This is a genomic window from Cryobacterium sp. Hh11 (assembly GCF_004404045.1).
Lineage (GTDB): Bacteria > Actinomycetota > Actinomycetes > Actinomycetales > Microbacteriaceae > Cryobacterium > Cryobacterium levicorallinum.
The window spans coordinates 1-54,781 of record NZ_SOHF01000028.1 but is presented as its reverse complement, the minus strand read 5'-3'; the positions used below and the strand labels follow the sequence as shown (position 1 = coordinate 54,781).

At 65.4% G+C, this 54,781-nt stretch carries 60 protein-coding genes; 18 read left to right on the top strand and 42 right to left on the bottom strand.

Annotated features, from left to right (window positions below; all coding sequences use genetic code 11):
* Positions 1-174 precede the first annotated feature (174 nt).
* Positions 175-885: a VIT family protein gene (locus E3T46_RS14210; RefSeq protein ID WP_134444485.1), complete on the top strand. Its 711-nt coding sequence runs from the start codon at positions 175-177 to the stop codon at positions 883-885.
* A gap of 18 nt (positions 886-903) precedes the next feature.
* Positions 904-1,284 (top strand): DUF3054 domain-containing protein, encoded by a 381-nt coding sequence (locus E3T46_RS14205; protein WP_134579041.1) that lies wholly within the window; start codon positions 904-906, stop codon positions 1,282-1,284.
* A 184-nt stretch (positions 1,285-1,468) separates the two neighbouring features.
* Here the strand turns inward: E3T46_RS14205 and E3T46_RS14200 are convergent, their stop codons facing one another.
* The 6 genes from E3T46_RS14200 to E3T46_RS14175 all read right to left on the bottom strand — a co-directional run bounded on the left by E3T46_RS14200 (position 1,469) and on the right by E3T46_RS14175 (position 7,622).
* Positions 1,469-1,666 carry a hypothetical protein gene (locus E3T46_RS14200; RefSeq protein WP_134579040.1) on the bottom strand — a complete coding sequence of 66 codons (198 nt, stop codon included), beginning with the start codon at positions 1,664-1,666 and terminating at the stop codon, positions 1,469-1,471.
* 98 nt (positions 1,667-1,764) lie between these two features.
* Positions 1,765-2,742 (bottom strand): FAD:protein FMN transferase, encoded by a 978-nt coding sequence (locus E3T46_RS14195; RefSeq protein ID WP_241980784.1) that lies wholly within the window; start codon positions 2,740-2,742, stop codon positions 1,765-1,767.
* A gap of 2 nt (positions 2,743-2,744) precedes the next feature.
* Positions 2,745-3,227, bottom strand: a complete 483-nt coding sequence (locus E3T46_RS14190) for an FMN-binding protein (RefSeq protein WP_241980783.1) — start codon at positions 3,225-3,227, stop codon at positions 2,745-2,747.
* Positions 3,224-4,624, bottom strand: coding sequence for a ferredoxin reductase family protein (locus E3T46_RS14185; RefSeq protein WP_241980782.1), 1,401 nt, complete (start codon positions 4,622-4,624; stop codon positions 3,224-3,226). The genes E3T46_RS14190 and E3T46_RS14185 overlap by 4 nt, the downstream gene beginning before the upstream one ends.
* 138 nt (positions 4,625-4,762) lie before the next feature.
* Positions 4,763-5,086 carry an FUSC family protein gene (locus tag E3T46_RS14180; RefSeq protein WP_134579039.1) on the bottom strand — a complete coding sequence of 108 codons (324 nt, stop codon included), beginning with the start codon at positions 5,084-5,086 and terminating at the stop codon, positions 4,763-4,765.
* Position 5,087: 1 nt separating this feature from the next.
* Positions 5,088-7,622, bottom strand: a complete 2,535-nt coding sequence (locus tag E3T46_RS14175) for a UvrD-helicase domain-containing protein (RefSeq protein ID WP_134579038.1) — start codon at positions 7,620-7,622, stop codon at positions 5,088-5,090.
* A gap of 98 nt (positions 7,623-7,720) precedes the next feature.
* Here E3T46_RS14175 and E3T46_RS14170 point away from each other — a divergent pair, with 98 nt between their 5' ends.
* The gene (locus E3T46_RS14170) at positions 7,721-7,909 is read left to right on the top strand and encodes a hypothetical protein (RefSeq protein ID WP_134579037.1); all 189 of its coding nucleotides are present in this window, start codon (positions 7,721-7,723) and stop codon (positions 7,907-7,909) included.
* A gap of 78 nt (positions 7,910-7,987) precedes the next feature.
* Here the strand turns inward: E3T46_RS14170 and E3T46_RS14165 are convergent, their stop codons facing one another.
* Complete coding sequence (locus E3T46_RS14165; protein WP_134579036.1) at positions 7,988-8,839, bottom strand: DUF6671 family protein; 852 nt, start codon at positions 8,837-8,839, stop codon at positions 7,988-7,990.
* Between the two features lie 116 nt (positions 8,840-8,955).
* A complete protein-coding gene (locus E3T46_RS14160) occupies positions 8,956-9,240 on the bottom strand; it encodes a helix-turn-helix domain-containing protein (RefSeq protein ID WP_134579035.1) in 285 nt (94 codons plus the stop codon).
* A 140-nt stretch (positions 9,241-9,380) separates the two neighbouring features.
* Here E3T46_RS14160 and E3T46_RS14155 point away from each other — a divergent pair, with 140 nt between their 5' ends.
* Together E3T46_RS14155 and E3T46_RS14150 are read left to right on the top strand one after the other, a co-directional pair.
* Positions 9,381-10,325, top strand: coding sequence for a sodium-dependent bicarbonate transport family permease (locus E3T46_RS14155; protein ID WP_134579034.1), 945 nt, complete (start codon positions 9,381-9,383; stop codon positions 10,323-10,325).
* A gap of 5 nt (positions 10,326-10,330) precedes the next feature.
* On the top strand, positions 10,331-10,633 hold the full coding sequence (locus E3T46_RS14150) for a transcriptional regulator (RefSeq protein ID WP_134579033.1): 303 nt from the start codon (positions 10,331-10,333) through the stop codon (positions 10,631-10,633).
* Positions 10,634-10,919: 286 nt separating this feature from the next.
* On the opposite strand, the gene E3T46_RS14145 is transcribed toward E3T46_RS14150, so the two are convergent.
* Positions 10,920-11,978: a glycerophosphodiester phosphodiesterase family protein gene (locus tag E3T46_RS14145; RefSeq protein ID WP_134579032.1), complete on the bottom strand. Its 1,059-nt coding sequence runs from the start codon at positions 11,976-11,978 to the stop codon at positions 10,920-10,922.
* Between the two features lie 224 nt (positions 11,979-12,202).
* On the opposite strand from E3T46_RS14145, the gene E3T46_RS14140 reads away from it, so the two are divergent.
* The 3 genes from E3T46_RS14140 to E3T46_RS18590 all read left to right on the top strand — a co-directional run bounded on the left by E3T46_RS14140 (position 12,203) and on the right by E3T46_RS18590 (position 13,767).
* Positions 12,203-13,021 carry a Bax inhibitor-1/YccA family protein gene (locus E3T46_RS14140; RefSeq protein WP_134444745.1) on the top strand — a complete coding sequence of 273 codons (819 nt, stop codon included), beginning with the start codon at positions 12,203-12,205 and terminating at the stop codon, positions 13,019-13,021.
* Between the two features lie 90 nt (positions 13,022-13,111).
* Positions 13,112-13,264 carry a hypothetical protein gene (locus E3T46_RS18055; RefSeq protein WP_166790291.1) on the top strand — a complete coding sequence of 51 codons (153 nt, stop codon included), beginning with the start codon at positions 13,112-13,114 and terminating at the stop codon, positions 13,262-13,264.
* Positions 13,265-13,629: 365 nt separating this feature from the next.
* Positions 13,630-13,767, top strand: coding sequence for a hypothetical protein (locus tag E3T46_RS18590; protein WP_241980781.1), 138 nt, complete (start codon positions 13,630-13,632; stop codon positions 13,765-13,767).
* 67 nt (positions 13,768-13,834) lie between these two features.
* Here E3T46_RS18590 and E3T46_RS18585 read toward each other — a convergent pair whose 3' ends face one another.
* From E3T46_RS18585 to E3T46_RS14125, 3 genes are read right to left on the bottom strand one after another with little or no spacing between them, the layout of a single operon-like run.
* Positions 13,835-14,113: a hypothetical protein gene (locus tag E3T46_RS18585; protein WP_241980779.1), complete on the bottom strand. Its 279-nt coding sequence runs from the start codon at positions 14,111-14,113 to the stop codon at positions 13,835-13,837.
* Complete coding sequence (locus E3T46_RS18050; RefSeq protein ID WP_166790289.1) at positions 14,106-14,366, bottom strand: hypothetical protein; 261 nt, start codon at positions 14,364-14,366, stop codon at positions 14,106-14,108. The genes E3T46_RS18585 and E3T46_RS18050 overlap by 8 nt, the downstream gene beginning before the upstream one ends.
* A gap of 6 nt (positions 14,367-14,372) precedes the next feature.
* On the bottom strand, positions 14,373-15,458 hold the full coding sequence (locus tag E3T46_RS14125) for an EamA family transporter (protein ID WP_134579030.1): 1,086 nt from the start codon (positions 15,456-15,458) through the stop codon (positions 14,373-14,375).
* A 44-nt stretch (positions 15,459-15,502) separates the two neighbouring features.
* On the opposite strand from E3T46_RS14125, the gene E3T46_RS14120 reads away from it, so the two are divergent.
* Positions 15,503-15,994 carry a MarR family transcriptional regulator gene (locus E3T46_RS14120; protein WP_134579029.1) on the top strand — a complete coding sequence of 164 codons (492 nt, stop codon included), beginning with the start codon at positions 15,503-15,505 and terminating at the stop codon, positions 15,992-15,994.
* On the opposite strand, the gene E3T46_RS14115 is transcribed toward E3T46_RS14120, so the two are convergent.
* Entirely contained in the window at positions 15,991-16,305 is a 315-nt protein-coding gene (locus E3T46_RS14115) for an SRPBCC domain-containing protein (RefSeq protein ID WP_134579028.1), read from the bottom strand. The two genes, E3T46_RS14120 and E3T46_RS14115, sit on opposite strands and share 4 nt — an antisense overlap.
* Positions 16,306-16,395: 90 nt before the next feature.
* Positions 16,396-16,983, bottom strand: a complete 588-nt coding sequence (locus E3T46_RS14110) for a DUF1990 domain-containing protein (RefSeq protein WP_241980777.1) — start codon at positions 16,981-16,983, stop codon at positions 16,396-16,398.
* Between the two features lie 198 nt (positions 16,984-17,181).
* On the opposite strand from E3T46_RS14110, the gene E3T46_RS18745 reads away from it, so the two are divergent.
* Entirely contained in the window at positions 17,182-17,307 is a 126-nt protein-coding gene (locus E3T46_RS18745) for a hypothetical protein (RefSeq protein ID WP_255411839.1), read from the top strand.
* A 170-nt stretch (positions 17,308-17,477) separates the two neighbouring features.
* On the opposite strand, the gene guaA is transcribed toward E3T46_RS18745, so the two are convergent.
* From guaA to guaB, 8 genes are all read right to left on the bottom strand, one after another.
* The gene (guaA, locus tag E3T46_RS14105; protein WP_134579027.1) at positions 17,478-19,082 is read right to left on the bottom strand and encodes a glutamine-hydrolyzing GMP synthase; all 1,605 of its coding nucleotides are present in this window, start codon (positions 19,080-19,082) and stop codon (positions 17,478-17,480) included.
* Positions 19,079-19,528, bottom strand: a complete 450-nt coding sequence (locus tag E3T46_RS14100; RefSeq protein ID WP_134579026.1) for a DUF3817 domain-containing protein — start codon at positions 19,526-19,528, stop codon at positions 19,079-19,081. Before E3T46_RS14100 ends, guaA begins: the two co-directional genes overlap by 4 nt.
* 10 nt (positions 19,529-19,538) lie before the next feature.
* Positions 19,539-20,297 carry an SURF1 family protein gene (locus E3T46_RS14095; protein ID WP_241980789.1) on the bottom strand — a complete coding sequence of 253 codons (759 nt, stop codon included), beginning with the start codon at positions 20,295-20,297 and terminating at the stop codon, positions 19,539-19,541.
* A gap of 5 nt (positions 20,298-20,302) precedes the next feature.
* A complete protein-coding gene (locus tag E3T46_RS14090; RefSeq protein ID WP_134579024.1) occupies positions 20,303-21,757 on the bottom strand; it encodes a cation:proton antiporter in 1,455 nt (484 codons plus the stop codon).
* Between the two features lie 3 nt (positions 21,758-21,760).
* On the bottom strand, positions 21,761-22,288 hold the full coding sequence (locus E3T46_RS14085) for a TrkA C-terminal domain-containing protein (protein ID WP_092107335.1): 528 nt from the start codon (positions 22,286-22,288) through the stop codon (positions 21,761-21,763).
* A 254-nt stretch (positions 22,289-22,542) separates the two neighbouring features.
* A complete protein-coding gene (locus tag E3T46_RS14080; protein ID WP_092449555.1) occupies positions 22,543-24,255 on the bottom strand; it encodes a glycerol-3-phosphate dehydrogenase/oxidase in 1,713 nt (570 codons plus the stop codon).
* A 243-nt stretch (positions 24,256-24,498) separates the two neighbouring features.
* Positions 24,499-25,617, bottom strand: a complete 1,119-nt coding sequence (locus tag E3T46_RS14075) for a GuaB3 family IMP dehydrogenase-related protein (protein ID WP_104132231.1) — start codon at positions 25,615-25,617, stop codon at positions 24,499-24,501.
* Between the two features lie 117 nt (positions 25,618-25,734).
* On the bottom strand, positions 25,735-27,237 hold the full coding sequence (gene guaB / locus E3T46_RS14070) for an IMP dehydrogenase (RefSeq protein ID WP_134579023.1): 1,503 nt from the start codon (positions 27,235-27,237) through the stop codon (positions 25,735-25,737).
* A 298-nt stretch (positions 27,238-27,535) separates the two neighbouring features.
* On the opposite strand from guaB, the gene E3T46_RS14065 reads away from it, so the two are divergent.
* From E3T46_RS14065 to E3T46_RS14050, 4 genes are read left to right on the top strand one after another with little or no spacing between them, the layout of a single operon-like run.
* Positions 27,536-28,801 (top strand): branched-chain amino acid ABC transporter permease, encoded by a 1,266-nt coding sequence (locus tag E3T46_RS14065; RefSeq protein ID WP_134579022.1) that lies wholly within the window; start codon positions 27,536-27,538, stop codon positions 28,799-28,801.
* 8 nt (positions 28,802-28,809) lie between these two features.
* Complete coding sequence (locus E3T46_RS14060; RefSeq protein ID WP_134444723.1) at positions 28,810-29,790, top strand: branched-chain amino acid ABC transporter permease; 981 nt, start codon at positions 28,810-28,812, stop codon at positions 29,788-29,790.
* A 49-nt stretch (positions 29,791-29,839) separates the two neighbouring features.
* Positions 29,840-30,730: an ABC transporter ATP-binding protein gene (locus E3T46_RS14055; RefSeq protein ID WP_241980788.1), complete on the top strand. Its 891-nt coding sequence runs from the start codon at positions 29,840-29,842 to the stop codon at positions 30,728-30,730.
* A complete protein-coding gene (locus tag E3T46_RS14050) occupies positions 30,717-31,484 on the top strand; it encodes an ABC transporter ATP-binding protein (RefSeq protein ID WP_092449545.1) in 768 nt (255 codons plus the stop codon). The genes E3T46_RS14055 and E3T46_RS14050 overlap by 14 nt, the downstream gene beginning before the upstream one ends.
* 187 nt (positions 31,485-31,671) lie before the next feature.
* Here E3T46_RS14050 and E3T46_RS14045 read toward each other — a convergent pair whose 3' ends face one another.
* The 4 genes from E3T46_RS14045 to groES all read right to left on the bottom strand — a co-directional run bounded on the left by E3T46_RS14045 (position 31,672) and on the right by groES (position 35,259).
* Complete coding sequence (locus E3T46_RS14045; RefSeq protein WP_134444721.1) at positions 31,672-32,973, bottom strand: ABC transporter substrate-binding protein; 1,302 nt, start codon at positions 32,971-32,973, stop codon at positions 31,672-31,674.
* 127 nt (positions 32,974-33,100) lie between these two features.
* Positions 33,101-33,808, bottom strand: coding sequence for a hypothetical protein (locus tag E3T46_RS14040; RefSeq protein ID WP_134579020.1), 708 nt, complete (start codon positions 33,806-33,808; stop codon positions 33,101-33,103).
* Positions 33,809-33,896: 88 nt separating this feature from the next.
* Complete coding sequence (gene rarD / locus E3T46_RS14035; protein WP_134579019.1) at positions 33,897-34,841, bottom strand: EamA family transporter RarD; 945 nt, start codon at positions 34,839-34,841, stop codon at positions 33,897-33,899.
* Positions 34,842-34,962: 121 nt separating this feature from the next.
* Positions 34,963-35,259, bottom strand: a complete 297-nt coding sequence (gene groES / locus E3T46_RS14030; RefSeq protein ID WP_092107311.1) for a co-chaperone GroES — start codon at positions 35,257-35,259, stop codon at positions 34,963-34,965.
* A 124-nt stretch (positions 35,260-35,383) separates the two neighbouring features.
* Between groES and E3T46_RS14025 the strand changes: the two genes are divergently transcribed.
* Entirely contained in the window at positions 35,384-36,589 is a 1,206-nt protein-coding gene (locus E3T46_RS14025; protein WP_134579018.1) for a class I SAM-dependent methyltransferase, read from the top strand.
* An 8-nt stretch (positions 36,590-36,597) separates the two neighbouring features.
* Here E3T46_RS14025 and E3T46_RS14020 read toward each other — a convergent pair whose 3' ends face one another.
* The 8 genes from E3T46_RS14020 to E3T46_RS13985 form a co-directional block, all read right to left on the bottom strand.
* Positions 36,598-36,993: a hypothetical protein gene (locus tag E3T46_RS14020; protein ID WP_134579017.1), complete on the bottom strand. Its 396-nt coding sequence runs from the start codon at positions 36,991-36,993 to the stop codon at positions 36,598-36,600.
* Between the two features lie 52 nt (positions 36,994-37,045).
* Positions 37,046-37,495, bottom strand: coding sequence for a DUF4190 domain-containing protein (locus tag E3T46_RS14015; protein ID WP_134579016.1), 450 nt, complete (start codon positions 37,493-37,495; stop codon positions 37,046-37,048).
* 81 nt (positions 37,496-37,576) lie between these two features.
* Positions 37,577-38,662, bottom strand: a complete 1,086-nt coding sequence (gene tsaD / locus E3T46_RS14010; RefSeq protein WP_134579057.1) for a tRNA (adenosine(37)-N6)-threonylcarbamoyltransferase complex transferase subunit TsaD — start codon at positions 38,660-38,662, stop codon at positions 37,577-37,579.
* A 5-nt stretch (positions 38,663-38,667) separates the two neighbouring features.
* Positions 38,668-39,189, bottom strand: a complete 522-nt coding sequence (gene rimI, locus E3T46_RS14005; RefSeq protein ID WP_134471452.1) for a ribosomal protein S18-alanine N-acetyltransferase — start codon at positions 39,187-39,189, stop codon at positions 38,668-38,670.
* Entirely contained in the window at positions 39,186-39,821 is a 636-nt protein-coding gene (gene tsaB / locus E3T46_RS14000) for a tRNA (adenosine(37)-N6)-threonylcarbamoyltransferase complex dimerization subunit type 1 TsaB (protein ID WP_092449528.1), read from the bottom strand. Before tsaB ends, rimI begins: the two co-directional genes overlap by 4 nt.
* Positions 39,822-39,908: 87 nt before the next feature.
* Positions 39,909-41,420, bottom strand: a complete 1,512-nt coding sequence (locus tag E3T46_RS13995; protein WP_134579015.1) for a carboxyl transferase domain-containing protein — start codon at positions 41,418-41,420, stop codon at positions 39,909-39,911.
* On the bottom strand, positions 41,417-42,643 hold the full coding sequence (locus E3T46_RS13990) for a CoA transferase (RefSeq protein WP_134579014.1): 1,227 nt from the start codon (positions 42,641-42,643) through the stop codon (positions 41,417-41,419). The genes E3T46_RS13995 and E3T46_RS13990 overlap by 4 nt, the downstream gene beginning before the upstream one ends.
* Positions 42,644-42,682: 39 nt before the next feature.
* The gene (locus E3T46_RS13985; protein WP_134579013.1) at positions 42,683-44,050 is read right to left on the bottom strand and encodes an SLC13 family permease; all 1,368 of its coding nucleotides are present in this window, start codon (positions 44,048-44,050) and stop codon (positions 42,683-42,685) included.
* 123 nt (positions 44,051-44,173) lie between these two features.
* Between E3T46_RS13985 and E3T46_RS13980 the strand changes: the two genes are divergently transcribed.
* The gene (locus tag E3T46_RS13980; RefSeq protein WP_134579012.1) at positions 44,174-44,875 is read left to right on the top strand and encodes a FadR/GntR family transcriptional regulator; all 702 of its coding nucleotides are present in this window, start codon (positions 44,174-44,176) and stop codon (positions 44,873-44,875) included.
* 11 nt (positions 44,876-44,886) lie between these two features.
* On the opposite strand, the gene tsaE is transcribed toward E3T46_RS13980, so the two are convergent.
* The 4 genes from tsaE to glmS are packed head-to-tail and all read right to left on the bottom strand — an operon-like array spanning position 44,887 to position 48,759.
* Positions 44,887-45,387 carry a tRNA (adenosine(37)-N6)-threonylcarbamoyltransferase complex ATPase subunit type 1 TsaE gene (tsaE, locus tag E3T46_RS13975; protein ID WP_134579055.1) on the bottom strand — a complete coding sequence of 167 codons (501 nt, stop codon included), beginning with the start codon at positions 45,385-45,387 and terminating at the stop codon, positions 44,887-44,889.
* Positions 45,388-45,433: 46 nt separating this feature from the next.
* A complete protein-coding gene (gene alr, locus E3T46_RS13970; protein ID WP_134579056.1) occupies positions 45,434-46,504 on the bottom strand; it encodes an alanine racemase in 1,071 nt (356 codons plus the stop codon).
* 47 nt (positions 46,505-46,551) lie between these two features.
* Positions 46,552-46,902: a holo-ACP synthase gene (locus E3T46_RS13965; protein WP_092449506.1), complete on the bottom strand. Its 351-nt coding sequence runs from the start codon at positions 46,900-46,902 to the stop codon at positions 46,552-46,554.
* 6 nt (positions 46,903-46,908) lie between these two features.
* Positions 46,909-48,759 carry a glutamine--fructose-6-phosphate transaminase (isomerizing) gene (glmS, locus tag E3T46_RS13960; protein WP_134579011.1) on the bottom strand — a complete coding sequence of 617 codons (1,851 nt, stop codon included), beginning with the start codon at positions 48,757-48,759 and terminating at the stop codon, positions 46,909-46,911.
* 34 nt (positions 48,760-48,793) lie between these two features.
* Between glmS and coaA the strand changes: the two genes are divergently transcribed.
* Positions 48,794-49,750, top strand: coding sequence for a type I pantothenate kinase (gene coaA, locus E3T46_RS13955; protein ID WP_134579010.1), 957 nt, complete (start codon positions 48,794-48,796; stop codon positions 49,748-49,750).
* 101 nt (positions 49,751-49,851) lie between these two features.
* On the opposite strand, the gene glmM is transcribed toward coaA, so the two are convergent.
* The 4 genes from glmM to truA form a co-directional block, all read right to left on the bottom strand.
* The gene (gene glmM / locus E3T46_RS13950; protein ID WP_134579009.1) at positions 49,852-51,213 is read right to left on the bottom strand and encodes a phosphoglucosamine mutase; all 1,362 of its coding nucleotides are present in this window, start codon (positions 51,211-51,213) and stop codon (positions 49,852-49,854) included.
* Positions 51,214-51,232: 19 nt separating this feature from the next.
* Positions 51,233-51,718: a 30S ribosomal protein S9 gene (rpsI, locus tag E3T46_RS13945; RefSeq protein ID WP_092107287.1), complete on the bottom strand. Its 486-nt coding sequence runs from the start codon at positions 51,716-51,718 to the stop codon at positions 51,233-51,235.
* A 50-nt stretch (positions 51,719-51,768) separates the two neighbouring features.
* Positions 51,769-52,215 (bottom strand): 50S ribosomal protein L13, encoded by a 447-nt coding sequence (rplM, locus tag E3T46_RS13940; RefSeq protein ID WP_092449498.1) that lies wholly within the window; start codon positions 52,213-52,215, stop codon positions 51,769-51,771.
* 144 nt (positions 52,216-52,359) lie between these two features.
* The gene (gene truA / locus E3T46_RS13935; RefSeq protein WP_241980775.1) at positions 52,360-53,298 is read right to left on the bottom strand and encodes a tRNA pseudouridine(38-40) synthase TruA; all 939 of its coding nucleotides are present in this window, start codon (positions 53,296-53,298) and stop codon (positions 52,360-52,362) included.
* Between the two features lie 93 nt (positions 53,299-53,391).
* Between truA and E3T46_RS13930 the strand changes: the two genes are divergently transcribed.
* On the top strand, positions 53,392-54,781 hold a 1,390-nt coding region (locus E3T46_RS13930), incomplete at its 3' end, for an acyltransferase (RefSeq protein WP_166790290.1).

Here is a 54,781-nt window from a genome sequence, read left to right as displayed (position 1 = left end):
GCAGTCGTTGCCGCAAAATAGCTCGACATCAAGACATACCGACCATCTGAAACTCTATCGCGTGAATCAGGCGTCGGGTCGCACCCTGAATCCGCGTCCGCCCACGCCAACCGCCCGCGCAAGGCTAGCCACACCTTGCTGGACCAGGCCTCGACACCCTGCCTATCCTTACTCATGACCAATTTGTCTCACGTGGTGGAACCACACGCCGCCGGCCTTGCCTCACGGTTGAACTGGCTGCGCGCCGGAGTTCTCGGCGCGAATGACGGCATCGTCTCTGTCGCCGCCCTCGTCGTCGGTGTCGCCGCCGCGACCACGGATTCCCACGTCATCCTCATCGCCGGTGTCGCGAGCCTGCTCGCCGGGGCGATCTCGATGGCGCTCGGGGAGTACGTGTCGGTGAGCAGCCAGCGCGACTCCGAACGCGCCCTGATCGCGAAGGAAACCTGGGAACTTGAAAACGAGCCCGACGAGGAACTCGCTGAACTCGCCGGCTTCTACCAGGCCAAGGGCCTGTCGCCCCAGACTGCCCAGCAGGTCGCGGTAGAACTGACCGAGCATGATGCCCTCGCCGCGCACCTCGAGGTTGAACTGCACATCACCGAACAGGACGTGTCCAATCCCTGGCACGCAGCATACGCATCCGCTATCGCCTTCACCGTCGGCGCGGCGCTCCCCCTGCTCGCCGTCCTGCTGCCCCCGGCCGAATGGCGCATCGCGGCCACCTTCGTCGCGGTGCTGATCGCCCTCGTTATCACCGGTTGGCTCAGCGCGCACCTCGGCAATAGCCCGAAGCCGCGCGCGATCGCCCGAATCGTCATCGGCGGCATCCTCGCCCTCGCGGTCACTTATGTCATCGGTGCACTGATCGGCGGCAACGTCTAGCGCACCTAGGCTGAAACCATGTCTCGACAATCCATCGTCACCGCGGGTGTGCTCGACGTCGCCCTCGTGCTGTTGTTCGCCGCGATCGGTCGGCTGAGCCACGGCGAGACCCTGGCCGGCCTGGGCGTGACTGCTTGGCCATTTCTCGGCGGGCTGATCATCGGCTGGCTGTTGCTGCGCGCCTGGCGCCACCCGCTCAGCGTGGTCTGGACCGGCCTCGGCATCTGGATCGCTACCGTGGCCGGCGGCCTCCTGCTGCGCCTGGCCGGCGGCCAGGGCGTTCAGCTCAGTTTTGCGATCGTCACGACCATCGTGCTCGGCATCTTCCTGCTCGGCTGGCGCGCCATCGCCGCGCTGGTGCGGCGCACTTCTCGCAAGCGGATGCCCACCCCGGCCTGATACCCCAGCCGTCTCGTACCCCAGAGGTCTCGTCGGCTCCGTCACTTGGCGGCGCGAGAGGCGGCATTGACGGCCAGAAGCATTCTCGGAGCCAGGAGCCACCGCGACACTCCTGTTTCGCCTGCCGCAGGATGAGCTGGAGCATCCGCTTGACGTGATTGCCGGTACCGATACGGACTGACGGTCAGTAGCTGTCGTCGTTGTCGAAGTCGATGTCGGGGTACGGGTCGGGGTCAAGATCAAGGTCGATACTGCGGTCATCCGCATCCGGCCCCGCCAGATCCTGGTCGTCATTCTCCCGGTCCAGATCCCGGTCCCTATCACGGTCCAGATCGTCGATTTCCCGGTTCTCGTCGCTCCAGAACTCATTGGCATCGCTCATGATCTGCCTCTCTTTGACGTGAGCGCGGATATTTCGCAAGTCACGGCGCCTCACGCCCATGGGGCTTCAAGCAGGGCGAGCTATCTGTCCGGGCCGGTCTACTCGGCACGGCGCAGCCCCGGTGTCGCGAGCAATTGGCCGTCGCGCAGCACGGCAAGCACGTCGATGGCGAACCGCGCGGTCATCTCGTTCAGCGTCGCTTCGCCGCCGGCCACGATCGCCGTCGCGAGCACATCTGCCGTGACAATGTCGGCGGCGAACACGCTCACCTGACGAAACGGCGATAACTCCCCGTTCAGCGCCGTCCAGATGTGTTCGCCGCGTTCCGCGCTGCCCGACGTCGCTACCGCGCGAAGCGGATGCCGCAGCGGCACGCTGGCCAGCACGTCACCTCGGTCGGCCGGATTGACAATCGCCACGACCCACTCGGGATGCTCGGTGACCACTGCCGGAGCGGCCATCCGGTGCCCGGTCGACATCGCGCCGTCGGCGGATTCCCACGCTTCAAACCGACCTTCCGGCTCGCCGCTGACCAGAACATCGCCGCCCGCATTGATGGACCAGTTGAGCAGACCCCGAGAGGTCAACGCCGCACCGGTTTCAGCTATCGCAAGCGCCTTCACCACCCCGGAGAGGTCGAACACACCATCGGCGCGATGCGGTGTGAACACGCCATTGCTGCGGTCGCGCCAGGTCAGCGCGAGCGCGTAAGCGTCCCGCACACTCGCACTCGAATCCGTCAAACGGATGTCCCCACGCGCGATCCGGCTCAGCTCCGAGTCGTCCCGGTACAGGCTGAACCGCTCATCCCAGCGCCGAAACGTCGCCTTGGCGAGTTCTGCGGCTTCGACCCGAGCGCTCTCCCCCACTGTGTGCGCATCGGAATCGGCCAGCCGCAGGCTCACCATCGTGCCCATCGTCTCGAAAGTCAGCGCTGGCCAGGTGCGATCGACCGATGCGCGGGCGGCCGTGCGGGCTGCCACCCGGGCGAACTCCACCGCGTGCGGCAGCACGGGCGTGGGACGCACCGGCGAGCCGGCGAGTGTGCGTTCGTGATCGGATCCGATGGCGGCCACGTTTAAAAGCCCGCCGTGTCGAGGGCGGATTGCAGGGACCGCAGGTAGCCCTGGGTCGTGTAGGTGGCGCCGCTGACGCTTTGCACGTTCGCGGACTGCGCGGCGAGCACCTCGGATCGCAGAATCGGCGCGGCCTGGTTGCTGATGGCGACCGATCGGCCGCCGCGGTTGGTCAGCTGCAGCGGAGTGACCTCGGTGATCGCGCCGTTGGCGATGGTCACCGACACCTGCATGTTGCCGAATTGGGTCTGCACCACCGCGCCGGTGAAGGTTCCGGACTGCGCGGCCGCTGACGCTGCAGTGTTCGCGGCGGCGGCCTGCGCCGCGGCATCCGTTGTGGCGGTCACTGTCGCAGCCGTCGCGGTGCCGCCGGTGGAGGCGGTCAGGCTCTGCGAGGCGTCGATCGCCTGGGAGCCCAGCTGCCAGCCTATGCCGACGATCGAGACGGAGGCCAGGGTGGCCAGGGCTACTGCACGTGCTCTCACCAGTCGAACCTTTCGTAGTGGATCTGCTTCTTGGGAACCCCGCCGGAACGGGCGTCGCGCACGACGGCGTCGGTCCACGGCCGGGGGCCGCAGATATAGATGTCGCTGCTGGTCAGTTCCGGCACGATCTTCTTCAGGGTGATCCCGGCTTTGGCGGCATCCGCTGGCAGCCAGGTGCTGACTCCCTTGGGTCGTTTGCCGGCGATGACGCGCAGCTGGGCGCCGCGCACCCGGCAGAGGTCCGTCAGTTCGTCGACCAGGTAGGTGTCGCCGACCGAGTGCGAGCGGAGCAGCACGGTGGCGTGGCCCGGCGCGAACGAGACGGTTTCCAGCAGGGAGCGGATGGGCGCCACGCCGATGCCGGCCGCGATCAGCACGACCCGCGGCGACGTGCGGGCGTTTTCGGTGAACAGGCCATACGGGCCTTCGAAGCTCACCCGGGTGCCGCGCGCCAGTTGCGGCAGCTGCCGAGAGGCGTCCCCGAGACCGCGCACGGTGATGCGCAGGCCCCGCCCGCTCGGGGCGGAGGACAGGGAAAACGGGTGGGCCTGCCACCAGAGTCCGTGCGCCCAGAACCTCCAAATGAAGAACTGTCCTGATGTCGCGCGCAGCTGCTGCAGCTTTCGTCCGGTCAGGGTGATCGAGACCACACCGGGTGCGACCTGCTCGATCGAAGCCACCCGAAGCTGGTGCCGCAGTGAGCGCACGACCGGCAGCAGGAAGCGAAACACGACGATGCTTCCGGCGACCGCAACGTACAGGGCCAGCCAGTAGTAACGGGCGATGGCACCCTCCCTGAGCAGACCACCGACGCTCAACTGGTGCGGAATGGCGACGAGCACCGAGAGGTAGGCCAGCAGGTGCACAGCGTGCCAGGCCTCGTAGCGAAACTTTCGGCGCACCACGACGAGCGAGGTCACGACGACGCCGATCATGAGCGCGAGGCCGAGAAAGGCGAGCGGCATGTCGGGCAGGCCCGTGAACATGTTCCAGGCCTCGATGAAAACATTCACATTTTCAGCGAGCGCGTAACCGGTGATGAGCAGCACGGCGTGGCCGAGGATGAGGTAGAGGGCGGGCTTGCCGAGCGACTGGTGCACGGCCATCGCCTGATCGTGCCCGAAGGCGCGGTCGACCGGAGGCAGGCGCGCGGCCAGCACGAGCATCACGAGCAGCAGGTCGGTGCCGACCAGGCCCGCGACAATTCCGAGCGAGGTGAACGCGTCGGCCGGGGTCGAAAAGCGGGCGGCTCCCCCGTCGGCGAGAAAGATGGCGATGACGATGGCGACCGACGCCACGCAGAGGATCTGCAGGGTGTCGGCCAGTCGCATCCGCTTTTTGTAGGCCGGATGCAGCAGCGCCGGGCCGGTGCGGGTGGTGCGCGTGTCGAGGCTCATGAGTAGAGCATCGAGCCACTGCCCATCGATGGCCTATCGATGACCTGTGAACGATCTGTGTGTCGTCTATGCCTCATTTTCGCGGGGCAAATGGGGGCGACGGCAGCTTTGAGCGGATGCCGACAGCCCCGTTATCGACTACCCCGGCAGCGCCGGTCGTCTCCGGGCCCGCGCGCGCACGAGCAGCACAATGACCAGGGCGACGACGCTGCCAAGTACTGTCTCCAACACGCGATCGACGAGCAACGCCGGCACCGGAACCGGCCCCGGGCTCGTGAGGTGCACCACGGTGAGGGCGAGCGGGGTCACGAACAGCAGGGCGGCGCCGTAGTGGCGGCCGATCAGAATCTCGGCACCGAACTGACCGAGCGCGGCGACTGCGGCCCGGGTAGCGACCTCGAACTGGAAGCCGCGCAGGGAGCGCGCCCACTGCCACAAGCTTTCGGGCTTGGCTGGCTCCACGCTAGATCTTTTCGATTGGAGCGATCTTGATCAACAGCTTTTTGGCGCCCGCGGTGTCGAACTGCACGTGCGCGATGCGCTTGGTTCCTTCGCCGGTGACCTGGTTGACCCGGCCCTCGCCGAAGTCGTGGTGGCGGATGCGGTCGCCCGCCGCCAGTTCGAGGCTGCCGTTGTCGCGCACCGTTCCGGTGATCTTGTTCGCCCACTCCGTCTTCGGCTTGCCCGGCGGCAGGCCGGCCGGCTTCGCGCTGGTGCCGTAACCGCTGCGCCCGCCGTAACCGTCGCTCGAACTAGTCAAAGAGTTGCCAAAGCCACCGAAGCCGCCATCGCGGCGCGCGTTCAGAGCGCGCGGCTGGGTGCCGCCGCGCGAGTTGGCCATTCCCGGCGACTGCTTCCAGTCGATCAGCTCGGCCGGGATCTCCTGCAGGTAGCGGCTCGGCATCGCCACGTTGATATCGCCGAACTGGGCCCGGGTCATGGCGAGTGAGAGGTAAAGCCGCTTGCGGGCGCGCGTGATGCCCACATAGAACAGGCGGCGCTCTTCAGCCGGACCTCCCGGCTCGTTCGCCGACATCTGATGCGGCAGCAGCCCCTCCTCAACGCCGGTGAGGAACACGGCCTCGTATTCGAGGCCCTTCGCGGTGTGCAGCGTCATCAACGACACCGTTCCCGACGCGTCATCGAGGTCGTCAGCGGCGGCCACGAGTGACACCTGGGTGAGAAAGTCGACAAGACCGCCGTCGGGGTTCTCCTTGTTGAAGTCCTTGGTCTGGGCGACGAGCTCCTCGATGTTCTCGGCCCGTACCTCGTCTTGCGGGTCACGGCTGCCCCGCAGCACGGCCAGCAGTCCGCTGCCGCCGAGCAGAAACTCGAGCACGTCGGAGACGTTGGAGCCGCCGACTGGCACGCCGTCATCAGTCACCGACGTCGGCACAAGCAGGAGCGCGGCGGCATCGAGCAGTTCGGCCAGTTTGAGGATGGCGCCGGTCACCTTCGGGCCGAGACCCAGTGCGGCGCAATTGCGCATTGCCTGCCGAAAGGTGAGCTCGTTATCGTCGGCAAAGCTCGACAGTGCGGTCTCGGTGGCTGGGCCGATACCGCGCTTGGGGGTGTTCAGAATGCGGCGCAGGGCGAGTTCGTCGACCGGGTTGGCGACGGCGATGAGGTAGGCCAGGGCATCCTTGATTTCGGCCCGCTCATAGAATTTGGTGCCGCCGACCACCCGGTACGGTGTGGCCGAGCGCACCAGGATTTCTTCGAGCGCTCGGGTCTGCGCGTTGGTGCGGTAGAACACGGCCATGTCGCGGTAGGCCATGCCGGCTGCGTGCAGCACCTGGATCTCGTCCGAGACGAACTGGGCTTCGTCGTGCCCGGAATACGCCGTGAAACCGACGATTTTCTCGCCGTCGCCGCCCGCACTCCACAATTTTTTGTCGGTGCGGTCGAAGTTGTGGCCGATCACGGCGTTCGCCGCTGAGAGGATGTTCTGGGTCGACCGGTAGTTCTGCTCGAGCAGAATCACCTTCGCTCCGGGGTAGTCCCGCTCGAAGCCGCTGATATTGCGGGTGTCGGCGCCACGGAAGGCGTAGATGGACTGGTCGGAGTCACCGACCACGGTGAGCGAGGCGCCGGGAATGGCGCCACTGCCGTCGCGCAAATTGCGCACGTGCACGCCGTCGTCTTCCATCTCCTGAGCGAGTTCGGCCGTGACCGGCCGGGTGAGCTCGTGCACGAGGGCGTACTGGGCGTGGTTGGTGTCCTGGTATTCGTCGACCAGCAGGTGCCGAAACCGCCGCCGGTAGAGCGCGGCGACCTTGGGGAACGCACGAAACAGGTAGACGGTCTCACCGATGAGGTCGTCGAAGTCGAGAGCGCTCGCGGCACGCAGCCGGGCGGAGTACTGCCGAAAAATCTCGACGAACATGACCTCCTGCGGGTCGCTCATGTTCGCGTTGCGGGCATAGGAATCGGCGTCGGCGAGTTCGTTCTTGAGCTTGGAGATCTTGGCGCCCGCCGATCCGGGCGTGAAGCCGTAGGTGTCGGCGTCGAGACCCTTGATGATGCGCTTGAGCGTGACCTTGCTGTCCGCCGAGTCGTAGATGCTGAAGGTGCTTGACAGACCGATCTTCTCGGCTTCGCGGCGCAGAATGCGCACGCAGGAGGAGTGGAAGGTGCTGATCCACATTCCGTCGGACGCTTGGCCGAGGATGGCGTGCACCCGCTCGCGCATTTCAGCGGCCGCCTTGTTGGTGAACGTGATCGCGAGAATCTGGCTCGGCCAGGCATCCCGCGTTTCGAGCAGGCTCGCCACCCGACGGGTGAGCACGCTGGTCTTGCCCGACCCGGCGCCGGCGATGATGAGCAGCGCCTGGCCGCGGTATTCGACGGCTTCTTTCTGCTGCGGGTTGAGCCCGTCGAGCAACGGGCTCTGCTGGGCGCTGCCGGTGCCCGCATACCCATTGGAATCGAGAATGATCGGCGTGGCCGAGCGGCCGGCGGTGGCGGGCGCGGATTCCGCGTTAAGAGGTGTGATCATGTCGATTTCCAGTGTAGGCGAGGCCCCTGACACGCGGGCGGGTCGGGATGTGGAGTTTAGCGACGCCCCGACGTTTGCTGATCGAGTCAATTGGATGGATGGATGATCGCAGGGCCGACAACCGTGACCCCCACCGCGCAGACGTTGACGAGGTCGAGCTTGTCGACGACATCAACGCGGAGGAGGACTATCTCCTTCTTCTCTTGGCCGCTTCCGCCACGCCCAATGGCCGCAACCCCTCCACGCCCCAGAAATCACCATTCAAACGCTTAGCTGAACGGTATTGATCTAAAACCCATGCGGCTCTCGTGGCTGGCCTGCCGCACATCATGTGCGCGACCAGCGTGTCGAGGGCATGGGCAACATCACGGGTTGCAGTTGTCGCAAAAACGCGGGTCGGCGTAGCTTCGGTCGGTGAACTCGCGAGTGTGGCGATGCGGGCAGATGAGGCATCCATGAGTTTCAGCACGGGTCTCGTTCGTGGGCGCGTAACAGTCGCGGCAGGGCAGTCCTGCCACCCGCTCTACCTTCCAGAAACCTGGGGTGCCGCAGGCTGGACACAGGGAACGTAGTTTCTGTGCGAGGTCTTCGGCCGCGAGACGGATGTTTTCCATACGCGTCGGATTGGCGTGGGCGCGCACGTCCGTTTCGAGAAACACGTGGCCGTTTTCCGATTGCGCCAGCGCCCACGCAAAGGTGATTTCCAGTTCCGCCCAGGCGGCGATTCCCTTGCGGATGCGGGGGTCGTGCTCGCTTTCCGGGCGTACGACCACGTGGTGTTCGGGGAACCTCGATTTGCGGGCGAACGTTTCGGCGGCTGCCCAGTCCGCCGTCAGCAGGTGGGAGAAATTCGCCTTGCCTTGCGCCACGCCGACGACCTCCAACTCGCGCTCACGGTCGATCCAGATCAGGAATTCAACGTTCCAGGGGAACATCCCCATGAACGGATCCTGACCAAACGACCCCTCGCTGGCAAGGCCCAGGGGCAATGCCGACAATTCCATGCCCACGCGCGCTTTCTTGCGTGCTGCCTCAAGCTGTGTGCCGGAGCGGGGGATATCGCGGGTGAAAGTGCCGAGTAGATCCGTGTCGTAGCCCACGATGTGTTCGACCCGGCAACCAAGCTCCCGCTCCAACACAGGACCGACCACGCGCTCCTTGCCATGCTGGGTCAGCAGAGCGACCCGTTTACCGGAGTAGATGGAGCTCGAGTCCAAATTCCCTGAATCATTGCAGACCACAACTCACCTGCCCTGCTGAGCACGAGCTGTAGGCACAGACTGTTCGTCGACCGGGCCACACCGCAGGCGGCTGGCGGTTTCGACCGCGGTGGCTACTCACGGTCGACGGATCCAAGGGCTCTGAGAAGCTCACCAATTTTGTGGTGGCGTTCCAAGGGATGTCGAAGCGGTAAGTCTGGGTAGAGCTGATAACTGTTGCGCCGGCCGTCGCGTTGACGCGTGAGATAGCCATCTGCGACGAGTTCGGCGATTATTCGCTGGGCGGCGCGTTCGGTGATCCCCACTTCTACTGCGATATCGCGCAATCGCATGCCGGGGTCTTGAGAAACGCAGAGCAAAACGTGTGCGTGATTAGTAAGAAAGGTCCAGTCGGCCATCATCTCACCATAGCCGACACACGCTCCACAATGCACGCTATACTTAGCACGTATTGGTCAGCGTGCATTGACGGGGTTGGTCACCATGGAGTCGCGCCGCTTCTTCACACTTCGAGCAGAGTAAATCAGAGAGCCACAATGTGATCGATCCCATCATTCTCTTCTTCCTGCTCGGAGCCGTGGCCGGCCTCCTGCGTTCAGAATTGCGTCTTCCGGCGGCGATTTACGAGTTCGTCAGCATCGTGCTACTGCTGGCCATTGGCCTCAAAGGCGGCGTGGAACTCGCCAAGCAGCCTTTCGCCAGCCTGTTGCCGCAAATGCTCGCCGTGGTGGCCATGGGTTTCGGCCTTACCCTGGTCGCGTTCCCGGTGCTGCGCTATCTGGGCCGTTTCAAGCGAGCGGATGCGGCCTCTATCGCCGCCCATTACGGTTCCGTGAGCGTGGGCACCTACGCCGTCGCCGTCGCCTACCTCGGCAGCCAGCAGGTCTCGTTCGAAGAACACATGCCACTGCTTCTGGTGCTGCTGGAAGTGCCAGCGATTCTGGTGGGAATTGTGCTCGCGCGAGGCATCTCGCGCGAGACGCGGTGGAAGTCGATCGCCCATGAAGTGTTTCTGGGGAAAGGCATCGTGCTGCTCCTGGGCGGACTGCTCATCGGCTGGGTAGCTGGCCCGGACGGGCTGTCGTCCATCCAACCGTTATTCGTGGATCTCTTCAAGGGAATTCTCGCTCTTTTTCTGCTGGAGATGGGCTTGATTATGGCGACACAGATGGGAAGCCTGCGCCGACACGGCCCCTTTCTGGTGGTCTTTGCCATCGCAATGCCGCTTTTTTCGGCGCTGGTGGGAACGTGGCTGGGGTGGTCTTTGGGCCTCTCCATCGGAGGAACGACCATCTTGGCGACTCTGGCGGCCAGTGCGTCCTACATCGCGGTACCGGCAGCCATGCGCATCTCTGTACCCGAGGCCAACCCCACCCTCTCCCTGGCCGGTGCGCTCGGGATAACATTTCCGTTCAATGTCCTGATCGGGATCCCGCTGTACCACGCACTCGCCGTGTGGGCTCATACGTTCGCGAAAGGTTGAACCCGATGCAAAGCCATACCCGCAAGCTGTTGACCGTTGTCACCGAAGCCGCCCTGGAAGGCACTCTTATCCGGGATATCGATCGGCTTCACGCCCACGGATATACCATCACTGACGCTCGTGGCAAGGGGAGTCGTGGTACTCGCAACGCCGGCTGGGAAACGAGTGGGAACATCCGCATCGAGGTGGTGTGCGACGCAGCGACGGCTGAAGAAATCGCCGCCTATTTTCAGGAGCATTACTACGACAACTACGCCATGATCCTCTTCGTGAGCGATGTCGAGGTACTCCGACCTGAGAAGTTCTGAGACCCCACTCAGGTTCCTCAGGTTTCGGTGACTGTCCGCTGAGTCTCCACAATCTTTCCTCGGGGCACCCATCTCGGGCGGCACCGAGCGATACCGCATGCCGTCTCAACGCGCGTCGCCCGGCACTCGACAATTGTGCGCGACCGTCCGGTAACGGATTCGGCTCCCGGGCCACTCTGAGCCCGAAAGCACAGCGCAACGCGCGCGTTTCACTTCGATTGGTGTTTGCGGTGTCTCGAAACCTACGCGTGTCGGAACACATGGATCACGGGACGCTGGCAGCCGCTCAGAACGCGTCGCGCACGTGCACGGCCAGATCCGGGTGGTCGGCGAATACCCCGTCGATGCCGGAGCCGAGAATGACGCGGAACTCCGACTGCCAGTGTCCGAAGTCGCCCTTGCGGGTGCCGCTGCGAAAGGTTTTTGCCAGGAATTTGTTTTCCGGCCGCAGGGTCCAGCAGTAGATCTCGAGCCCGGCAGCGTGGGCGTCGTCCACCAGAGCGGATGCCCCGGTCACGTCACCCGCAGCATCCGTTTCGAGGATGAGCGATTTGGGCACGCTGATGCCATCGACGCCGATATCACTCGTGGCGGTACTGGAGCCCATACTGCTGCGGGACCCGCCAGCCGAGCGGCCAGCGGCGAGGCTCGCGAGCCCATCGGCCGTGAGGTGGTCGGCGTAGCTGAGCGCGCCGGCGCCGTACTCCGCGACCTGGTCGACGGGGTACCCCTCGTCTTCGATCAGGAAGACGCGTTTGCCACGCACACCCTGAGCCCGAACCTGGGCAAGCACGCTCGGTTCAAAGCTCTCCACGGTGAGCCGGTCGGTGTTCCAGCCGGCAGCGGAGACCTCGGCCGCGAACAGTTCGGGCAGCGGCAGGTCGAGCCCGCCGAAATAGGTGGCGTGCTTGATCTCGGCGACGATCCCGAGCGTTCGGTTGGTCTGCTCGGCCGCGGCGTCGACGAGGTCGAACAGGTCGCGCAGGCGCAGAATCGGGTGCTGGTCGTCGAAGGTCGTATTGCTCTGTCGCAGGGCTGGCAGCCGTTCCCGGGCGCGCAGGGTGCGCAGTTCCTCCCAGGTGAAATCCTCGGTGAACCAGCCGGTGATCGCCTTGCCGTCAACGAGTTTCTCGGCGCGGCGAGCGGCGAATTCGGCGCGAGTGGCGACATCCGTTGTGCCGGAGATTTCGTTTTCGTGGCGAATGACGAGCACGCCGTCGCGGGTGGCGACCAGGTCGGGTTCGACGGCGTCGGCGCCGAGCGCGAAGGCCAAATTGAAAGCTGAGCGCGTGTGTTCGGGCCGGTGGCCGCTTGCCCCGCGGTGGCCAATGACGATCGGTTGCATGGTGTCAGGCTAACCGCACCAGCAGAACGGATGCTGGGGGCCGGCATCCGCTTGCAGCGAAACGGGTGCCAGATCACGGCTTGAATTGCTGCAAATCGGCTGATCCCCAGCACATTCGAATGCGCTCTCGGGTACCTTTAATTCAGTGCCGCACCAGGCGCTGCGTGTCGGTTCGCCCGCGCGCACCCGAATGACCCATCAGCTGATTGTGAGTACAGCAACCCATGGCATCCTCCAACCCCGCTTTCTCCCGCAACGAAGCGTTCGGCGCTCGTGGCGCAGTGGCGTCGTCGCAGGCCCTCTCTGACAACGATCTGCAGTCGATGTACAACCGGCCCGCCGCCGGTTCACAGGACACCGAACGCATGACCTACGAAGACACCATAACCAAGACCGGCCTCGGCTTCGCGCTGCTGCTCGTGGCGGCCATGATCTCCTGGGTCGCCACCCCGGTGCTGCCGTTCCTGTTCATTCTGGGTGCCATCGCCGGCTTCGTGCTCGGCCTGGTCAACACCTTCAAGAAGGAGCCGTCGGCTCCGCTGATCCTTGCCTTCGCCGGGGCCCAGGGCTTGTTTGTCGGTGGTATCTCCCGCGTCTTTGAAGACATCTACGGGGGCGTCGTGATGCAGGCGGTTCTCGCCACTCTCGTCGTGGTCGGCGTCACGCTCGCACTGTTCAAGAGCGGCAAGATTCGCGCCTCGAAGAAGGCCACCAAGATCTTCTTGATCGCCATGATCGGCTACGCCGCGTTCTCGCTGATCAACGTGGGAATGATGATTTTCGGCGGCAGCGATCAGGCCTTCGGCATGCGCAGTGCGAGCATCAGCATTCTCGGCTTCGACATCAAGCTCGGAATCCTCATCGGCCTGCTCGCGGTGCTGCTGGCCGCGTACTCGCTCGTGCTCGACTTCGATTTCATCCAGAAGGGCGTCAACAACCGCCTGCCGCGCAAGTACGGCTGGACCGGCGCGTTCGGCATCATCATGACCGTCGTCTGGCTCTACGTCGAGATGCTGCGCATCTTCGTGCTCACCCGCGAGTAACAGCATCCGCTTGATCAGGCGCCCTCGTTCTTTCGGAACGGGGGCGCTTTTTCGTACCCCGCGCACGCCACACTGTGGTTGGCTTAAGTAATGAGTTTCACAGACCTGCACGCGTTGCTCCCGCTCGAAGCCAACGGCATGACCGCAACGTTCGGCTACATCGGCAGCGCCATCGTGCTCCTCGGGCTGGCCTTTGTAGTCATCCGCGCTATCCGCAAATACATCAAGGCCCCCAAAGGCTAAACAAGCGGATGCCCGGTGCAAGAATATCCGTGCACACCTGCATGCAAGCTTATTCTTCCATGCAGGTATGCAAGAAGATGCCTACATAGCTAGGGGCGCCCCCGGCCCCGCGAACGAGAAGCCTGAAATGAATACCGGGGCGGTGACGAAATTCCGCGACCTCGGCGCCGTGATCAAGGCCGTTCGCGAGTCCCGAGGCATCCGCCAAGACGACCTCGCTCAGGACCTCGCCGTCTCCTGACAATATTTGCAGGAGTTGGAGAAGGGGCGACCCAACTTCTATATCACCCGGCTCTTTCGCGCCCTGAACACGCTCGGCACCACCATCACCATTTCATACACTCTCAGTGACAAGACCGACGATCATGTCTGACGCACTGTCCGTCTTCCTCCACGAGGACTATCTCGGCGTGGTGGAAACCTATCGGAGCGGCCGGCAGCACGACAAGCATCGCATCATTTTCACTTGGGACAGCGACTACCGGCGGGCTCGATCACCCTGACCGAATCGTTCGCGTCTCTTCCGGGTACTCGCCCAGACGCCACCTTGGTCTCCAACTTTTTCGGCGGCTATGCGCCGGACGGCAACCAGCGCGATTTGGTTCCGATTGGCACGAGCCTCACGGTCGAGCCCACTCGACGCACATCCTCAAACCGCAACTGCAATCCCGGCCCGGGGGAATCTACAACGAGTTCTACAGCCATGAACTCGCCCGGCACATGGGGCTCTCTCAATTCAGCAGCGAGGTAATAACCCTGGGCCAGACCACGTTTTTGGCTGTCGAACGATTCGACCGTCGGGTCTCTGGCCGAAACGGTACCCTCGTACATCAGGAGGATGTCACCCAAGCCCTGGGCCTTTACTGGCGCGACTCAATGGTTGCGACAACTGGTTTTTCACGTTCTCATTGGAAACAATGATGCCCACGCCAAGAACGTCGGGCTTATCCACGACAGTGATGGCACCAGCATCTCGCAAATTTACGACGCCGTTCCGAACCTCTTCCAGCGTGGCCGGATCAACTGGGATCTGGCGATGGCAATCGACAACGTGTTCGATCACCGCAAGATCACGGTCGAGCGGCTGGTCAATGAGGCTCAATCGTGGTCACTGCTGCGTAGAGACGTCATCCAGTCCACCATCTACAGCACCATTCACAGGTTCCAGCAAGCGCAATCTGCGCTCACCGCCCCCGCCGGCATCGATCCCGGCGTTGTCGACGGGTTCTCGTGGAATGCCGCCAGACTCGCGGCCGGCACCGAGATCAGCCGGCCGAAGGAACGATGAGCCACGCTTGAGCCCCCTCTCTCTGAGGTTGTGTGGAAGACCGGCAGGCTTTGGGGCCCTGGCAACGATGGCGGCCGAGATCGAGCCCAGAACGATGACGATTCCCGCTATCTGAATCGGGGCAAGGTCCTCTCCGGCGATCGCCCAGCCGAGCAGGATCGCAACGACCGGGCTCAGCAGGCCGAGGAAGGCAATGGTGCTCGCCGCCAGACGCGCAATGCCGTGGAACCAGGCGACGTAGGCGAATGCGGTGCCGACCACGGAGAGATACGCGTAGCCGAGGAGGTTGGGCGCGGTCAACGGCGTGGTCGGGAGGCCCTCGAGCAGGAGCAGGACGGGCAGGAGGCTGAGTCCGCCGGCGATGAGTTGCCACGAAGTTGTCGCGAGCAGCGGCGCGGGCTGCCCCCACTTCTTGGAGAGCACGATCCCGGATGCCATGCACAGCGTGCCGCCGACCGCGGCCAGAATTCCGATAGCGTCAATCCTCGCCTGCGCTTGGAGCACGATGAGACTCACTCCGAAGGCTCCGGCCGCACCGCCCGCCAGCACGCGCCCGGTCAGGCGCTCGTGCACTACTCGACTGGCGAGCACTGCGACCACGAGCGGTTGCAGACCTCCGACGATGGCGGCCACTCCGCCGGGCAGCCGGTAGGCCGCAATGAAGAGCAGCGCGAAGAACGCCCCGATATTGAGCACGCCGAGCACCCAGGATTTCCACCACCAGTCGCCGTGCGGTAACCGGCGGCAGAGAATCAGCAGCAGCAGCCCTGCAGGGAACGCGCGCAGGAATGCTGCGAGCAGGGGCCGATCGGCGGGCAGGAACATCGTCGTCGTCAGGTAGGTGGTGCCCCAGAGAATGGGGGCAAGGGCTGTGGTCGCCAACAGCAGCGATCGATTGCTAAGCACTTAGCTATTATAGCTAAGTGCTTAGCAATTGCTAGGCTAGAACCATGGCAGACCAGGTTGATCGAATCCTTGAGCAGTGGAGCAACGAGAAGCCCGACCTCGATGTCTCCCCGATGGCCGTCATCGGCCGCTTGAGCCGCACCGCTCTGGCGATCGAGACCCGCCTGGCCGCGACCTTTACGCGGTATGGCCTGGACGCATCCTCTTTCGACGTGCTCGCCACGCTGCTGCGGAGTGGTGCGCCGTACCGGATCGCCCCGGCGGCGCTGGCCCGCGATGCGATGATCTCGACGAGCGCGGTGGCCCAGCGGCTGAACAAACTGCAGACGCGAGGTCTGGTCAGCCGCGAGGCGAACCCCGACGATGGCCGCGGCACTCTGGTCGCGCTGACGGATGCCGGTAAGCGGCTCATCGATGCCGCCCTGGCCCCGCACGTCGAGACCGAGCGAGCCATCACCGCGATCCTCACCATCGAGGAACAGTCGATCCTCGTGGGGCTGTTGCAGAGGATCAACGCTGCGGCAACGCGCGATTAGCTCAGGGAGCGCCCGAGCGAATCGAGCACGTCCTGCCATCCGTCGTAGAAGAATCCATCGCCCCTGGACCCGTCGACACCGTGCAGATCGAAGGTCATGCTTGTGCCGTTGACAACGGGCTCGATGGTGATCGTGACGATTGGGCTGTCATCCGGTTCGCCGCGCGGCTCGCCCCAGGACTTTCTCCTGCTGACCGGCGCGTGCGAGTCAGCATACACCAGGTCACCTTTCGCAAGCAGGGCAACGTCAACGTCAACGTCAACGTCTTGATGGGCAGGCTGGCGGATCAGGGTGTGGTCTACCGGCTGCAAAAAGGTCTCTACGAATACACTGCACCGAAGTTTCACGAGTATCTGATTCGGCGACAGCGCAGCACGACCTGGACATGATGCCCCGTTCGATCAGCGGAGCGAACGCAGGTACCTCCTGCGCGCGATCAGTTGCGCGACGCGGAGCAGTGGGTAGAGAGCTCGCCACGGTTGCTGCGGCGCCGCCCTCGTGAGCGAGCGCACGGTGAGGCGCACCTCGTCGCCACGGCGATGCACGATGAACGCCTCCTCACCGCTGACCGGATGCCCGGGCAGGGTTCGATAGGCAAACCCGACCCGATCCGGCTCGTCGACGACGGCAACGACCTCCACCGGCTCGACAACGGTCAGGTTGAACAGGCCTGCAGTGACGATTACCCGGTCGCCGGGCGACACCGCACCGGGTGAGTCGACCGCAAACCCGCTCGCGGTCTTCACCCGCCACCGAAGCACATCCCGAGCGGCGCGCTCCCAGACCGCGTCACCCCTCCCCACGACCGCCGACACTTCCGATCGGCGGAATCGTGGGTCGCTGGCCGGCCAGTCGCGAAGGTCAGGGCTGGTCATGATCTGCATGCTGCCACGGGCCGCTCCCCCATCTCGCGGGCAGGACTGAGTGTGCGCGTCATCTGCCCAGTCAAGCGCATCGGCGCCGGCGACGGCGGTCAATACGTCAACCACCCCAGCACAATCCACCACGATCACGCGCCAGTCCGCTCCTGTAGCTGACCAAAACGCTCCGTTCGGGCGTTCGCGAGCGTCTCCAGTGCAGATACCTCTGCCCGCTCAGCCCGTCGGGCCGCACGATCGAGCACCTCACCACCGGTCGGCCGCGCCACCTCTCGGTCGAGGAGGGGGTGGCGGCATCCGCTTTGGTGCATGGCGAAGCGGATGATGCTGCTCCACGAGTGCGCGCTCGTCACCGTCGGCACGGAGACCTTCGCACATCCGGTCGAAGTCGCCCGCGACGTGGCCCGCGCGCTGCTCGCGCGGCCCGCCCGCTGAGCGCCGCGCGGTCGGGTCGGCCACCGGTTCCGCCCGGTAGGCCAACGCCCCAGAAACGCATGAGCGCGCACCAAACGGGTGGCCGTTTCGGGCGCGGCTACGAGCGGATGCGGGTGCCGGGCACACAAGAAGGGCCGGCTCACGAGAGCCGGCCCTTCTTTACTTGGGGATCACTCCCACTCAATCGTTCCCGGCGGCTTCGAGGTGACGTCCAGCACCACGCGGTTAACCCCGTCGACCTCGTTGGTGATGCGGTTCGAAATCTTGGCCAGCAGGTCGTAGGGCAGCCGGGTCCAGTCGGCGGTCATGGCGTCCTCGCTCGACACCGGGCGCAGCACGATCGGGTGGCCGTAGGTGCGGCCATCGCCCTGCACGCCCACCGAGCGCACGTCGGCGAGCAGCACGACCGGGCACTGCCAGATCTCGCGGTCGAGGCCGGCGGCGGTCAGCTCGGCGCGCACGATGGCATCCGCTTGACGGAGCAGGTCGAGGCGTTCCTGGGTGATCGAGCCGACGATGCGAATTCCGAGGCCGGGGCCGGGGAACGGCTGGCGCTGCACGATTTCGGCCGGCAGGCCGAGTTCGGCGCCGATCGCGCGCACTTCGTCCTTGAACAGGGTGCGCAGCGGTTCGACCAGTTCGAACTGCAGGTCTTCGGGCAGGCCGCCCACGTTGTGGTGGCTCTTGATGTTCGCAGTGCCGCTGCCGCCGCCGGATTCGACGACGTCGGGGTACAGGGTACCCTGCACGAGGAAGGCGATCGGATCGCCGTCTGTTTCGGCGGCTTCCTTGATCAGCTCGGCCTGGGCCTGCTCGAAGGTGCGAATGAACTCGCGGCCGATGATTTTGCGCTTGGTCTCCGGATCGCTCACGCCCTCAAGGGCGGTCAGGAACTGCTCGCGTACGTCGACCGTGACCAGACGAATTCCGGTGGCCTTGACGTAATCCTCTTCAACCTGGCGGCGTTCGTCCTGGCGCAGTAGACCGTGGTCGACAAAGACGCAGACCAGCTGGTCGCCGATGGCCTTGTGCACGAGGGCCGCGGCCACGGCGGAGTCGACTCCGCCGGACAGGCCACAGATGACCTTGCCGGTTCCGACCTGGGCGCGAATCTTCGCGACCTGCTCGGCGATGACGTTGCCGCTGTTCCAGTCGGCGTTGATACCGGCGGCGCGGTGCAGAAAGTTTTCAAGTACGTGCTGGCCGTTTTCGGAGTGCTTGACCTCGGGGTGCCACTGCACGCCGTAGAGCCGCTTCTCGTCATTGGCGAACGCGGCGACCGGGGTCGAGACCGAGGAGGCGAGCACGGTGAAGCCGTCGGGCGCGGTGGCGACCGAGTCGCCGTGGCTCATCCAGACGGTCTGACTGCCCGGCTGGTCTGCCAGCAGCACGTTGCCTGCGTTGCTCACGGTGACCGGGGTCGAGCCGTATTCGCGGGCCCCGGTGTGGGCGACGGTGCCACCGAGGGCGGTCGCCATCACCTGGAAGCCGTAGCAAATGCCGAGCACGGGCACGCCGAGCTCGAAGATCGCAGCGTCGAAAGCTGGTGCGCCCTCGGCGTAGACGCTGGACGGTCCACCGCTCAAAACGATTCCGCGTGGGTTCTTGGCGAGCACTTCGGCGGCGGTGATGGTGTGCGGCACGATCTCCGAATAAACGGATGCCTCCCGCACGCGCCTTGCGATCAGCTGCGCATACTGCGCACCGAAGTCGACCACGAGAACGGGGCGATCCAGCCCGGAATCGGTGATGGGGGCATCCGCTGGAATGGTCATTCTTGGGCCTTCGCCTTCTCGGCAAGTGCCGCGGTCTTTTCGGTATTCTCGGCGAGGAAACGCTTCACCGTGCGAGCAACGGGAACCTCGACGATGAAGGACAGGGTGGGAACGACGCCGCCGAGGGCGATGAGCACGAAGCGCCAGAACGGCCAGCGCATGAGGCTCCAGAGGCGAAAGTCGGCGAACAGGTAGAGCACGTAGAACCAGCCGTGCGCGATCAGAATGCCGGTGCTGAGGTTGATCGCGGCGACCGTGTCGGTCGGAACGAGCGCGAGAAACCCCTGCGAACCGCCCATCTCGATCTCGTGGCCGAAGCCGTACTTGATGACCATTTCGATGCAGAGCAGCAGCAGGAAGACGCCGGTGATGGTCGATGACACCTGGTACAGCCGCAGCGCACCGGGAATTCTGGAGATATCGGCGGGCTTGGGTAGACGAGGCATGTGCCTAATTCTACGTGAGCGCAGTGAGGGCTTCGGCGTCTTCAATTTCGCGCTCAAGGGCGTCGCGCACCAGGCGGTACCAGAGGAAAACGGCGAAGCCGGCGAAGACGACCCACTCGATGGCATAGAAGATGTTCAGCCAGTTCAGCGACTGGTCGACTTCCGGCACCGGGGAATCGATCACATCAAGGCCGGGCGCTGCTTCGGCATCGACGATGTAGCCGGAATAGACCGACTCGTCGCTGAAATCGGCCCACAGATTGATCAGAGCGGATGGCGCGACCTTGGTCATTTCCATCGAGTCGCCCTCCGGGTCGGGCAACTCCGGGGCCTCCCCGGTGAGAAAGCGTCCGGTCAGCGTGACGGGAGCGTTCGCCGGTTCCGTCGCCAATACCTCGATGACCGACTGGGCGGCGGCCCGGTCGGGAGCCCAGCCGCGCGCGACGGCGACGCTGGCGGCAGCATCCGTTTGAAAATGGCTGACCACCCAGAAACCATCGATGCCGCCGTTGAGGCGCGTGGTGATGAGCTGCTCGTCGCCGGGCACCCAGGAGCCCGTCGTCGTGACCATTTGGCCGGTCGCGATCTGCGTCACCGTACCGTCGGGCTGCACGACCTCGGCGAGCGGTTTGACCTGCTCGGTGCTGCGTTCCACGACCACGCCGGATTCGATGGCGCGCTCAAGCTGCCAGTGTCCGAGCAGGGCGAAGCCTGCTGCGATGCCGAGGGCCAGCAGCAGCGCAAGCACCCAGCGGGGGCGCAGCATCATTCTGATCACGAATAGTCACCTGTGTGGGTTTCTCGCCCGGGTTTGCGTGCCGGTCTGTCGGCGTCATCATCGGGATCTGGGGTGTGCTGGCCGAGCGCGAAATCGGCCATTGAATCTATGTGTTTCGCTTGTGCAACCGTAGCTTCCGTCGCTTGGGAATTGACCGAGTCACGTTTGGGCGCCCGCCGGTTGTGCTCGTCGGCGTCCGCGGCCTGGGCCGCCGTCGCCGCCTCGACGAGGGCGATCTCTTCGTCCCGCATCGGATTGCGCGCTGCCCCCGTCGTAACGGATGCCGGCACCCGGTGGCGCAGTGCCGACCCGATCTTCTCCGAATTCGCCGCGAACAGCGGGCCGAGGATGGCCATGGAGAGCACGTACAGGCCGGCGAACGGTTGCAGGCGCGGGTCGAGCCCGGCCGACACCGACAGGGTCGCCAGAATCAAGGTGAACTCGCCGCGGTTGACGAAGATCGCGGCCGTATTGAGGGCTTCGCGTGGCCCCATTTTGTGCAGCCACGCCAGCAGCGCGCCCGAGAGCAGGCTGAGCACAAAGGTCATCCCGATGGCGATGAGCACCACGCCGATCACCGAACCGAACTGGGCGATATCGAGGGCGAGGCCGAAGTTGAGAAAAAAGAACGCCGCGAAGATATCGCGGAGGGGCACCGCGACACGTTCGATCTTGGCGCGGTAGCTGCTTGCGCCGAGCACGACGCCGATCAGGAACGCGCCGATGGCATCCGTCACGCCGATGATCTCGCCAATGCCGGCGAACAGCACGACCAGGCCGAAGAACAAAATGGTAAACAGTTCGTCGTCCTTGGTGCGCATGAGACGCGACACCACCCGGCCGCCCCAGCGGGCGAGCGAGAACATTGCGACGAGAAAGAGGAACGCGATGGACAGTTGCAGCACGATCGGCCAGATCTCGGTTTTGCCGCTGAGCACGACGGAGACGATGGAGAGGTAGATCGCGATGAAGATGTCACCCACGACGGTCACGCCGAGGATCATCGGTGTCTCTTTATTGGCCAGACGGCGCAGTTCGATGAGCAGTTTGGTGATGATCGCGCTCGACGACGTGCCGGTCATACCGGCGATGACGAGGGCTTCGCGGGGGCCCCAGCCCACGAGCATGCCGAAGATGAAGCCCGCGCCCATGTTGATGAGCACCCAGGACCCGCCGGAGATGATCAGCGTCTTGGCGTTGCCGAAGAATTCTTCCTGGTCGAATTCGAGGCCGAGGCTGAAGAGCAGCAGGATCAGGCCGAACACGGCGATGAGTTCGATATCGCCGGATTGGAAGTCGAGGGGGAAGAAGTCGGTGTTGGGGCTGGCGAGCACGCCCACGATCATGTAGATCGGGATGGTGGGGAGCCCGATCACCTTGCCCAGGCGGCCAAGAACGTAGGCGACGACGAGCAGGATGCCGAGAACGAGGAGGTCTTCGCCCACGTGCATCGCTTACCCCCCGGGTGGAGCGTCGACGGTCTTCGCCTTCACTTCACCGGTTCGAAAGAACGCGAAGGCCTTGACGACCTTTTCCGGCGAGCCGGCGACGACGAGGGTGTCACCGGGGAAGACCTTGAAGTCGGCGGCGGGGGCCGGGTTGGCGGATTCGCCGCGCACCACGGCGACGACGGTGAGGCCCGCGATGCCACGGTCGGCCGGATTGCCCAGGGCCTGGCCGGCGATGTGGTCTTCGTAGTCGACGGTGAACCAGTCGATGCTGAGGCCCGGGATCTGGTCGAGGGCGCTGAGCGATTCGGTGATCTGGGTACCTCCGAGCAGCTCGGCGAGGGTGTGCGCCTCGTCTTCGTTAAGCCGCAGGGAAACCTTGCTCGCGTCCGGGCCGCCTTCATCGTCGGCGAAGGTGATGAGGTCGCTGTGGCCAGATCGGTGGGCGATGACGCCGACTTTGCCACCGTCATCCGTGATGAAGGTGTGCAGTACCCCAACGCCAGGAAGTTTGACCCGCCGAACATCAACCATTGTCATGACTCCTGAGGTAGAGGGCAGTAGCCCTATTCTACCGGAGCCGCTTTTGCCGCCGCGCGCCCCTCGCTGCGCATCCGCTTCACTCGTGCGCTCGACCAGCGGATGCCCGCGCCCCAAGGGTGCCTGCGCCCCATTTCGGTAGCCGCTACGCCGGTTGACGCAGAGGGCGACTACCCGAACCGGGCGCGGGCATCCGCTCGAAGCTGTGGCGGCCACCCAAAGCGGGCGCGGTCCTGACCGGAGGGCCGCTAGGTGGTCACGACGATATCGGGGGCCTCGAGGCGCACCCGGTCGGCGGACTCGTCGTCCGGCTGCTCCTGCGAAGCCCGCTCGGCTGCGACCCGGGTGAGGTAGAAGCCGACCTCACGGTCGATTCGCTCCTGGTCCCAGCCGAGCACGCCGGCCATGAGCGCTGCGGCGACCGGTGCGGCCGACACCCCGCGATCCCAGGCCTCGATCGAGATGCGGGTACGCCGAGCCAGCACGTCTTCGAGGTGCAGCGCGCCTTCGTGCGAGGCCGCGTAGACCACTTCGGCTCCGATGTAGTCGTCGGCGCCGGGCAACGGTTCGGCGAGCGCCGGGGTGGCGCGAATGAGGTCGAGCAGCTCGTCGGTGAGCGTGCCGTACCGGTTGAGCAGGTGTTCGACGCGCACGGTGTGCAGGCCGAACGCCCTGGCGATCTTGCCGCGCTTGTTCCAGGCAGCCTGGTATCCCTCGGCCCCCAGCAAGGGGATGTCGTGGGTCGCCGACGCGGGAATGCGCCCGTCGAGAGCGGACACCGCGGCATCCACTGCATCTTTGGCCATGATGCGGTAGGTGGTCCACTTGCCGCCGGCGATGACGACGAGGCCGGGAACGGAATGCCCGACGAGGTGTTCGCGGGAGAGCTTGGAGGTCTCGTCACTCTCGCCGGCCAGCAGCGGGCGAAGCCCGGCGTAGACGCCCTCGACATCTTCCCGGGTGAGCGGCACGCTCAGCACGGAGTTGATGTGTTCCAGAATGTAGTCGATATCGGCGGCCGTCGCGGCCGGGTGCGCCTTGTCGAGGTACCAGTCGGTGTCGGTCGTGCCGATGAGCCAGTGTCGGCCCCACGGAATCACAAACAGTACGCTCTTCTCGGTGCGCAGCAGCAGCCCCATCGCGCTCTGGAATCGATCGCGCGGCACCACGAGGTGCACACCCTTCGAGGCCCGCACTTTGAAGGTGCCGCGTTCGCCGACCATGCGCTGGGTGTCGTCGGTCCAGACGCCGGTCGCATTCACGACCTGTTTGGCCCGCACATCGAAGCGTTCGCCGGTCTGCAGGTCGTGGGCGTGCACGCCGACGACGCGCTCCCCCACCTTGATGAATCCCTCGACCCGCACCCGGCTGGCGGCGTGCGCGCCGTAGAACGAGGCGGTGCGTACAAGCGAGGACACGTAGCGAGCGTCGTCGACCTGGGCGTCGTAGTAGGTGATGCCGCCGACCAGGGCGTTGTTGGTCAGGCTCGGGATGAGCTTTTGCACCTGACTCTTCGACAGGTGGCGGTGATGCGGCACCCCGGGCGGGCGCCCCCCGGTGTACGAGAAGATGTCGTACAGCAGCATTCCGGCGCCGATGTAGAACCGTTCGGTGAAGCGTTTCTTGAGGGGATACAGGAACCGCACCGGCTTCACGAGGTGCGGCGCGATGCGCTGCAACAGCAGACCCCGCTCGGTGAGCGCCTCCCGCACCAGACGAAAGTCCAGCTGCTCCAGATAGCGAATGCCGCCGTGCACGAGCTTGGACGACCGGCTCGATGTGCCTGAGGCCCAGTCCCGCGCCTCCAGAATGCCGACGCTCAACCCGCGCGTGACGGCATCGAGAGCGGCCCCGGCACCGACGATTCCGCCGCCGACCACAAGAATGTCGAGCTCTTTGTCTTTGAGCTTGGCCAGGGCCGCCTCGCGCTCCTCCGGCCCTAATCTCGAGGATCGCGTCACTGAATTAGTGACTGCTGAATTAGTGACGACTGAATTAGTCCCTGCTGAAATGTGCGGTACCGAATTGTGGGAGGCCATGACTACTCCTGTTCAGACTCCGTGTTCAAGTTCAAGCGGCGTGTTGCAACAACGCTATTGCGGTACTGAATTGTGGCGGGTGAAGCTGGGTACCGGCGGAACGAGCTGACTTCGGTGTTGATCTAAACCGACGCCAGCTCTCACCGATATTGATTTAAGCTGACGTTAGTTCACTCGGTACGGCGCGACAACCACTTCAACCCGTTGAAATTCTTTAAGATCGGAGTAACCGGTGGTCGCCATCGACCGACGCAGCGCGCCGATCAGGTTGGCGGTGCCGTCGGCGACCGGAGCCGGACCGTAGAGGATCTCCTCGAGCGGCGCGACGGTGCCGACCTCGACGCGCTTGCCGCGCGGCAGCTGAGGGTGGTGCGCCTCGGCGCCCCAGTGGAATCCGCCGCCGGGAGCATCCGTTGCCCGGGCGAGCGCTGTGCCGAGCATGACGGCGTCGGCGCCGCAGGCGATCGCCTTGACGATGTCGCCCGAGGTGCCCAGCCCTCCGTCGGCGATGACGTGCACGTAACGCCCGCCGGACTCGTCCATGTAGTCGCGGCGCGCGCCGGCGACATCCGCTACGGCTGTGGCCATCGGGGCGTGGATGCCTAGGGTCGCGCGGGTGGTCGACGCGGCTCCCCCGCCGAAACCGACCAGAACGCCCGCGGCTCCCGTGCGCATGAGGTGCAGGGCCGCCGTGTAGGTGGCAGCGCCGCCGACGATGACGGGAACGTCGAGCTCGTAGATGAACTTCTTGAGGTTGAGCGGTTCCTGGTTCTGCGAGACGTGCTCGGCCGAGACTGTGGTGCCGCGGATGACGAACAGGTCGACGCCGGCGGCAACGACGGTTTCGTAGAGTTCCTGGGTGCGCTGGGGCGAGAGAGCCCCGGCCACGGTGACTCCGCCGGCCCGAATCTCGGCCAGGCGCGCGGTGACAAGCTCCGGCTGGATCGGGGCGGAGTACATCTCCTGCATGCGCGCGGTCGCCTTATCGGCGGGCAGGCTGCGAATTTCGGCGAGCAACGGCTCGGGGTTCTCGTGCCGGGTCCACAGCCCCTCGAGGTCGAGCACGCCAACGCCGCCGAGCTGGCCCATCATGATGGCCGTGGTGGGCGAGACGACGGAGTCCATCGGCGCCGCCAGCACCGGAATGGCGAACTGGTAGGCGTCGATGGTCCAGCCGACCGACACGTCCTCCGGATCGCGGGTGCGCCGACTGGGCACCACCGCGATGTCGTCGAAGGCGTATACGCGGCGAGCGCGCTTGGAGCGGCCGATCTCGATTTCCATGGTTCCAGTTTAGAGGGAGCCACCGGCATCCCCTTTTCCAGCGGATGCCGTCACCCGGCATCCGCAGGCCGCCAGCGCGGGCCACCTAGAGAACGCGAGCGGCAGCCCGCGCCCGAACTACCGACGGTAGTTCGGAGCCTCGACCACGATCTGCACGTCGTGCGGGTGCGATTCCTTGAGCCCGGCGGGCGTGATGCGCACGAACTTGCCCTTTTGCTTGAGTTCTTCGATCGTGCGCGCTCCCACATAGAACATGGACTGACGCAGGCCGCCGATGAGCTGGTAGGCCACGGCGGCGAGCGGTCCGCGGAACGGCACCTGGCCCTCGATGCCCTCGGGGATCAGCTTCTCGTCGCTGGGAACATCGCTCTGAAAGTAACGGTCCTTCGAGTACGACGTCTTTGATCCGCGGGTCTGCAGCGCGCCGAGCGATCCCATGCCGCGATAGGTCTTGAACTGCTTGCCGTTGACGAACACGAGTTCGCCGGGGCTTTCCGTGCAGCCGGCCAACAGCGAGCCGAGCATGACGGTGTCGGCGCCGGCCACGAGGGCCTTGGCGATGTCACCGGAATACTGCAGGCCACCATCGGCGATGACCGGAATACCGGTTTCGCGCGCGGCCAGCGAGGCCTGATACACGGCGGTGATCTGGGGAACGCCGACACCGGCCACGATGCGGGTGGTGCAGATCGAGCCGGGGCCCACGCCGACCTTGATGGCGTCGGCACCCGCGTCGATGAGCGCCTGGGCGCCCGAGCGGGTGGCGACGTTTCCACCGATCACATCGACGTCAGCGAAGGCCTTGTCCGACTTCAGACGACGAATAATGTCGAGCACGCCGGCGCTGTCGCCGTTGGCGGTGTCGACCACGAGCACGTCCACCCCGGATTCGAGCAGAGCGGTCGCGCGCTGCCAGGCATCACCGAAGAAGCCGATCGCGGCGCCGACGCGCAGGCGTCCGCCGTCGTCCTTGGTGGCGAGGGGGTATTCCTCGCTCTTGTCGAAGTCTTTCACGGTGATCAGGCCGGTGAGCTTGCCGTTGGCGTCGATCAGTGGCAGCTTTTCGATCTTGTGCTTGGCAAAGATCGCGAGGGCGTCTTCGGGAGCCATCCCGACCTTGCCGGTGATCAGCGGGGAGGTCGTCATGACCTCGCGCACCCGGGTGAGGGCCTTCTTGGCATGCGGCACGAAGCGCATGTCGCGGTTGGTGATGATTCCCACCAGGATGCCGTCACTGTCGACTACCGGCAGCCCGCTCACGCGGAACTGGCCGCACAGGGCGTCAACCTCGGCGACGGTGGCGTCGGGCGAAGTGGTGACCGGGTTGGTGATCATGCCGGATTCGCTGCGCTTGACCAGGTCGACCTGTTCGGCCTGATCCCCGATCGACAGGTTGCGGTGCAGAATTCCGAGGCCACCCTCACGGGCCATGGCGATCGCCATGCGGGTCTCGGTCACGGTGTCCATGGCGCTGGAGAGCAGTGGCAGCGACACATCAATGCGCCGGGTCAACCGGGATTTGGTGACCGCCTCGCTCGGAATGACGTCGGTGTGCCCCGGCAGGAGCAGCACGTCGTCGTAGGTGAGTCCGGTGAATCCGAACGGATCTGGCTGATCCATGAAACCCCTTACCTGTAGCTGAAAAACTGAAAATTGTCCGGAAAATCGCGTTACCACCCCACGGGACGTGAGGGGAATTGACCGGTCCTTCAATGTTAAGCGTGTTTGGGCTCATCACATTCCGCACACCATTAGCCAGCCGGTGCGGACTTTCGAAACATATAGGACATAATCGGCAAATACTCTCAACAGAGAAGTTGGCATTAGTCACCCGGCGCCCGCCCGGTTACCCATCGGTCGGCACCAACATGGAGGTCCCGTGCAGCCCATACATACGGCTCAGAGATACGTTCCCAGGATGCTCGTGATCCTGTTTGTGACCCTTCTCGCGGCCCTCACCATGGCCACCTTCTCGGCGGGCAGCGCGCACGCCGACGAGGTCGGCACCGAGTTCGATTTCACGATCTCCGGCAACGTGCAGTTCGATGGGGAAGCCCTCGGCGACGTAGCGATCGCCGTGTCCGGCAACGGCTACGAGGCCGACACGGTAACGGATGCCGATGGCCGATGGGCCATCGGGGTTCCCGAAAAGGGAACCTACGAGGTCACCCTCGACGAAGACACCCTTCCAGAGGGCGTCGTCGTCACCGAGGGTGGCAATGTGATCGAAGCCGAGTTCGGGCTGACCGACCGTCGCTCGGTCAACTTCTTCCTCGGTGAAGGGGTCCGCAACACGGTGAGCTTCTTCGACCAGTTTGTGAACCGATTCTTCAACGGCCTGAACTTTGGCCTGCTGCTCGCCCTCGCGGCGATTGGCGTGTCGCTGATCTTCGGCACCACCGGGCTGAGCAACTTCGCGCACGCCGAGCTGATCACCTTCGGTGCGCTGATGACGCTGGTGTTCTCGGTCAACTTCGGATTGCCGATCTGGCTCGCCATTCTCATCGCCATAGCGCTGAGCGGCGCGCTCGGATTCAGCCTGGATGCGGTGCTCTGGAAACCGTTGCGCCGTAAGGGCGTGGCGGTGATCCCCCTCATGATCGTGAGCATCGGACTCTCGCTGGCGCTGCGCTACCTGTACCAGTATTTCTTCGGCGGCAGCACGAGTCAGCTGCCCGGCGCGGGCATGGCGGACCTCAAGTTCGGCCCGATCTCGCTCTCCCCGATCGACCTCGCGAGCATGGGCATCAGCATCGTGGTGCTGCTCGCCGTGGCCTACTTTCTGCTGCGCACCCGCATCGGCAAGGCCACCCGTGCCGTCTCCGACAATCCCAGCCTGGCTTCGGCCAGCGGCATCGACGTCGACAACGTCATTCGCATCGTCTGGGTGGTCGGGGCAGCACTGGCCGGGCTCAGCGGGGTGCTCTGGGCCTACTTCCGCCCGGGCGTCAGCTGGGACATGGGCTTTCAAATGTTGCTGCTCGTCTTCGCGGCCGTCACCCTGGGTGGTCTCGGTACCGCCTTCGGAGCCCTCGTCGGTTCCCTCATCGTTGGGCTCTTCGTTGAGCTGTCGACGCTCTGGCTTCCGTCCGACATGAAGATAGTCGGCGCCCTTGTTATTTTGATCCTGGTGCTGCTGTTTCGACCGCAAGGCATTCTGGGTCGTAAAGAGAGAATTGGTTAGGGGTTCACATGGACTGGGGAGCAATCTTTGGCAACGCAGCCGTCGAGCTGATTAGCCCGACCACTGCCGCTTACGCACTCGCCGCCCTCGGGCTCGCCGTGCACTTCGGCTACACCGGCCTGCTGAACTTTGGCCAGGCCGGCTTCATGGCCCTCGGCGCCTATGGTTACGCCATTTCCATCCTGACCTTCGGTTTTCCCGTCTGGGGCGCCTTTTTGGTGGGGGTGGGAGCATCCGTTATTTTCGCCTTGATTTTGGGTATTCCGACGCTGCGCCTGCGCGCTGACTACCTTGCTATCGTCACGATCGCCGCCGCCGAGATTGTGCGGCTGCTGTTCACGACGAACACCTTCGCCGCAGTGACCGGGTCGGCCAACGGCCTGAGCGGTTACAAGAACGAGTTCGCGGCGCTCAACCCGCTTGCCGAGGGCAGCTATGGATTCGGGCCGTTTGAGAATAACGCCTACGACACCTGGCTGCGCATCGTGGCCTGGTCGATCGTGATTCTCGCGGCGCTGTTCGTTTGGCAGATCATGCGCAGCCCGTGGGGCCGAGTGATCAAGGGCATCCGCGAAGACGAAGACGCCGTGCGTGCGCTCGGCAAGAACGTGTACGCCTACAAAATGCAGTCGCTCATTTTCGGTGGTGTGCTCGGTACCATCGCCGGCATGATCTTTGCCCTGCCTCGAGCGGTCGTGCCGTCGAACTATCAGACCACGCTGACCTTCTTTATCTACGCCATCCTGCTGCTCGGCGGTGCTGCAACGGTGCTCGGCCCGATCATCGGTTCGATGATCTTCTGGGTGCTGCTGTCGTTCTTTTCCGGCTTCATCGCTCGAGCCGTGGAGGCGGGCTGGTTGCCGTTTATGACAGCGATCCAGGGCGGCCAGCTGCGCTTCATCCTGGTGGGAGTCGCGATTATGTTGATCGTGATCTTTAGACCGCAAGGCATCTTCGGTAATAAAAAGGAGTTGGCTTTTGTCCGATAACGCTGTTTCGGCCGCTCCGCTCGAGCCGCCGGTTCCCACCCAGAAGCCGATCAAAACGACCGGTCTGCACGTCGGCGAGGCCGAACCGGGCTGCCGCAAGGTCGACCCGATTCTCGTCGTCGACGGCGTGCGCCGCACCTTCGGCGGCCTGACCGCGGTGGATGTCGACCACGTCGAAGTTCCGCGCGGTGCTATCACCGCGCTGATCGGCCCCAATGGTGCCGGCAAGACCACCCTGTTCAACCTGCTGACCGGTTTCGACAAGCCCGACGCCGGCAAATGGACCTTCGACGGCCGCTCCCTGGCCGGCGTTCCCGCCTACCGGGTCGCCCGCATGGGCCAGATTCGCACGTTCCAGCTCACCAAGGCCCTGGGGCTGTTGACCGTCATGGACAATATGCTGCTCGGCGCCAAGGGCCAGACCGGCGAGAACATGTTCCGCGCGCTGATGCCGTTTCTCTGGCGCAACCAGGAGGAGGAGAACCGGGCCAAAGCACTCGATCTGCTCACCCGGTTCAAGCTCGATACCAAGAAGGACGACTACGCGGCGAGCCTCTCCGGCGGGCAGCGCAAGCTGCTCGAAATGGCCAGAGCGCTAATGAGCGACCCGACCCTGGTCATGCTCGACGAGCCGATGGCCGGCGTAAACCCGGCACTGACCCAGTCGCTGCTCGACCATATTTTGAACCTCAAGTCCCAGGGCATGACCGTTCTGTTCGTGGAGCACGACATGCACATGGTGCGGCACATCGCCGACTGGGTGATCGTGATGGCCGAGGGCCAGGTGGTCGCCGAGGGCGACCCGCACGAGGTCATGAGGAACCCGGCCGTGATCGACGCCTATCTCGGACAGCACCACGACGAAGACATCGGCGAAGACCAGGCCGCCGAAGCCGAAAACGTCTCAGCCATAAAGGAGTTGCTCGATGACGAACGCTAATCCGCTGGCCCCGCCAGCACCGGCCGAGACTCGGGAAGCGGTCGTCGCGGTCAAGAACGTGACCGCCGGGTATGTGACCGGCGTGAACATTCTCAATTCCTGCTCACTCACCGCCTACGAAGGCGAACTGATCGGCATCATCGGCCCGAATGGCGCCGGCAAGTCCACGCTGCTCAAGTCGATCTTTGGGCTGGTCAAGGTACGCGAGGGCGAAATTCTGCTCCGCGGCAACAACATCACCAACCTTAAGGCTAACAAGCTGGTCGCACAGGGTGTGGGTTTCGTACCGCAGAACAACAACGTCTTTCCCACCCTGACCATTCGAGAGAACCTCGAAATGGGCATCTTTCTCAAGCCCAAGGGGCTCGTGGAACGCCTGGAGTTCGTCACCGAGATCTTTCCAGAGCTCGGCAAGCGGATGTCCCAGCGCGCCGGTTCGCTCTCCGGCGGCGAACGACAGATGGTCGCCATGAGCCGCGCGCTCATGATGGGCCCGCACGTGCTGCTCCTCGACGAGCCGAGTGCCGGGCTGTCCCCGGTGCGCCAGGATGAAGCCTTTCTGCGGGTGAAGGAGATCAACAAGGCCGGAGTGACCACGATCATGGTCGAGCAGAACGCCCGCCGCTGCCTGCAGATCTGCGACCGCGGCTATGTGCTTGACCAGGGCCGGGACGCGTACACCGGCACCGGACGTGAGCTTTTGAACGACCCCAAGGTGATCGGCCTCTACCTGGGCACCCTCGGGCAGGATTAGCTCCCGAAATCACCCGTACCAGCCCGTGGCGGCGTCCGAGACTCTCTCGGGCGCCGCTTCTGTGTGTGGGCTTGCTGAGCGGATGCTGGCGGCCGGGTCGCCGCATCCGCTCGCGTGAATCAACGCGGTACGCAGAAGGGCCCCGACCGAAGCCGGGGCCCTTCAATCATTCAGCTAAACGGTGGAGCTAGTTGATGCGGGTGTACTTGTTGCCAGCATCGAACTCGTAGATGCCGATGCTAGCGCCGGTCGGGTCGCCGTTCTCGTCGAACGTGATCGGGCCGGAGAAGCCGTCGTAATCGACCTGATCGCCAGCTTTCAAGGCTGCAGCAGCCTCGGCGAAGTCGGTGACCTTGGTGCCATCACCGGTTCCGCCGGAGACCTGACGCAGGTAGCTCGCGATGGATTCACCCGACACGTCGTTGCCCGCATAGGCGGCCAGGGCGATCAGGATCACGGCGTCATAGGACTCGGCAGCGTAGCTGTAGTCGGTCAGCGTCGGGTCTACTTCGAGGAGGCGGGTGGTGAAGTCACCGAGCGAGGCGGTGTCGAGGCCGGGCAACGTGCCCTTGGAGCCCTCGATGAGGCCGGCTGCGAAGTCGGCGCTATAGTCGGCGACGTTTCCGTCGACGAAGTACAGCTTGTCGCCGGGGAAACCGGAACCGACGAGCGCCGGGACGATGACCTTGGCCTGGTCGAACGTGACAAGCGCGATCGCGTCGGGATCTGCCGCGGTCACTTCGGCGATCTGCGAGGCGAAGTTGGAATCGCCCTCGTTGAAGAGTACCTCCGCAACGACCTCGCCGCCGGCAGCGGTGAACGCGTCGCTGGTGTACTTGGCGAGGCCGGTTCCATAGGCATCGTTCAGCACGATCAGGCCGAGGGTGGCGTTGCCATCGTCAGCGATCTGGGTGCCGAGCACTTCGCCCTGCAGAACGTCAGACGGAGCCGTACGCCAGTACAGACCGTTGTCGTCGTAGGTCGTGAAGGCGTCCGAGGTGTTGGCCGGAGAGAACTGCACGACGCCGGCGCCGGTGATCTGGTCGATTATGGTTTTGGAGACACCAGAAGAGGCCGCACCGACGATCGCCGAGACGTCCTGCGACAGCAGGTCGGTCACCGAAACGGTGGCGGTGTCGGTCGTGGTGTCACCCGAGTCGCGGAAGATGGCTTCGACGGAAATGCCGAGGCCGGCCGCGTTGATGTCGTTGACAGCCAGCTGTACACCGGCTTCTTCGGGCGGGCCGAGGAACGCCAGTCCACCACTCTGCGGAAGGGCGGTGCCGATCTTCAGCGTCAGGTCGCGGTCACCGGCCTCAACCGTATTGAAGTCTGCGGCATCCGCCGACGGCGCCGCAGAATCACTGGGTGCCGTAACAGCGTCGTTGCTGCAGCCGGTGAGCAGAAGTGCGCTCACGCCGACGAGCGCGACACCGGTAACGAGGGTACGAACGGAGCGGGAGGCGGAGGCCTTCGCGAATACGCTCATGTTGCTCCTTGATAGATAACGAGAGGTAAGTCTGGTCAGCCGATTGACTGCCGTGGTGACAGATTAGGCAATCAACGGCACAGAAACCTACCTGTGCGTGTCACAACCGGGTAAAGCGATCAAATCGTTACGAACGGCGCCCGGTCACACCCTGATAATCAATGGTTTGCTCCTGCACCAGCGCAGACACGCATTCGCCCCAGGAGAGGCAGACGGCCGTTCCCGAAATCACCTGCGCCCAGCCGGCATCGAGCGATGCGCCGCCGTCGTCCCCGGTGATCACGGCTGCCAGGGCGGCCGTGATCAGGCCGTCGTAGGCCTCCGCACCGCCAGCGGTGGCGTTCAGTCCCGGGTCGGCGGTCTTCAGACGCACGGTGAATGCCTCGTCTGCAGCGAGCGGTGTGCCACCGTTGGCGAAGTCACCCAGTGATACCAGAGCGGCGCTGCCAACGGAGCTGTGCGCATCCGCTGGCAGCGCGGTCGTCGCGTCCCACAAGACCAGGTCAACGCCGCGAGCGGCGAGGTCGGCGTAGGCAGCGGCGAGGTCACCGGCCGAGTTGCGATGCACGAGTTGGATCGGCTGCGTCAGCGTCGCCTGCTCGGCCAGGATGTCGCGCAGGGCGAGCTCGGTGCCTGCCACCTGCGCTGCGCCGCTCGCAGCGTTGTCCCCGGTGGTGGGAAAGAGAGTGCCGATGCTCAAGGTTCCGTCACCGCTCGGAGCGGCCGTGGCGACCGCGGCCGGGGTCGTGCTCGGCGCGGCCGGGGTCGTGCTGGTGCAGCCGGTGAGGGCCAGGGCGCCGAGCAGAACGACGACGGTGAGCGTGCGACGGGGCATCTAAAATCCTTTGGTACGAGCTGAGGTGACGTGTCGGTTCAGCGTATCGGCTGGGCCGGACGGGGGTTCGGAGCCAGGTCGGACGGTATTAGGCAGGCTCAAGCGAGCTGCGACGGGGTCCGCGGCCGGAGGCGACCATATCCACCATCAGTATGATCAAGGCCACCCAGACCAGGGCGAATCCGGCCCAGCGTTCGAGCGGCATCGCCTCGTTCAGAACGACTACGCCGACGAGAAATTGAATGACCGGCGCGACGAACTGGATGAGCCCGAGCACCGTCAGCGGCAGGCGCCGGGCGGCGGCGGCGAAGAGCAGCAGGGGAACAGCGGTGATGACCCCGGCCGAAAGCAGGCCAGCCGTGTGCCAGCCGGAGACGGTGCCGAAGGTGAGGCCGGACATGCCGGAAACGACCAGAAGCTGAATGATGGCGACCGGGGCCAGCCAGGCCGTTTCGAGGGTGAGGCCGGTGACGGCGTCGACGTTCGGGCCGACGCGCTTCTTGATCAGCCCGTAGAAGCCGAAGGAGAACGCGAGGATGAGCGAGATCCACGGCAGCGAGCCGTAGCCGACCGCCAACACGATCACGGCGAGAAAACTGATGCCGATGGCCACCCACTGCAGGCGGCGCAACCGTTCGCGCAGCACGAAGACGCCCAGAAGCACCGTGACGATCGGGTTGATGAAGTAGCCGAGGGCCGCTTCGACGACGTGCCCGGTGGTCGCGGCGATCACGTAGGTCTGCCAGTTAACGAAGATGAACGCACCGGCCAGGCCCATGGTCCAAACCAGACGCGCCTGCTTGAACGCGCGCCCGAGCACGGTCCAGGTGCGGGTCACGGTAATGATCAGGGCACAGAAAACGAGGGAGAACAGCACCCGCCAGGCCACGATTTCAAAGGCGCCGGAGGGGATGAGCAGCAGAAAGTAAAGCGGCAGCACGCCCCAGAGGCCGTAGGCCAGGCCGCCGAAGACGAGGCCCGTGCGGTGGGTGGCGCGAGCGGCCGACTCGGCCGGTGCGGCGGCATCCGTCATAAATATTCTCCCTACCGAGACACTAACTGCGCAAACAAAAACTCCCGGATGGCCAGGCCATCCGGGAGTTTCAGGCTAAAGACCAATTTCAGTCTGAAGGCTAGGTAGTGATGAAACCTACTTAGCGCACGACCACAGCGAGCACGTCGCGAGCGGAGAGGACCAGAAGGTCATCGCCACCGAACTTGACCTCGGTTCCGCCGTACTTGGAGTAGATGACCTTGTCGCCGACGGCGATGTCGAGGGGAACGCGGTTGCCGTTGTCGTCAATGCGGCCGGGGCCGACTGCAACAACTTCGCCCTCCTGGGGCTTTTCCTTCGCGGTGTCAGGAATGACCAGACCTGATGCGGTGGTCTGCTCTGCGTCGACCTGCTTGATGACGATGCGATCCTCGAGCGGCTTGATGGAGACCGACACGGTTGACCTCTTTCTAAGACTTGGGTTAGCAGACTCACAGCGAGAGTGCCAAGTGAAGTTTAGGGGGGATGCTGGCACTCGCGCAACGTGAGTGCCAGATCGGGCCGTTTGATACCGTTGCAGAATGGATCGAACCGAGCTCGTTGAGCTGCTCTCCCCCGCGAGTTTACGGCTGCTGGATTCCCTGCCGCCCTACGAGGCAAACGGTGATGTGCTCAAGCTCGTGAGCGAGCTGCGCAAGGCCGGGCACGCCCCCGGACTCGTGTCGGCCGTGCTGAGCCAGTCGCGACTGCGAGCGAAAGCCGTAACCAAGTTCGGAGAATTTGCCGAGCGGATGCTGTTCACCGAGGCCGGCCTGGAACAGGCGACCCGGCTGCGGGTTGCCGCACTGCACGCCGGGCGATTCGCCGGGCTTGAAGCCACCCTCGGCCGCGCGCCGCGGGTCGCCGACCTCGGCTGCGGCATCGGCGGCGACGCGATGGCCCTCGCCGCGATGGATCTGCCGGTCGTGGCCGTCGACGCCGACGAGGTCACGGCCACGGTTGCGAGCTACAACCTGGCCCCGTTCCCCAATGCCTCCGCGTTGCAGGCCGACGCCGAGACGGTTGATCTGACCGATTTCGACGCGGTCTGGCTCGATCCAGCCCGGCGCACGGGCGGGCACAGCAACACCAAGAGGCTCACCCGCTCCGAGGATTACTCCCCCTCCCTCGACTTCGCCTACCTGCTGGCAACGACGCTGCCGCTCGGCATGAAGCTCGGGCCCGGCCATGATCGCGACCAGATTCCGGTCGACGCGGAGGCCCAGTGGGTGTCGGTGGATGGCCAGCTGGTGGAGATGGGACTGTGGTTCGGCGCTCTCGCCCGCCCGGGCATCCGGCGGTCGGCGTTGCTGCTGACCCGGGATGGCGTGCAGGAGCTGAGCAACGGTGCCGACAGCGAAGACGAGCCGGTCGGCGAACTCGGCCACTACGTCTACGAACCCGACGGCGCGGTCATTCGGGCGCGACTGATCGGCGATCTGGCCCGCTCGATGAAGGCCAGCATGCTGAGCGAGGGAATCGCCTACCTGACCAACGACACGCTGACGCCGACGCCGTTCGCAACCGCCTTTCGGGTGCTCGAGACGCTGTCGTTCGACGAGAAGAAGCTGCGGCTCGCACTGCTCGAGCGCCGCATCGGAACGCTCGAGATCAAGAAGCGCGGCGTCGACGTTGATCCCGCGACGCTGCGCACCCGGTTGAAGCTCAAGGGGCCGGAAGTCGCGACGCTGATCTTGACCCGGGTGGCCGGGCATCGGGTTGCGCTGCTCGTGGAGCGCGTGCGCTAACGGTCGGCCTACAGCAGGGGCAGCACGGTCTGGCTGATGTAGACGAACCAGCCGGCCGCGAGCAGAATCCCGACGATGCCGCTCGCCAGGCCGCTGCTCCAGAGGGCACGCGCCCGATGCTCGGTGGTGCGCGCAATCAGGGCGAGGACGATCGCAACGAGCGCGACCGGCAGGCCGAACACTCCGAGTACGCCGAGCGCGAGCCCGACGAACCCGCAGACGACGGAGGCGACCGAGAGTCGACGCCGGCCGGTGATGCGCCGCACCTCCGCCTCGGTGTACGTGTACGGCACGAACTCGGTGGGCGCAGTGACGGTCGATTCCCAGCTGAGCTGGCTGCCCGGGGGCGCGGGGTCACGGGTGTAATCCCGATGCGTGTCGGAATCCTGGTGCGGTGTACTCATTGCTGTCCTCGTGCTGCGAACCGGCCAGCGACCGTTCAGTGGGGTGAGTCTGTTAGAACTGGCTCACACCGACGTTGGCGGCAGTGATGAGCAGTGCGATCGAGCCGATGAGGATGAAGATCCCCACGACGAAGCCGAGGTAGCCGACAATCAGACCACCGAGGGCGAGGCCGTAGCCCTTTTCGCCGGTCTTCTTGATCTGGCTCAGGGCGATGTGGCCGGTGATGATGCCCACGATCGAGATCGCGAGGATCGACGTGACGAGGGAGATGATCGACAGAACGTTGTACTTGTCCTGCGGGTTCTGCTGGCCATACGGGTTCTGACCGGTCGCGGGATTCTGACCATACGCGGGAGCCTGGCCGTAAGCGGGAAGCTGCGTACCCGCCGCCGGGTAGCTCGGATAGGCGGGCGCGGCGGGGGGCACGCTGGCACCGGCCGGATTCGAGTTCGTCGGGCCGCTGTTCGTCGGTTCGACGGGGGGCTGGGTGGGATCAGACATCTGCGGTCTCCTTCATAATTTCGTTCGGTGGTCGCCCTGCCAGATTATCCCGTTAGCGGGTACCCGGCGACTGGGCGTTGCTCAAGCCTGGATCTGCCCGACCGGCAGGGTGGAATCGGCGCCGAATTCGAGGGTCGAGGGCTCATGCCCGGCCATGATGAGTTGCGCGCCAAGGGCGGCGATCATGGCGCCGTTGTCGGTGCAGAGCGAGAGCGGCGGGATGCGCAGGACAACGCCGGCAGCATCCGTTCTCTCGGTGGCGACCTGACGCAGTCGAGCGTTGGCGATGACGCCGCCGCCGAGCAGCAGCCGCGGCACGTCGTGGTCGGCGCACGCGGCGAGGGCCTTGGTGAGCAGAATGTCGACCACCGCCTCGCGAAAGCTCGCCGCGACGTCGGCTGTCGGCACGGGCTCGCCGGCGTCCTGGCGCTGTTCGACGAAGCGGGCGACCGAAGTCTTGAGGCCAGAGAAGGAGAAGTCGTAGCGATGCGCGGCCATGTCCTTGGGCTGGCTGAGTCCGCGCGGAAAGCGGATGGCTTTCGGGTTGCCGAGGACTGCGACCCGGTCGATCTGCGGCCCGCCGGGGTAGGGCAGCGAGAGCAGCCGGGCGACCTTGTCGAAGGCCTCCCCGGCGGCGTCGTCGATGGTCTCACCGAGCAGCTCGACGTCGCTGACCAGGTCACGCACGAGCAGCAGCGAGGTGTGCCCGCCCGACACGAGCAGCGCGATCGTCGGGTACTCGAGTGGCTCGGTGTCGTTGGTGTTGGTGGCGCCGCGCAGCAGGTCGGCGCCGACGTGGCCGACCAGGTGGTTGACCGCGTAAATCGGTTTGTCGAGGGCGACGGCGAGCGCCTTGGCGGCGCCGACGCCGACCATGAGAGCTCCGGAGAGCCCCGGACCGCAGGTGACGGCGATGGCATCGAGATCACTCAAGCGGATGCCGGCCTCGGCGACGGCCGCGTCAATGGCCGGCACGAGCTCATCAAGGTGGGCTCGCGCGGCAATTTCGGGTACGACGCCGCCGTAGCGGGCGTGTTCGTCCATCGAGCTCGCGATGGTGTTGGAGAGCAGAGTGGTTCCGCGCACGATGCCGATGCCGGTCTCGTCGCAGGAGGTCTCGATGCCGAGTACGAGCGGTTCTGATCGATTCAGGGCGGTGCGGTTCATGGTCGTCACGGATTCTCCGCGGAGGTGGGCACGGCTGATTCTGGGACAGTGAGCATAGATTCCAATTCTGGAATATTCAGGCGCATGACGATGGCGTCAACGTTGTCGGGCTGGTAGTAGCCGCGGCGCACGCCGACCTCCACGAATCCGAGCCGATCGTAGAGACGCTGGGCGCTGGGGTTGTCGGCGCGCACTTCGAGAAACACCAGCCGGGCGCCGCGTTTGCGGGCCTCGGAGATGAGGGCCTGCATCAGGGTGTGTCCGAGGCCGTGGCCGCGGGCCGAGTCGGCGACGGCGATGGTCTGAATGTCGCCCTCGGTGGCTCCCTGCGGAGCGAGCAGTCCGGCGTAGGCCTCGATGTTATCCGGGTCGTCCGGGGGAAAAGCAACAAGGTAATAGCAGGCGGGGTCGCCGAGATCCCTAGCCATCATCGGCGGTGACCAGGCATCGTTTTCAAAGATACTGGTTTCGAGGTGCATGATCGCCGCGAGGTCTGCCTCGTGCGCACGGCGCAGCTGCCACGTCATCGGCTGACCCGCTTGGGTCCATTCGAGAGCGTGACGTCGGGTGAGCGCAGGTACAGCGGCTCGTTCGCGGCGAACGGGCGCCGATGGGCATAGTTGAGTTCGGCGACCAGACCGAGTTCCCCGGCCGACACCGTGGCGGCGTCGAGGCGCGGCCAGAGGGCGTGCTGCCAGGCGGGCTCGTCGAGTTCGGCCGGTTTGGCGAGTCCGGGTGGGCCGACGCGCACGGGCAGGCCGACGGCATCCGCTTCGCTGTAAGCACTCCAGTAGATTTCGCGGCGGCGAGCGTCGGTGACGACGACGAGCGGGCCGGTGTGGCCGCGACGGTAGTGGCCGTAGGCGATGGCGTCGTGGCTGATCACCGGCACGAGCGGCTTGCCGGCGCCGAGGGCGAACACGCGCGCCGAGGCGATGCCGACGCGCAGGCCGGTGAACGGGCCCGGGCCCATGCCGCCGACCACGCCGGAGAGATCCGCCGGGGTGATCTTCGCGTCAAGGAGGCAGTCGAGAATGAACGGGCCGACGATTTCGGCATGGCGCATGGTGTCAGCCTCGCCGCGTTCGGCGATAATCCCGCGGTCAAGGTCGACCACGGCGACACTCGTGCCGGCAGAGGTATCGATGGCAAGTAGCACCCGCTCAGCCTAGCTTTGATGCGGCAGGCGCTGCGCGCGCCGGCCGCTGCGGCTGGAGGGTCACATCATCCGTCGAAAGGACGAGAGTCAGCGACCGAGGGAACGGTAGCGGGCCAAGCGACGCGGAAGTAGCTCGTCAACGGGCACCGTGGACAGCGTGGACAGCTCGTATTCGATGGCTTCAGCCAGCCGCAGGCAGAACGCCCGTCCCTCGTCGGCGGCGTCGGGGCGCTCGTCCACGATGTGGTCGACGATCCGATTGGCGTACAGCGAGGCCACGTTCACGCCCTGAGCCTCCGACATGGCCGGTGCGAACTGGGTGTTGTGGTGCACGATGGCACTTGCCCCTTCGGGAGGAAGCGGCGACAGCCAGGAGTGCTGGGCGGCGATCGTACGGTCGGCGGGCAGCAGCGCGAGCGCCCCGCCGCCGGCACCCTGTCCGAGCAGCACGGACACGGTTGCCGACCGCAGGCCGATCAGCTCGTGCAAAGAGCGGGCGATTTCCCCGGCCATGCCGCCCTCCTCGGCCTCCTTCGACAGCGCGGCCCCGGCGATGTCGATCACGGTGAGCAGCGGAAGCCCGAGTTCTTCCGCAAGGCGCATGCCGCGACGGGCCTCCCGCAGCGATCCGGGGCCCATCCTGGTGTCTTGCGAAGGCCGCGGCCGGATGTGCCCGAGCACGATGCAGCTCTGCTGCCCGAACCGTGCCATGGCGAGCATGAGCCCCGGGTCCTTCTCACCCTCGCCCGTGCCGTTGAGCGGCAGCACGTCGTGCGCGCCATAGGCGAGCAGCTGGCGCAGGTCTGGTCGCCGCGGGTTGCGCGAAATCTGAATGGATGCCCACGCGCCGCTCGCTGCCGGCCGCACGTTCAGGGTCTCCGGTGCCGCCACCGGCGTGGAGGCCCGGTCGGTGAGAATTGTGAGGGCGCGGTGCACGATCTCCGGCAGCTGCTCCGGCGGCACAACGGCGTCGATCAGCCCCTGGTTGAACAGGTTTTCGGAGACCTGCACGTTTTCCGGAAATTTCTTGCCGTACAGCGCCTCATAAACCCGCGGGCCGAGAAACCCGAGCAGCGCGCCCGGCTCGGCCACCGTCACGTGCCCGAGCGAGCCCCAGGATGCCATCACCCCGCCCGTGGTGGGGTGCCGCAGGTACACCAGATACGGATGCCCCGCCTCGCGGTGCGCGCGCACGGCGGCGGTGATCTTCACCATCGACAAAAAGGCCAACGTACCCTCCTGCATGCGGGTACCGCCGGATGCCGGTCCAGCCAGGACCGGCAACCCCTCGCGTGTGGCCCGTTCGATCGCGTCCACAATCCGGTCAGCAGCAGAAAGCCCGATCGATCCGGCAAGAAACGCGAACTCGCTCACGACGATCGCCACCCGGCGACCGTGGATCAGCCCCTCGCCGGTGAGCACCGCCTCGTCGGTGCCGCTCTTCGCTCGTGCCTTCACGAGGTCGGCCCGGTACGCCTCGTTCGGGTCGGGGTCAACCACGGGCTGATCCCAGCTCGTAAAGGACCCGTTATCGAGCACCACGTCGATGAGCTCCGTGGCGTTGAGGTGGCGAGTTGCGAGCGCGGGTTGAGAAATCAAAGTGAGATACCTTCCAGTGAACGGTTGAGCCAGGTGCGAATGTCGTTGCCGTGCTGATCGAGCACGGGCGGAGCGGAGTGCATCGTGTTCGTTGTCTCGACCGTATCGGCGGGTCCGAAGAACCGAAGCGGAGGCCCGGGGAGGCTGATCCGGCCGAGCACCTCGTGTTCAACGTCGATCAGCAGCCCCTGCGAGAGCACCTGATCCCATTGATAGACCTCATCCAGGGAACGCACCTTGCCGGCCGGGATTCCGGCGTCGGTCAGTTTCTTCAGCAGGGTCACGGCATCGAAGTTGGCGAAGGCATCCGCTATGGCAGCCTTGAGGCCCTCCCGATTGCGCACGCGGTGCGCGTTGGTGGCCCACTCGGATTGCGCAGCATCGAGGCCGAACTCGGCTGCGAAGGTGGCCCAGAGTTTCTCACTGCCGATGCTGATCTGCACGCTGCCGCCGCGGCAGGGAAAGAGCCCGTAGGGAGCAATCGACGGATGGTGGTTGCCCTGGGCCTCCGGCACCTCGCCGGCCACCGTGGCGCGGGTGCCCTGGAAGGCATGCACTCCCACCAGTGCGGCGAGCAGCGAGGTGCGCACAATCTGCCCCTGACCGGTGCGCTCGCGCTGAAGCAGCGCGGCGAGCAGCCCGAACGCGCCATACATGCCCGAGAGCAGATCGGCGATCGGCACGCCCACACGCTGCGGGTCGTCGGGGGCGGAGCCGGTGAGGGACATCAGGCCGGCCTCGCCCTGCAGAATCTGGTCGTAGCCGCTTCGACTGGATTCCGGGCCGTCGTGGCCGAAACCGGTGATCGAGAGAATCACCAGCGCCGGGTTGAGAGCGTGCATCGCCTCGGGCGAGAATCCGAGCCGGTCGAGCACCCCTGGACGAAAATTCTCCACCACAACGTCCGCGCGCAGCAGCAGCTTGCTGAGCACCTCCCGCCCGTCGTCACTCTTCAGATCGAGGGCGATGGATTCTTTATTGCGGTTGCACGAGAGAAAGTACGTGGATTGCGGATCGTTCGCGGGGCCCACAAAGGGCGGGCCCCAGCCACGGGTATCGTCTCCCGTGCCTGGATTCTCCACCTTGATCACGCGGGCGCCGAGGTCGGCGAGCATCATGCTCGCGTGCGGACCGGCGAGCGCGCGGCTAAGGTCCACAACGAGGTAGCCCGCGAGGGGACCCGGCCGGTCGGTTTCAGAACGGGTGTCGGTTTCGGTACTCATGATCGGTCCTTTCTCCAGGTGCGTGGGGTCGGTGACGGGTTACAGCCACCCGGGCAGCACGAGCACCGCCCAGGCGATGGCCGGCCCGGCCACGACGACGATTCCGCTGTAGGCGAGGATCTGCTTGTAGAAGCGGTCCTTGTCCACGTCGTCGGGGGCGTTGGCGAGCACGAGCGCGCCATTGGTCGAGAACGGCGACACGTCCACGATGGTCGACGCGACGGCGAGAGCGCAGATCACGCCGATGGCGCTGATATCCCCGGTCGCGAGGAACGGCACGGCGAGCGGAATCAGCGCGGCCAGAATGGCCGTTGACGAGGCGAAGGCCGAGACGACGGCACCGATGTAGCAGATCAAGAGTGCGGCAAGCAGGGGCATGCCGAGGTTGGCCACCGCTTCCGACACGTATTCGATGGTGCCGGCCTCTTCGAGAACACCGACGAAGGTGAGCATGCCGCAGATGAGCAGCACGGTCGACCAGCTGATCTTGTTGACCGCGCCCTTCTGCGCCGCAGGCGAGACGAGAGCGAGAATGACGGCGATGGTGATCGCAACGAAGCCCACGTCAACCTTGAAGCCAAGCGCGATCACGGCGAGGGCGATGAGGCCGGCCACCGTCACAAGCTGCGGGATGCGCTCTCCGCGGGTGGCCGTGGCCAGCACTCCGTCGCCTGCGGGGTCGCGGGGGCCGTAGATGCCGGAGCCGAAGCCCTTGAACGCCACATCACCGCCGGCGCGCGCACCGACACTCACGGCCATGCGCGCTTCGGCGGCTTGCTCCACGAAATGTCCGACCCGGCTCGACATCAGGTTTCGGCCACCGAGCACAATGAACAGCACGACGGCGATCAGAAAGTTGAAGATGAGGCTCGACAGAAACACCGCTGTCGGGCTCGCGTCGAGCCCTGTGGTCGAGATGAGGCTGTTCACGATCACGCCGTAGACGGCGATCGGCGAGAATCCGCCGCCCTGCGCGCCGTGGATCACCATCATGCCCATCAGCAGCGGGCTGATCTTGTACTTGCGGGCAAAGCCGAGCGCGATCGGCGCCACGATGGCCACCGCGGCCGGGGACAGCGCACCGACGGCCGTGATAACGGCGGTGATCACGAACATCACCCAGGGGATGAGGGCCACCCGACCACCGACGAGCCGCACTGCACCGCGCACCAGCAGGTCGATCGTGCCGTTGCCCTGCGCAATCGCGAACAGGTACGTAACGCCGACGAGCGTGAGGAACAGCCCGCCCGGGAAGTTGGCGAGAATATCGGTGGTCTCCATGCCGAGGAAGACAGCACCGAGCAGAAAGGCACCCACGAAGGCCAGCGCACCCATGTTGACGGGCAAAAGCGTGGCGATCAGAAACATCACCGCCAGGATGATGATTGAGATAACGGGAGCGGACATCGTTGTTCCTCCATAGGTTCAGATGAGAGTGGGCTATTGGCTCACTGGGCTAGCCTCCTAGACAGTAGGTGACTTTGTCAAGAGCCGTGTAAAGTTGGGCTGAGGGATCTTAGGGAGGCAGACATGACGAGGGACGCAATACCCCAGCCGCTTACGCGCGTCACGAAACCACGCCTTTACGAACAGCTCGTGGCCCAGCTTCTCGCCTACATCGAGTCCGCCCACCTCGGCCCCGGCGACCTGTTACCCGCCGAGCGCGAGCTCGCGGAACGGCTCGGTGTCTCCCGCGCCACCCTCGCCCAGGCCCTCGTGGCCCTCGAAGTGCTCGGTGTCATCGACGTTCAACACGGCACCGGCGCCGTTCTCGTCTACCGGCCGAGCATCGCAACGGTGATCAGTGGGCTCCGCGAACATCGCAACCGGCTCCCCGAGATCGTGGAAGCCCGCAGCACCCTCGAGGTGAAACTCGCCGAGCTCGCCGCGGAACGCCGAACGGACGCCGACCTGCTCGCGATCGAGGATGCGCTCCGAGTGATGGCCGAGGAAATCGCCGTCGGCGACCGCGGGTCGCACGGCGACGAGCTCTTCCACCAAGCCGTCACGGCGGCTGCGCACTCCCCCGTGCTCGCCCAGCTGATGGCATTCATCGCCGAAATGATCCTCGAAACGCGGCTCGAGTCACTCGCCCAACCGGGACGGCCCGAGCAGTCCCTGGCGTCGCACCGAGCGATCGCGGCGGCCATCCGCTCGCAGGATGCCGACGAGGCCGCGGCGAAGATGCTCGCACACATCGAACTCGTCTCAGACGTCGCGCTGCTGAAGTAGCGGCCGGGGGCTCAGCGCCGCGGTCGCAGTGGCCCGAAGTCGGTCGCATCCGCCCAGCGCAGCCCGTGGCCGGTCAGGGTAACGGTACGTGGTTCGTCGAGATCGTGATCCAGATCGATAACGGATGCCGCGGCATCCGCTTCGCTGATGGCGTCAGACCGGCCCTGCGGTCGCTCGATTTCAATGTCGAGCCAGGACTCGGTGATGCCGTCGAGCAGGCCGCGACCCCATTCAACGACCACGATGGAGTGGGCGAAGTCGATGTCGAGGTCGTCGAGCTCCATGGCGCTGTTCAGGCGGTAGGCGTCGACGTGCACGAACGGTGGGCCACCGACCAGGCTCGGATGCGTGCGCGCGAGCACGAAGGTCGGGCTGGTGACGGCGCCGCGCACCTGCAGCCCCTCGCCGAGGCCGCGGGTGAGGGTGGTCTTGCCCGCGCCGAGCGGCCCGGTGAGCACGATCAGGTCGCCGGCCCGCAGCGTGGCCGCGAGTCCGATACCGAAGCGGTGCATCGCGGCGGCATCGGGGATGGTTCGCCGCAGTTCAGACCGACCCGACTCAGCCATGGATGTGCAGCCGGGGCACCCGGTGTCCGATGCGGGTGACGATCTCGTAGTTGATCGTGCCGGCGGCGTCGGCCCAGTCGGTCGCGCTCGGCGCTCCCGTGGCCGGGTCTCCGAACAGCACGACGGTATCGCCCACGGCGACGCCTGGATTGTCGGCTCCGAGATTGACCACGAACTGGTCCATCGCGACCCGACCGACCAGCGGGTAGGTCGCGCCGTGAATCTGCACGAGCGCACTATCGGAGGCCTGCCGCGGAATTCCGTCGGCGTAGCCGAGCGGCACGAGCACGAGCGTGGAGTCTTCCAGCGCCCGCCAGAGATAGTCGTAGGAAACGCCGGCGCCCGCGGCGACCCGGCGCACCAGGGCGACCCGGCCGCGCAGGGTCATGGCCGGCACCAGGCCGAGGTCGGCGCTGCTGGCATCATCAAACGGCGACAGCCCGTACAGGGTGATGCCCAGGCGAACCATCGAAAAGCGCGCGGCTGGCAGCCGCAGTGCCGCCGCGGAAGAGGCAAGGTGCACGAGGGTCGGGGCCAACCCGGCGGCACGCACGAAGGCGACACCGCGCTCGAAACACTCCAGCGCCTGCTGGTCGTCGGTGGCTGAGGTGTTGGAGAGGTGGCTCATCACGCCGTCAACGCGCAGCAGCCCGACCTGCTCGAGGGCCGCGGCCAGCGCGAACACCTCGGCCCAGTCGTTCTCGTGCACACCGTTTCGACTCAGGCCGGTATCGAGTTTGAGATGAACGGATGCCGTCTGGCCGAGTTCCGCCGCTGCATCCGCTGCCCGTTGCAGTTGGCGTGCTGACGAGAGGCCGAGGGTGATGTCATCATCGATGGCGGCGCTGAAATCGGCGTCTGGATCGTGCAGCCAGGCCAGGATCGGCGCGTCGATTCCGGCGTCACGCAGCTGCAGGGCTTCGTCGATGTCGGCGACGCCGAGCCAGTCGGCGCCACCGGCGAGGGCGGCGAGGGCCACGGGCACGGCGCCGTGACCGTAGGCGTTGGCCTTGACCACGGCCATGGCGTGCGGGGTGCCGACCAGCGCGCGCAGGTGCGCCATATTGCTGCGGATCGCGGCGAGGTCGATCACGGCCTCGCGAAACCCGCTCACGACTCGGCCACGACGAAGGCGCAGGCCACGCCGGCGTCGTGCGTCATGGTGACGTGCACGCGGCTGATGCCGCGATCTTTCACCGCTTGCAGGGCCGCCCCGCTGAGCTTGAATTCGGGGTTGCCGTGTGGGTCGTTCACGATTTCCATCTCCTGCCAGGTGGCCCCCGCACTGTCGCCGAGGGCCTTGATCAGAGCTTCCTTGGCGGCGAAACGCGCAGCGAGGGAATGTACCGGCAGACCGCGTTCGCTCTGGGCGAACAAGCGTGGTACCAGGCCCGGCGTGCGCGCGACTTGGCGGGTGAACCGCGCCAGGTCGACCACGTCGACCCCGATGCCCTTGATCACTGCGGGCTATTCGACCGTGACGGATTTCGCGAGGTTGCGCGGCTGGTCCACGTCGAGGCCCTTGGCGATGGCGAGCTCCATGGCGAACATTTGCAGCGGCACCACGGCCAGCAGCGGTTCGAACAGTGGAGCTGCGAGCGGAATGCGGATGACGGTGTCGGCAAACGGCAGCACGGCGGCGTCGCCGACCTCGGCGATGGCGATGATGCGGGCACCGCGGGCGCGGATCTCCTGAATGTTGGAGACGACCTTGGGGTGCAGGTGCGCCGAGCCGCGCGGACTCGGCACCACGACGAACACCGGCTGGCCGGGTTCGATCAGCGCGATCGGACCGTGCTTGAGCTCACCGGCAGCGAAGCCCTCGGCATGGATGTAGGCGAGCTCCTTAAGCTTGAGTGCTCCCTCGAGCGCGATCGGAAACCCGACGTGCCGGCCGAGGAACAACACGGCGCGGGTGTCGCTCATCCAGCGGGCCAGCTGACGCACCTCGTCTTCGACCTGTAGAACGGTCTCGATTTTCGCCGGGATGGCCTGCAGCTCGGCGACCTGCGCGGCCTGCTCGGCCTCGGTGAGACTGCCGCGCACCCGGGCCAGGTGCAGCGCGAACAGGTAGAGCGCCGTGATCTGCGCGACGAAAGCCTTGGTCGACGCGACCGCGACCTCGGGGCCGGCGTGGGTGTAGATGACGGCATCACTCTCGCGCGGGATGGTCGCGCCCTGCGTGTTGCAGATCGAGATCGCCTTGGCGCCCCGCTCCATTGCGTACTTGACGGCCATGAGCGTGTCCATGGTTTCGCCGGACTGGCTGATCGAAACGACCAGGGTGTCGTCACTGAGGACCGGGTCGCGGTAACGGAACTCGTGGCTGAGCTCGACGTCGACGGGCACCTGCGCCCACTTTTCAATGGCGTATTTGGCGACCTGGCCAGCGTAGGCGGCGGTTCCGCAGGCGATGATAACGATTCGACGGATGCCGGCGAGCACGTCATCGCCGAATGCGCTCAGTTCGGGTACGACCACGTGGCCGTCGGCGATGCGGCCGCGCAGGGTGTTGGCGACGGCGTCCGGCTGCTCGGAGACCTCCTTGGCCATGAAGCTGGACCAGCCGCCCTTCTCCGACGCCGAGGCGTCCCAGGCGACATCGAACTCCTCGGTCTCGACCGGGTGACCATCGAAATCGGTGACGGTGACGGCATCCGCTGTGATGGTGACGATCTGGTCCTGGCCGATGGCGACGGCGCGACGGGTGTATTCGACGAAAGCGGCCACGTCGGAGCCGAGAAAGTTCTCGCCGTCGCCGAGCCCGATGACGAGCGGCGAGTTGCGGCGGGCGCCGACGACGACGCCGGGCTCGTCCTGGTGCACAGCCAGAAGTGTGAAGGCGCCGTCGAGGCGGGCAACGACGGTGCGAAAAGCCTCGGCCAGGTCGCCGACTCGCTGGTATTCGCGTCCGAGCAGCACAGCGGCCACTTCGGTGTCGGTTTCACTCAGTAAGGAGAAGCCCTCGGCGAGCAGTTCGTCACGCAGCGGGGCGAAGTTCTCGATGATGCCGTTGTGAATGAGGGCGAGCTTGTTATTGTCGCCGAGGTGCGGGTGCGCGTTTTCGTCGTTGGGGCCGCCGTGGGTGGCCCATCGGGTGTGACCGATGCCGGTCGCGCCGTCGTTGATCGGGTGGGCTTTGAGCTCGTTGGTGAGGGCTACGAGCTTGCCGGCCTTCTTGGCCGTATTGAGCACCCCGAACTCGTCAATCACGGCGATACCCGCGGAGTCGTAGCCGCGATATTCGAGCCGTCCGAGCCCTCCCATGAGTACGTCTACGGTCTTGTTGCTTCCGACATAACCTACGATTCCGCACATAGAAGTCGATTTTAGCCGGACTAAGCTTGGTGGAATGTCCGATCTGGTGCTGGCCCCTGTAATGAACGGCCACGGTACCCCTTTCGTGGAGCTTGACCGAGCCGACTGGGCGGCCCTCGCGCCGACCACCCTGCTGCCGCTCAAAGAGACCGAGATTGTGCAGTTGCGCGGCCTCGGTGAGCCGCTCGACATTAACGAGGTGACGGATGTCTACCTTCCCTTAAGCAGGCTGCTCAATCTGTACGCGGCGAACGCTCGCAAACTGCATCGGGCGACCAGCGGATTTCTCGGGCAGCGCGCCCGGCCCACTCCGTTTGTAATCGGCGTAGCCGGTTCGGTCGCCGTCGGTAAATCGACCACCGCGCGGCTGCTGCGGGAGATGCTGGCCCGCTGGGACGACACTCCCCGGGTCGAACTCGTCACGACCGACGGTTTTCTGTTTCCCAATGCGGAGCTTGCTCGCCGTGGGCTGATGGAGCGCAAGGGGTTCCCGGAGTCCTACGATCGACGCGCCCTACTGCGCTTTGTGAGCGCGGTCAAGAGCGGCGCCCCCGAGGTGCGGTCGCCTTTCTACTCGCACCTGAGCTACGACATCGTGCCCGACGCGCAGATCGTTGTGCGCCAGCCGGACATCCTCATTGTCGAGGGGCTGAACGTGTTGCAGCCGCCCGGGCCGGGCCACGGCCTGGCGGTGAGCGACCTGTTCGACTTCACGGTTTACGTGGATGCCCGCACCCAGGACATCGCCCGGTGGTACGAGGAACGCTTTCTCAAGCTGCAGCGCGGCGCGTTCGCGAACCCGAACTCGTTCTTTCACCGCTACGCCGCGCTCACCGAGGACGAGGCCCGCGCCAAGGCGCGCAGCATCTGGACCAGCATCAACGAGCCCAACCTGCTGCAGAACATCCGTCCCACCCGGTCGCGGGCGACACTCGTGCTGCGGAAGGACCCCACACACGCCGTCTCCAAGGTGCTCCTGCGCAAGGTCTGACCCGCGCTTCCGCAATTCCCCTGTGACCGGGCCCGGGCCCGGAAACGGGGCCCATGATAGAACATGGGCCCAGTCCCCTAACCTGGGCCCGGTCGGTAGGGCTAGAGGGCCAGACGGGACCGCACTACGTCGGCGAGGGAGTGCGCCAGGCGGTCGGCGGTCGGCTGGTCGGCGGCCTCCACCATGACCCGCACCATCGGTTCGGTGCCGGACGGGCGAAGCAGCACCCGACCGGTGTCGCCGAGTTCGGTCTCCGCGGCCACGACAGCGTCAGCAATAACCTGATCGGCCGCGAGCCCCTTGAGGTTCACTCCACGCACGTTGACCAGAATCTGCGGGTACACCGTCATAACGGATGCGAGTTCGGCGAGCGTTTTACCGGTGCGCGCCATTTCGGCCACGAGGTGCAGCCCGGTGAGAATGCCGTCGCCGGTCGTGGCGAACTCGGTCATGATCACGTGGCCGCTCTGCTCACCGCCGAGCGAATACCCGTGGGCGTTGAGCTCTTCGAGCACGTACCGGTCACCGACCTTGGTCTGCACCATCGCGATGTCGTTGGCCGCCATCGCCTTGCGCAGACCGAGGTTGCTCATGACCGTGGCCACGAGCGTGCGGTCCTTGAGCACGCCGCGCTCGGCCATCGACACGGCGAGGATGGCCATGATCTGGTCACCGTCGACAATGTTGCCGTCGCGGTCCACCGCGAGACAGCGGTCGGCGTCGCCGTCGTGGGCGATTCCGATGTCGGCACCGTGCTCGAGCACGGCGCGTGCCAGGTTGTCGAGGTGGGTCGACCCCACGCCATCGTTGATGTTGAGTCCGTCGGGGTCGGCGCCGATCACGGTGAGGCGAGCGCCGGCATCCGTGAAGACCTGCGGCGAAACGCCAGCGGCAGCACCGTGGGCGCAGTCGAGCACGACATGAATGCCGTCGAGCCGGTGCGGCAGGGTGCCGAGCAGGTGCACGACGTAGCGGTCTTCAGCGTCGGCGAAACGACGGATGCGTCCCACGTCGCCGGCGATCGGCATCAGGGTGTCGCGTCCAATGTAGGACTCGATGCGGTCCTCGACGTCGTCGGGAAGTTTGGTTCCGCCAAAGGCGAAGATCTTGATGCCGTTGTCGGGCGCCGCGTTGTGTGAGGCAGAAATCATCACACCGAAGTCGGCACCGATGTCGTTGATCAAGAATGCGGCGGCGGGCGTCGGGATGACTCCGGCATCGAGCACGTCGACACCACTGGAGGCCAGGCCAGCCGAGACGGCAGCCGTCAAGAATTCGCCGGAAATTCGCGGGTCGCGGGCGACCACAGCAACGGGGCGGCGGCCCTGTTCGAGGCGTGCTTGAGCACGACGACCCTTGGTCAGCACTGCGGCGCTGGCCTGGGCAAGGCTCAGGGCCAGGCCAGCCGTGAGATCACGGTTGGCCAGGCCCCGAACGCCGTCCGTGCCGAACAGACGAGTCATATCGTCGTCGGCAATCGGATTAGCGCTTGCTGAACTGAGGTGCCTTGCGGGCCTTCTTGAGTCCGGCCTTCTTACGCTCCTTGACTCGAGCGTCGCGGCTGAGGAAGCCGTTCTTCTTGAGGATGGCGCGGTTGTTCTCTTCGTCGATCAGGTTGAGGCAGCGGGCAATGCCGAGGCGAAGCGCGCCGGCCTGGCCGGACGGGCCACCACCGGTGATGCGGGCGATGACGTCGTATGAGCCGAGCAGGTCAAGAACCTTGAACGGGTCGTTGATCAGCTGCTGGTGCAGCTTGTTCGGGAAGTAGTCAGCGAACTCGCGGCCGTTGACAACGATCGTGCCGGAGCCGGGGACGATGCGCACGCGGGCGATGGCCTGCTTGCGACGGCCGACGGCTGCGCCGGGAACGTTGAGGACGGCGCGGGGCGCCTTGGTTACGGTTTCGGCCGGAGTCTCGGTGGAGTAGCTCTCCGGAGCCTGGTCAATCTGGTCTGCGATCTTCGCCACGATGATGGGAATCCTTTTTATCTAAGAGTCGAGAAGTCTGGTTGCCGGCGCTACTGCGCGACCTGGCTGAGGGTGTACGGCGTGGGCTGCTGAGCGGAGTGCGGGTGCTCGGAGCCGGCGTAAACCTTCAGGTGGGTGAGCTGGGTGCGACCGAGCGAGTTCTTTGGCAGCATGCCGCGAATCGCTTTTTCAACCGCACGGGTCGGGTGCTTCTCGAGCATCTCGGAGTAGTTCGTCGCCGTGAGTCCGCCCGGGTAACCGGAGTGGCGGTAAGCGATCTTCAGGTCGAGCTTCTTGCCGGTGAGGGCAACCTTCTCGGCGTTGATGATGATGACGAAGTCGCCACCGTCCATGTGCGGGGAGAAGGTGGCCTTGTGCTTGCCGCGCAGCAGGATTGCCGCGTGGCTGGCCAGACGTCCGAGGACGATATCGGTGGCATCGATGACTACCCAGTCGTGCTGGAGTTCGCTTGCCTTGGGGCTATAAGTGCGCGTCACTAGTGTGCTGCTTTCTTCTTTTTCGAACGGAGGTGTTCGTGAATCCCGCTCCGGTCGTGTTCTGTCAGGCAGAACACTGTCGATGGAGGGCTCACGTTCGGGTGCCGCGCTGCAACGCACAGACACCAAGGGTCAACACTAGTCTCAGAGTGCCGCGGACGCAACTTCGACGGGGCCCGGTAGCGACCGCCGGTTTCGGGTGGCGACGGCGCGCAGCGCCAGTTCGGCGTCTTCCGGGTAGCCGACGTCGATCAGGGTCAGACCGTGCGCCTGCATCACCTTGAACTCGCTGATGCGGTGTTTGTCGAAGTGCAGGTGCGCGAGGGTGCTGCCGTCGAGCCGCCCCTCCCCCACGGCGACGCAGGCGCCGACCATGGCGCGCACCATGCTGTGGCAGAAGGCATCCGCTTTGATGGTGGCGATGATGAGGCCGTCGTCGTCGCGCCGCCAGCGAAAGTCCTGCACGGTGCGGATGGTCGTGGCACCGGGACGCGGCTTGCAATAGGCGGCGAAGTCGTGCAGGCCGACCAGGGTCGCCGCCGCCGCGTCCATTGCGGCGAGATCGAGTTTAAACGGATGCCACGTGGTGCGCAGTCGCTGCTGCGGGTCGTGCAGGGCGAGGGGGTCGGCGATTCGATACTCGTAGCGGCGCCACATGGCGGAGAATCGCGCGTCGAAACCGCCGGGCACGACCGTGGCACGGCGCAGCACAATGTCGGGCTTGGTCACCAGGATGCCGCCGAGGCGGCGCAGCACGGCGGTGCCGAGGTCGACCGGCGGGCGGTTTCCGGTGCCGCGCTGAATGCGCACGAGGGAGTGTGCTTGCTCGGCGGTGAGGTCGAAGTGGGCGACCTGCCCGCGGGCGTGCACCCCGGCATCCGTTCGACCGGCAACGATCAGCGTGGGGTGCGGGGGGGAGCTCTGCAGGATGCCGGCGAGCCCGTTTTCGATGTCGGCCTGAACGGTGCGAAAGCCCGGCTGGCGGGCCCAGCCGGTGAAATCCGTGCCGTCGTAGGCGAGGTCAAGTCTGATGCGCGTGGACCCTGGCGCGGCATGGCCGGCGCGGGGTACGAAAAGATTCACGAGGGTAAGCCTAGGCGGCGCGTGCGGGTTATCGTTGAATCCGGCCCAGCGCATGACCCCCGTGCGCGTGGCACGTGAATGCTCGTCTTACCCATGACCCGCCCTGTCGCACCGTCTCCCATTACCGGGAGGACTCCGCCGTCGACCGGCGCCGCCGTGTCCGAAGAACCCATGATCGGGCCGCAAAACAGTCCGGCTCGGGCGGCCGCAGCGCCGCTCGCGCGCCGTGGCCGTCTAGCCGGCCTCGACGGCCTGCGCGCCCTCGCCGTGATCGCCGTCGTGCTCTACCATTTCTTTCCGGTGCTGCTGCCCGGAGGCTTCATCGGCGTCGACGTTTTCTTCGTGATCAGCGGTTTTCTAATCACGGGTCTGCTCGTCTCCGAGCACACCCGCACCGGGCGTATTTCGCTGCGCCGGTTCTGGCAGCGGCGGGCCCGGCGCCTGGTGCCGCCGCTGGTTCCGGTGATTCTGATCAGCTGCACCGTGGCATTTTTGATCGGCGGCGATGTTCTCGTCGGCCTCGGCGCTCAGCTGCTGGGGGCCACGACCTTCGGCTACAACTGGGTGTCGATCGCGACGGACAACAGCTACTTCAGCGTGAACGAGCCCGAGCTGCTGCGTAACCTCTGGTCGCTCGCCGTCGAGGAACAGTTCTACCTGGTCTGGCCGCTCATGCTGCTGGCCGTGCTACTCCTCCACCGCCCGCGTCTGCGGCTGGCCATCGTCACCGCACTGTTCGTCGCCTCCGCGATCTGGATGGGTGTGCTGTATCAGCCCGGCGCCGACCCGACCCGGGTCTACTACGGCTCGGACACGCACAGTTTCGGGCTGTTCGCCGGGGCGGCCCTCGCGCTGCTGCTGCGCCGTCCGAGCGAGCACCGCAACGAGCTGCCCCGACTGCGGCCCTGGCTCGGCGCGGCCGCGATCACGGCGATCGGGGCGTTCGCCATCTGGCTGCCCGAGGACGGCAGCGCAACCTACCGCGGCGGCCTGGTCGCGGTGAGCCTGGCCACAGCCGTCGCCATCTGGGCCGGTGTGCGTGGCGGCCGCTTCGGCCAGCTGCTCGACCGGGCGCCGCTGCGTTACCTCGGCGAACGATCGTACGGAATCTACCTGTGGCACTGGCCGCTGCTCGTCCTGGTGCAGCTGCTCTGGCCGACCGGCGGCCTGCTGCCGATCGGGCTGCTCGCCACGGCGATCACGCTGGCCTGCGCGGGCCTGTCCTACCGCTGGTTGGAGCAGCCGATCCGGCGGATCGGCCTGCGCGGCAGCATCCGTTTGATCGGCACGCTCCTGACCGGCCCCGCGCAGCGTCGCCGCCTGGTCGCCGCCGCCGCAGCCCTCTCGCTTCTGCTGGTCGGCGGCACCACGGCCGCCGTTCTGACCGCCCCCGCCCAGACCTCGGCGCAGTTGCGCATCGAACGCGGCCAACGGGCAGTGGATGCTGCGGCGCGCGCCGCCGCCGCCGCGCAGGCTGCGGCCG

What these genes read in the sequence shown, in the direction of transcription:
- coaA (WP_134579010.1), top strand. Translation starts at nt 48,794, where the DNA reads ATGTCCGATCTGGTGCTGGCCCCTGTAATGAACGGCCACGGTACCCCT.
- E3T46_RS14170 (WP_134579037.1), top strand. Translation starts at nt 7,721, where the DNA reads ATGGATGATCGCAGGGCCGACAACCGTGACCCCCACCGCGCAGACGTT.
- rimI (WP_134471452.1), bottom strand. Translation starts at nt 39,189, where the DNA reads ATGACGTGGCAGCTGCGCCGTGCGCACGAGGCAGACCTCGCGGCGATC.
- rarD (WP_134579019.1), bottom strand. Translation starts at nt 34,841, where the DNA reads ATGACGGATGCCGCCGCACCGGCCGAGTCGGCCGCTCGCGCCACCCAC.
- E3T46_RS14120 (WP_134579029.1), top strand. Translation starts at nt 15,503, where the DNA reads ATGGCAGACCAGGTTGATCGAATCCTTGAGCAGTGGAGCAACGAGAAG.
- E3T46_RS14065 (WP_134579022.1), top strand. Translation starts at nt 27,536, where the DNA reads ATGCTCGTGATCCTGTTTGTGACCCTTCTCGCGGCCCTCACCATGGCC.
- E3T46_RS18055 (WP_166790291.1), top strand. Translation starts at nt 13,112, where the DNA reads ATGAGTTTCACAGACCTGCACGCGTTGCTCCCGCTCGAAGCCAACGGC.
- tsaE (WP_134579055.1), bottom strand. Translation starts at nt 45,387, where the DNA reads ATGCACCGCTTCGGTATCGGACTCGCGGCCACGCTGCGGGCCGGCGAC.
- E3T46_RS14205 (WP_134579041.1), top strand. Translation starts at nt 904, where the DNA reads ATGTCTCGACAATCCATCGTCACCGCGGGTGTGCTCGACGTCGCCCTC.
- E3T46_RS14090 (WP_134579024.1), bottom strand. Translation starts at nt 21,757, where the DNA reads ATGCACGTGGGCGAAGACCTCCTCGTTCTCGGCATCCTGCTCGTCGTC.
- E3T46_RS14050 (WP_092449545.1), top strand. Translation starts at nt 30,717, where the DNA reads ATGACGAACGCTAATCCGCTGGCCCCGCCAGCACCGGCCGAGACTCGG.
- E3T46_RS14020 (WP_134579017.1), bottom strand. Translation starts at nt 36,993, where the DNA reads ATGAGTACACCGCACCAGGATTCCGACACGCATCGGGATTACACCCGT.
- guaA (WP_134579027.1), bottom strand. Translation starts at nt 19,082, where the DNA reads ATGACCATTCCAGCGGATGCCCCCATCACCGATTCCGGGCTGGATCGC.
- E3T46_RS14200 (WP_134579040.1), bottom strand. Translation starts at nt 1,666, where the DNA reads ATGAGCGATGCCAATGAGTTCTGGAGCGACGAGAACCGGGAAATCGAC.
- E3T46_RS13990 (WP_134579014.1), bottom strand. Translation starts at nt 42,643, where the DNA reads ATGAGTACCGAAACCGACACCCGTTCTGAAACCGACCGGCCGGGTCCC.
- alr (WP_134579056.1), bottom strand. Translation starts at nt 46,504, where the DNA reads ATGGCGCACCTGCGCGCGCTGGTCGGCACCCCGCACGCCATGGCCGTG.
- guaB (WP_134579023.1), bottom strand. Translation starts at nt 27,237, where the DNA reads ATGGATCAGCCAGATCCGTTCGGATTCACCGGACTCACCTACGACGAC.
- glmM (WP_134579009.1), bottom strand. Translation starts at nt 51,213, where the DNA reads ATGACTCGTCTGTTCGGCACGGACGGCGTTCGGGGCCTGGCCAACCGT.
- E3T46_RS14140 (WP_134444745.1), top strand. Translation starts at nt 12,203, where the DNA reads ATGGCATCCTCCAACCCCGCTTTCTCCCGCAACGAAGCGTTCGGCGCT.
- E3T46_RS14075 (WP_104132231.1), bottom strand. Translation starts at nt 25,617, where the DNA reads ATGGAAATCGAGATCGGCCGCTCCAAGCGCGCTCGCCGCGTATACGCC.
- E3T46_RS14025 (WP_134579018.1), top strand. Translation starts at nt 35,384, where the DNA reads ATGGATCGAACCGAGCTCGTTGAGCTGCTCTCCCCCGCGAGTTTACGG.
- E3T46_RS14150 (WP_134579033.1), top strand. Translation starts at nt 10,331, where the DNA reads ATGCAAAGCCATACCCGCAAGCTGTTGACCGTTGTCACCGAAGCCGCC.
- E3T46_RS18745 (WP_255411839.1), top strand. Translation starts at nt 17,182, where the DNA reads ATGGCGAAGCGGATGATGCTGCTCCACGAGTGCGCGCTCGTCACCGTC.
- E3T46_RS18590 (WP_241980781.1), top strand. Translation starts at nt 13,630, where the DNA reads ATGTCTGACGCACTGTCCGTCTTCCTCCACGAGGACTATCTCGGCGTG.
- E3T46_RS14060 (WP_134444723.1), top strand. Translation starts at nt 28,810, where the DNA reads ATGGACTGGGGAGCAATCTTTGGCAACGCAGCCGTCGAGCTGATTAGC.
- E3T46_RS14145 (WP_134579032.1), bottom strand. Translation starts at nt 11,978, where the DNA reads ATGCAACCGATCGTCATTGGCCACCGCGGGGCAAGCGGCCACCGGCCC.
- E3T46_RS14045 (WP_134444721.1), bottom strand. Translation starts at nt 32,973, where the DNA reads ATGAGCGTATTCGCGAAGGCCTCCGCCTCCCGCTCCGTTCGTACCCTC.
- E3T46_RS14040 (WP_134579020.1), bottom strand. Translation starts at nt 33,808, where the DNA reads ATGCCCCGTCGCACGCTCACCGTCGTCGTTCTGCTCGGCGCCCTGGCC.
- E3T46_RS14175 (WP_134579038.1), bottom strand. Translation starts at nt 7,622, where the DNA reads ATGATCACACCTCTTAACGCGGAATCCGCGCCCGCCACCGCCGGCCGC.
- E3T46_RS14015 (WP_134579016.1), bottom strand. Translation starts at nt 37,495, where the DNA reads ATGTCTGATCCCACCCAGCCCCCCGTCGAACCGACGAACAGCGGCCCG.
- E3T46_RS14185 (WP_241980782.1), bottom strand. Translation starts at nt 4,624, where the DNA reads ATGAGCCTCGACACGCGCACCACCCGCACCGGCCCGGCGCTGCTGCAT.
- E3T46_RS14095 (WP_241980789.1), bottom strand. Translation starts at nt 20,297, where the DNA reads ATGATGCTGCGCCCCCGCTGGGTGCTTGCGCTGCTGCTGGCCCTCGGC.
- E3T46_RS13980 (WP_134579012.1), top strand. Translation starts at nt 44,174, where the DNA reads ATGACGAGGGACGCAATACCCCAGCCGCTTACGCGCGTCACGAAACCA.
- tsaD (WP_134579057.1), bottom strand. Translation starts at nt 38,662, where the DNA reads ATGAACCGCACCGCCCTGAATCGATCAGAACCGCTCGTACTCGGCATC.
- E3T46_RS14160 (WP_134579035.1), bottom strand. Translation starts at nt 9,240, where the DNA reads ATGGCCGACTGGACCTTTCTTACTAATCACGCACACGTTTTGCTCTGC.
- E3T46_RS13985 (WP_134579013.1), bottom strand. Translation starts at nt 44,050, where the DNA reads ATGTCCGCTCCCGTTATCTCAATCATCATCCTGGCGGTGATGTTTCTG.
- E3T46_RS14210 (WP_134444485.1), top strand. Translation starts at nt 175, where the DNA reads ATGACCAATTTGTCTCACGTGGTGGAACCACACGCCGCCGGCCTTGCC.
- glmS (WP_134579011.1), bottom strand. Translation starts at nt 48,759, where the DNA reads ATGTGCGGAATCGTAGGTTATGTCGGAAGCAACAAGACCGTAGACGTA.
- E3T46_RS14085 (WP_092107335.1), bottom strand. Translation starts at nt 22,288, where the DNA reads ATGGTTGATGTTCGGCGGGTCAAACTTCCTGGCGTTGGGGTACTGCAC.
- E3T46_RS14100 (WP_134579026.1), bottom strand. Translation starts at nt 19,528, where the DNA reads ATGCCTCGTCTACCCAAGCCCGCCGATATCTCCAGAATTCCCGGTGCG.